55 protein-coding genes (2 of these 55 cut by a window edge) are annotated in these 56,074 nt (G+C 63.4%); 30 read left to right on the forward strand and 25 right to left on the reverse strand.

Annotated elements, in window-relative coordinates:
* Positions 1-563 carry the 3' portion of a LysR family transcriptional regulator gene (locus tag ABNP31_RS22855; RefSeq protein WP_085663602.1) on the forward strand. Its footprint begins 307 nt before the window's first position, so the window shows 563 of its 870 coding nt (coding positions 308-870); its start codon lies off the left edge, out of view; it ends in the stop codon at positions 561-563.
* Between the two features lie 7 nt (positions 564-570).
* Here the strand turns inward: ABNP31_RS22855 and ABNP31_RS22860 are convergent, their stop codons facing one another.
* The 4 genes from ABNP31_RS22860 to ABNP31_RS22875 all read right to left on the reverse strand — a co-directional run bounded on the left by ABNP31_RS22860 (position 571) and on the right by ABNP31_RS22875 (position 6,099).
* Complete coding sequence (locus ABNP31_RS22860; RefSeq protein ID WP_085663601.1) at positions 571-1,614, reverse strand: PDDEXK nuclease domain-containing protein; 1,044 nt, start codon at positions 1,612-1,614, stop codon at positions 571-573.
* A gap of 144 nt (positions 1,615-1,758) precedes the next feature.
* The gene (gene gabP, locus ABNP31_RS22865; RefSeq protein ID WP_075046444.1) at positions 1,759-3,150 is read right to left on the reverse strand and encodes a GABA permease; all 1,392 of its coding nucleotides are present in this window, start codon (positions 3,148-3,150) and stop codon (positions 1,759-1,761) included.
* A 488-nt stretch (positions 3,151-3,638) separates the two neighbouring features.
* A complete protein-coding gene (locus ABNP31_RS22870) occupies positions 3,639-4,982 on the reverse strand; it encodes an MFS transporter (protein ID WP_085663599.1) in 1,344 nt (447 codons plus the stop codon).
* Positions 4,983-5,157: 175 nt separating this feature from the next.
* Positions 5,158-6,099 carry a 2-hydroxyacid dehydrogenase gene (locus ABNP31_RS22875; protein WP_238066955.1) on the reverse strand — a complete coding sequence of 314 codons (942 nt, stop codon included), beginning with the start codon at positions 6,097-6,099 and terminating at the stop codon, positions 5,158-5,160.
* Positions 6,100-6,198: 99 nt separating this feature from the next.
* On the opposite strand from ABNP31_RS22875, the gene ABNP31_RS22880 reads away from it, so the two are divergent.
* Positions 6,199-7,086 carry a LysR substrate-binding domain-containing protein gene (locus ABNP31_RS22880; protein WP_238066956.1) on the forward strand — a complete coding sequence of 296 codons (888 nt, stop codon included), beginning with the start codon at positions 6,199-6,201 and terminating at the stop codon, positions 7,084-7,086.
* Positions 7,087-7,195: 109 nt separating this feature from the next.
* Here ABNP31_RS22880 and gudD read toward each other — a convergent pair whose 3' ends face one another.
* Entirely contained in the window at positions 7,196-8,542 is a 1,347-nt protein-coding gene (gudD, locus tag ABNP31_RS22885; RefSeq protein WP_238066957.1) for a glucarate dehydratase, read from the reverse strand.
* Positions 8,543-8,561: 19 nt separating this feature from the next.
* The gene (locus ABNP31_RS22890; RefSeq protein WP_025340729.1) at positions 8,562-9,914 is read right to left on the reverse strand and encodes an MFS transporter; all 1,353 of its coding nucleotides are present in this window, start codon (positions 9,912-9,914) and stop codon (positions 8,562-8,564) included.
* A gap of 261 nt (positions 9,915-10,175) precedes the next feature.
* Here ABNP31_RS22890 and ABNP31_RS22895 point away from each other — a divergent pair, with 261 nt between their 5' ends.
* Entirely contained in the window at positions 10,176-10,883 is a 708-nt protein-coding gene (locus tag ABNP31_RS22895; RefSeq protein WP_085663595.1) for a FadR/GntR family transcriptional regulator, read from the forward strand.
* A 147-nt stretch (positions 10,884-11,030) separates the two neighbouring features.
* On the opposite strand, the gene ABNP31_RS22900 is transcribed toward ABNP31_RS22895, so the two are convergent.
* The 4 genes from ABNP31_RS22900 to ABNP31_RS22915 form a co-directional block, all read right to left on the reverse strand.
* Complete coding sequence (locus ABNP31_RS22900) at positions 11,031-12,041, reverse strand: zinc-dependent alcohol dehydrogenase family protein (protein ID WP_350012791.1); 1,011 nt, start codon at positions 12,039-12,041, stop codon at positions 11,031-11,033.
* A gap of 164 nt (positions 12,042-12,205) precedes the next feature.
* A complete protein-coding gene (locus ABNP31_RS22905; protein WP_025340732.1) occupies positions 12,206-12,796 on the reverse strand; it encodes an HAD family hydrolase in 591 nt (196 codons plus the stop codon).
* Entirely contained in the window at positions 12,793-13,662 is an 870-nt protein-coding gene (tesB, locus tag ABNP31_RS22910; RefSeq protein ID WP_350012792.1) for an acyl-CoA thioesterase II, read from the reverse strand. The genes ABNP31_RS22905 and tesB overlap by 4 nt, the downstream gene beginning before the upstream one ends.
* A gap of 96 nt (positions 13,663-13,758) precedes the next feature.
* A complete protein-coding gene (locus ABNP31_RS22915) occupies positions 13,759-14,328 on the reverse strand; it encodes a GNAT family N-acetyltransferase (protein WP_085617949.1) in 570 nt (189 codons plus the stop codon).
* Positions 14,329-14,507: 179 nt separating this feature from the next.
* On the opposite strand from ABNP31_RS22915, the gene ABNP31_RS22920 reads away from it, so the two are divergent.
* The 3 genes from ABNP31_RS22920 (at position 14,508) to ABNP31_RS22930 (ending at position 17,739) form a co-directional block, all read left to right on the forward strand.
* Positions 14,508-15,194: a histidine phosphatase family protein gene (locus ABNP31_RS22920; protein WP_350012793.1), complete on the forward strand. Its 687-nt coding sequence runs from the start codon at positions 14,508-14,510 to the stop codon at positions 15,192-15,194.
* A 240-nt stretch (positions 15,195-15,434) separates the two neighbouring features.
* Positions 15,435-16,349, forward strand: a complete 915-nt coding sequence (locus ABNP31_RS22925; protein ID WP_015271914.1) for a histone deacetylase family protein — start codon at positions 15,435-15,437, stop codon at positions 16,347-16,349.
* Positions 16,350-16,497: 148 nt separating this feature from the next.
* On the forward strand, positions 16,498-17,739 hold the full coding sequence (locus tag ABNP31_RS22930) for a TIGR03862 family flavoprotein (protein WP_238066960.1): 1,242 nt from the start codon (positions 16,498-16,500) through the stop codon (positions 17,737-17,739).
* Positions 17,740-17,855: 116 nt separating this feature from the next.
* Here ABNP31_RS22930 and ABNP31_RS22935 read toward each other — a convergent pair whose 3' ends face one another.
* Together ABNP31_RS22935 and yedA are read right to left on the reverse strand one after the other, a co-directional pair.
* Positions 17,856-19,187, reverse strand: coding sequence for a DEAD/DEAH box helicase (locus tag ABNP31_RS22935; protein WP_013974320.1), 1,332 nt, complete (start codon positions 19,185-19,187; stop codon positions 17,856-17,858).
* Between the two features lie 55 nt (positions 19,188-19,242).
* A complete protein-coding gene (gene yedA / locus ABNP31_RS22940) occupies positions 19,243-20,163 on the reverse strand; it encodes a drug/metabolite exporter YedA (protein ID WP_350012794.1) in 921 nt (306 codons plus the stop codon).
* A gap of 154 nt (positions 20,164-20,317) precedes the next feature.
* On the opposite strand from yedA, the gene ABNP31_RS22945 reads away from it, so the two are divergent.
* A complete protein-coding gene (locus tag ABNP31_RS22945) occupies positions 20,318-20,767 on the forward strand; it encodes an Lrp/AsnC family transcriptional regulator (RefSeq protein WP_015271918.1) in 450 nt (149 codons plus the stop codon).
* On the opposite strand, the gene ABNP31_RS22950 is transcribed toward ABNP31_RS22945, so the two are convergent.
* Complete coding sequence (locus ABNP31_RS22950) at positions 20,764-21,369, reverse strand: 3'-5' exonuclease (RefSeq protein ID WP_350012795.1); 606 nt, start codon at positions 21,367-21,369, stop codon at positions 20,764-20,766. The genes ABNP31_RS22945 and ABNP31_RS22950 overlap by 4 nt on opposite strands.
* A 9-nt stretch (positions 21,370-21,378) precedes the next feature.
* Positions 21,379-21,858 (reverse strand): NYN domain-containing protein, encoded by a 480-nt coding sequence (locus tag ABNP31_RS22955; protein ID WP_085663590.1) that lies wholly within the window; start codon positions 21,856-21,858, stop codon positions 21,379-21,381.
* A 364-nt stretch (positions 21,859-22,222) separates the two neighbouring features.
* Between ABNP31_RS22955 and ABNP31_RS22960 the strand changes: the two genes are divergently transcribed.
* Entirely contained in the window at positions 22,223-22,753 is a 531-nt protein-coding gene (locus ABNP31_RS22960) for a hypothetical protein (protein WP_085663589.1), read from the forward strand.
* Between the two features lie 107 nt (positions 22,754-22,860).
* Here the strand turns inward: ABNP31_RS22960 and ABNP31_RS22965 are convergent, their stop codons facing one another.
* Positions 22,861-23,616 carry a DUF2076 domain-containing protein gene (locus ABNP31_RS22965; protein ID WP_085663588.1) on the reverse strand — a complete coding sequence of 252 codons (756 nt, stop codon included), beginning with the start codon at positions 23,614-23,616 and terminating at the stop codon, positions 22,861-22,863.
* A gap of 166 nt (positions 23,617-23,782) precedes the next feature.
* Here ABNP31_RS22965 and ABNP31_RS22970 point away from each other — a divergent pair, with 166 nt between their 5' ends.
* Complete coding sequence (locus tag ABNP31_RS22970) at positions 23,783-24,439, forward strand: YciC family protein (RefSeq protein ID WP_238066962.1); 657 nt, start codon at positions 23,783-23,785, stop codon at positions 24,437-24,439.
* 86 nt (positions 24,440-24,525) lie between these two features.
* A complete protein-coding gene (locus ABNP31_RS22975) occupies positions 24,526-25,020 on the forward strand; it encodes a hypothetical protein (RefSeq protein ID WP_238066963.1) in 495 nt (164 codons plus the stop codon).
* A 148-nt stretch (positions 25,021-25,168) separates the two neighbouring features.
* Here ABNP31_RS22975 and hrpB read toward each other — a convergent pair whose 3' ends face one another.
* Positions 25,169-27,697, reverse strand: coding sequence for an ATP-dependent helicase HrpB (gene hrpB, locus ABNP31_RS22980; RefSeq protein ID WP_350012796.1), 2,529 nt, complete (start codon positions 27,695-27,697; stop codon positions 25,169-25,171).
* Between the two features lie 116 nt (positions 27,698-27,813).
* On the opposite strand from hrpB, the gene ABNP31_RS22985 reads away from it, so the two are divergent.
* Both ABNP31_RS22985 and ABNP31_RS22990 read left to right on the forward strand, forming a co-directional pair.
* Positions 27,814-28,233, forward strand: a complete 420-nt coding sequence (locus tag ABNP31_RS22985) for a hypothetical protein (protein WP_013974328.1) — start codon at positions 27,814-27,816, stop codon at positions 28,231-28,233.
* Between the two features lie 22 nt (positions 28,234-28,255).
* On the forward strand, positions 28,256-29,128 hold the full coding sequence (locus tag ABNP31_RS22990; protein ID WP_085663585.1) for a cation diffusion facilitator family transporter: 873 nt from the start codon (positions 28,256-28,258) through the stop codon (positions 29,126-29,128).
* A gap of 124 nt (positions 29,129-29,252) precedes the next feature.
* On the opposite strand, the gene ABNP31_RS22995 is transcribed toward ABNP31_RS22990, so the two are convergent.
* A complete protein-coding gene (locus tag ABNP31_RS22995; protein WP_085663584.1) occupies positions 29,253-30,038 on the reverse strand; it encodes a DUF6515 family protein in 786 nt (261 codons plus the stop codon).
* A 395-nt stretch (positions 30,039-30,433) separates the two neighbouring features.
* Here ABNP31_RS22995 and ABNP31_RS23000 point away from each other — a divergent pair, with 395 nt between their 5' ends.
* The gene (locus ABNP31_RS23000) at positions 30,434-30,910 is read left to right on the forward strand and encodes an Lrp/AsnC family transcriptional regulator (protein WP_003249795.1); all 477 of its coding nucleotides are present in this window, start codon (positions 30,434-30,436) and stop codon (positions 30,908-30,910) included.
* 54 nt (positions 30,911-30,964) lie between these two features.
* A complete protein-coding gene (locus tag ABNP31_RS23005) occupies positions 30,965-31,168 on the forward strand; it encodes a DUF2788 domain-containing protein (protein WP_013974331.1) in 204 nt (67 codons plus the stop codon).
* A 112-nt stretch (positions 31,169-31,280) separates the two neighbouring features.
* Here ABNP31_RS23005 and ABNP31_RS23010 read toward each other — a convergent pair whose 3' ends face one another.
* From ABNP31_RS23010 to ABNP31_RS23020, 3 genes are all read right to left on the reverse strand, one after another.
* The gene (locus tag ABNP31_RS23010; protein ID WP_350012797.1) at positions 31,281-31,913 is read right to left on the reverse strand and encodes a pseudouridine synthase; all 633 of its coding nucleotides are present in this window, start codon (positions 31,911-31,913) and stop codon (positions 31,281-31,283) included.
* A 6-nt stretch (positions 31,914-31,919) separates the two neighbouring features.
* Positions 31,920-33,383, reverse strand: a complete 1,464-nt coding sequence (amn, locus tag ABNP31_RS23015) for an AMP nucleosidase (protein WP_025340748.1) — start codon at positions 33,381-33,383, stop codon at positions 31,920-31,922.
* A gap of 215 nt (positions 33,384-33,598) precedes the next feature.
* On the reverse strand, positions 33,599-35,251 hold the full coding sequence (locus ABNP31_RS23020) for an acyl-CoA dehydrogenase family protein (RefSeq protein WP_350012798.1): 1,653 nt from the start codon (positions 35,249-35,251) through the stop codon (positions 33,599-33,601).
* A 390-nt stretch (positions 35,252-35,641) separates the two neighbouring features.
* Between ABNP31_RS23020 and ABNP31_RS23025 the strand changes: the two genes are divergently transcribed.
* The 3 genes from ABNP31_RS23025 to ABNP31_RS23035 all read left to right on the forward strand — a co-directional run bounded on the left by ABNP31_RS23025 (position 35,642) and on the right by ABNP31_RS23035 (position 38,058).
* On the forward strand, positions 35,642-37,048 hold the full coding sequence (locus ABNP31_RS23025) for a PAAR domain-containing protein (RefSeq protein WP_350012799.1): 1,407 nt from the start codon (positions 35,642-35,644) through the stop codon (positions 37,046-37,048).
* On the forward strand, positions 37,041-37,418 hold the full coding sequence (locus ABNP31_RS23030; protein WP_350012800.1) for a hypothetical protein: 378 nt from the start codon (positions 37,041-37,043) through the stop codon (positions 37,416-37,418). Before ABNP31_RS23025 ends, ABNP31_RS23030 begins: the two co-directional genes overlap by 8 nt.
* 433 nt (positions 37,419-37,851) lie before the next feature.
* Positions 37,852-38,058: a hypothetical protein gene (locus tag ABNP31_RS23035; protein WP_350012801.1), complete on the forward strand. Its 207-nt coding sequence runs from the start codon at positions 37,852-37,854 to the stop codon at positions 38,056-38,058.
* A 112-nt stretch (positions 38,059-38,170) separates the two neighbouring features.
* Here the strand turns inward: ABNP31_RS23035 and ABNP31_RS23040 are convergent, their stop codons facing one another.
* Both ABNP31_RS23040 and ABNP31_RS23045 read right to left on the reverse strand, forming a co-directional pair.
* A complete protein-coding gene (locus ABNP31_RS23040; RefSeq protein ID WP_003257593.1) occupies positions 38,171-38,431 on the reverse strand; it encodes a DUF3077 domain-containing protein in 261 nt (86 codons plus the stop codon).
* 459 nt (positions 38,432-38,890) lie between these two features.
* Positions 38,891-40,879, reverse strand: coding sequence for a sensor histidine kinase (locus ABNP31_RS23045; RefSeq protein WP_350012802.1), 1,989 nt, complete (start codon positions 40,877-40,879; stop codon positions 38,891-38,893).
* 265 nt (positions 40,880-41,144) lie between these two features.
* On the opposite strand from ABNP31_RS23045, the gene ABNP31_RS23050 reads away from it, so the two are divergent.
* The 4 genes from ABNP31_RS23050 to ABNP31_RS23065 all read left to right on the forward strand — a co-directional run bounded on the left by ABNP31_RS23050 (position 41,145) and on the right by ABNP31_RS23065 (position 44,681).
* Positions 41,145-41,942, forward strand: coding sequence for a hydroxymethylpyrimidine/phosphomethylpyrimidine kinase (locus ABNP31_RS23050; RefSeq protein WP_061550648.1), 798 nt, complete (start codon positions 41,145-41,147; stop codon positions 41,940-41,942).
* A gap of 13 nt (positions 41,943-41,955) precedes the next feature.
* A complete protein-coding gene (gene thiE, locus ABNP31_RS23055) occupies positions 41,956-42,579 on the forward strand; it encodes a thiamine phosphate synthase (protein ID WP_003257589.1) in 624 nt (207 codons plus the stop codon).
* Positions 42,580-42,594: 15 nt separating this feature from the next.
* On the forward strand, positions 42,595-43,878 hold the full coding sequence (hemL, locus tag ABNP31_RS23060; protein ID WP_013974339.1) for a glutamate-1-semialdehyde 2,1-aminomutase: 1,284 nt from the start codon (positions 42,595-42,597) through the stop codon (positions 43,876-43,878).
* Between the two features lie 257 nt (positions 43,879-44,135).
* Positions 44,136-44,681: a tetratricopeptide repeat protein gene (locus tag ABNP31_RS23065; protein ID WP_350012803.1), complete on the forward strand. Its 546-nt coding sequence runs from the start codon at positions 44,136-44,138 to the stop codon at positions 44,679-44,681.
* 3 nt (positions 44,682-44,684) lie between these two features.
* On the opposite strand, the gene ABNP31_RS23070 is transcribed toward ABNP31_RS23065, so the two are convergent.
* Complete coding sequence (locus ABNP31_RS23070) at positions 44,685-45,011, reverse strand: DUF1820 family protein (protein ID WP_013974341.1); 327 nt, start codon at positions 45,009-45,011, stop codon at positions 44,685-44,687.
* Between the two features lie 250 nt (positions 45,012-45,261).
* Between ABNP31_RS23070 and ABNP31_RS23075 the strand changes: the two genes are divergently transcribed.
* Genes ABNP31_RS23075 through lnt form a run of 4 tightly spaced genes read left to right on the forward strand, consistent with a single transcriptional unit; the run spans position 45,262 to position 49,117 of the window.
* Positions 45,262-46,260: a PhoH family protein gene (locus tag ABNP31_RS23075; RefSeq protein ID WP_013974342.1), complete on the forward strand. Its 999-nt coding sequence runs from the start codon at positions 45,262-45,264 to the stop codon at positions 46,258-46,260.
* Positions 46,253-46,726, forward strand: coding sequence for an rRNA maturation RNase YbeY (gene ybeY / locus ABNP31_RS23080; protein ID WP_085663580.1), 474 nt, complete (start codon positions 46,253-46,255; stop codon positions 46,724-46,726). The genes ABNP31_RS23075 and ybeY overlap by 8 nt, the downstream gene beginning before the upstream one ends.
* A gap of 25 nt (positions 46,727-46,751) precedes the next feature.
* Complete coding sequence (locus ABNP31_RS23085) at positions 46,752-47,591, forward strand: HlyC/CorC family transporter (RefSeq protein WP_003257584.1); 840 nt, start codon at positions 46,752-46,754, stop codon at positions 47,589-47,591.
* Between the two features lie 8 nt (positions 47,592-47,599).
* Complete coding sequence (gene lnt, locus ABNP31_RS23090; protein WP_013974344.1) at positions 47,600-49,117, forward strand: apolipoprotein N-acyltransferase; 1,518 nt, start codon at positions 47,600-47,602, stop codon at positions 49,115-49,117.
* Between the two features lie 111 nt (positions 49,118-49,228).
* On the opposite strand, the gene ABNP31_RS23095 is transcribed toward lnt, so the two are convergent.
* Together ABNP31_RS23095 and ABNP31_RS23100 are read right to left on the reverse strand one after the other, a co-directional pair.
* A complete protein-coding gene (locus tag ABNP31_RS23095; RefSeq protein WP_085617989.1) occupies positions 49,229-49,990 on the reverse strand; it encodes a YdcF family protein in 762 nt (253 codons plus the stop codon).
* A gap of 136 nt (positions 49,991-50,126) precedes the next feature.
* Entirely contained in the window at positions 50,127-50,441 is a 315-nt protein-coding gene (locus ABNP31_RS23100; RefSeq protein ID WP_003257582.1) for a hypothetical protein, read from the reverse strand.
* Between the two features lie 227 nt (positions 50,442-50,668).
* On the opposite strand from ABNP31_RS23100, the gene leuS reads away from it, so the two are divergent.
* The 5 genes from leuS to ABNP31_RS23125 all read left to right on the forward strand — a co-directional run.
* A complete protein-coding gene (leuS, locus tag ABNP31_RS23105) occupies positions 50,669-53,275 on the forward strand; it encodes a leucine--tRNA ligase (protein ID WP_238066967.1) in 2,607 nt (868 codons plus the stop codon).
* A gap of 60 nt (positions 53,276-53,335) precedes the next feature.
* Positions 53,336-53,941 (forward strand): LPS assembly lipoprotein LptE, encoded by a 606-nt coding sequence (lptE, locus tag ABNP31_RS23110; protein ID WP_015271935.1) that lies wholly within the window; start codon positions 53,336-53,338, stop codon positions 53,939-53,941.
* Between the two features lie 39 nt (positions 53,942-53,980).
* Positions 53,981-55,018, forward strand: coding sequence for a DNA polymerase III subunit delta (holA, locus tag ABNP31_RS23115; protein ID WP_085663576.1), 1,038 nt, complete (start codon positions 53,981-53,983; stop codon positions 55,016-55,018).
* Between the two features lie 201 nt (positions 55,019-55,219).
* Positions 55,220-55,384, forward strand: coding sequence for an alternative ribosome rescue factor ArfA (gene arfA / locus ABNP31_RS23120; RefSeq protein WP_003257578.1), 165 nt, complete (start codon positions 55,220-55,222; stop codon positions 55,382-55,384).
* A gap of 60 nt (positions 55,385-55,444) precedes the next feature.
* On the forward strand, positions 55,445-56,074 hold the beginning of the coding sequence (locus ABNP31_RS23125; RefSeq protein ID WP_350012804.1) for a lytic murein transglycosylase. It continues 687 nt past the right edge of the window; the window shows 630 of its 1,317 coding nt (coding positions 1-630); the start codon lies at positions 55,445-55,447; its stop codon lies beyond the right edge, outside the window.

The following is a 56,074-nucleotide window of genomic DNA, read 5'->3' on the forward strand; positions in this document are numbered from 1 at the left end:
ACTCGGGCATGCTCCAGCAGCAAGTCAGCCGCTACAGCGAATCCTGCCCCGGCGTGCGCCTGAACATTCGCGAACTGCCCATGGCCGAACTGCCCGGCATGGTCCGCGACGGCCTGCTCGACCTTGCCTATGTGCGCTCACCGATGGAGCTGCCCGAGGAGCTTGAAGCCATCGCCTTGCACCAGGAAGGTTTCGTCCTCGCCCTGCCCGCCAGCTCACGGATAAATGAAGTGCCGCAGATCCCGGCCTCGCGCCTGGCCAATGAAACCTTCATCCTGCCCGAACAGATCTCCGGCACGCTGGAAGTGGCCGCACAAGGTGGTTTCGTCCCGAGGCTCGGCCCCCAGCCGGGCAGCCTGGTGGCGGTGATCACCCTGGTGTCACTCGGCCAAGGCATCGCAGTGGTGCCAGAGTCGGTGGTGCAACGCATCAGCCTGCCGCAGGTGAACTACCGGCGTATTGTCGACTGCCAGGCCAGCTCGTGGCTTAGCCTGATCCACCGGCGCTTCGAGAAAGCGCCGGCAGTGATGCGTTATATGGAAAGCGTGAAGTGCGGCATTTGATGGGTGCTCAAGCGCCCTGTTCCTCAGAAGCGCCCAAGGCATAGAACTCATGCAGCTTGGCTTGCAGCAGTGCCTTGTCCGGCAAGCGCGTTTGATACTCCGCTATCAGCGCTGGAGACAAACTGCGATTAAGTGCGTACTCGACCACCTCGTCGTCCCTGCTGGCGCATAGCAACACGCCGATGGCAGGGTTTTCATGAGGCTTACGCTCATTGCGATCCAGCGCCTCCAGATAAAAATCGAGCTTGCCCAGGTACTCGGGCTCGAAGCGACCAACCTTCAGTTCGATCGCTACCAGGCAGTTGAGGCCACGGTGAAAGAACAGCAAGTCCAGTGCGAAATCCCGGCCGCCAACCTGAAGCGGATATTGAGAGCCGACGAAGCAGAAATCCCGGCCCAGTTCGCTCAGGAACTGTTTGAGCCGCTCCATCAGTGCGCAATGCAGGTCAGCTTCAGCATGGTCCCCAGGCAGGCCAAGGAACTCGACCATGTAGGCATCTCGGAAAACATCCATGGCCGCCGGATAATTCTGCCTCAGCGCCGCTGAAACTTTTGCCGGGCTAGCGATGCTGCGTTCATACAATGCGGCTTTCAGTTGACGCTCGAGCTCACGCCTTGACCAACGCTCCTGAACAGCCATGCGCACATAAAACGCGCGCTCATCGCGCTGCTTGCACTGTCCCAGAATGATGAGGTTGTGGCTCCAAGACAATTGTCGCACCAGTGGTGCGACTTTCTCATCACCTCGATATGAATCGTAGAACTGACGCATCCGGAACAAATTCGCACGAGTGAACCCGCGCAATCCAGGCTGCGTTCGAGCAAGATGCACAGCCAGCTGACTGACCACCGAATCACCCCACTCCGCCTGCTCCAGTTTGCGACTGATGTAGGCACCAACCTGCCAGTACAACTCGATCAGTTGAGTATTGACCGCCTGCACCACCCGCTGCCTGGCGCCTTGAATCAACGCCAGCACTTCCTCAAAACGGTCATCCTTTACCAAAGGAAGGGCCGGCGGCGCTTGTAGGTCTTGTTGTTCTGCGCTCATGCATCGACTCCCTTTATGAATTCGAAAGGGAGTCTACGCCCGGGGAGTCGCCGTTCGACCGTCAACGACACCGAACAAGTGTTTCAAAAAAACAAAGGGCACCCATCCACTGGTGCCCTTTGCCCTACCGCCAGGTGAACTCAATCACCCCATCGAACGCACCCCCACAGGTTGCGCATTGCCCCGCGTGGTCACGATCCCCAGGAAGGAAATCACGATCGCCAGGCCCAATGTCGAGCTCACTTCCGCCCGGTGTTCAGGCGTGAACATCATGACCGCCAGTGCCCCGCCAATGAACAGGATCACCGCCCAGGTCAGGTACGGGAACAGCCACATGCGGAACTTCAGCTCGGTGTTTTCCCGCTCCAGGCGGCGGCGCATGCGCAGCTGCGAAATGGCGATGACCATGTACACCAGCAAGGCAATGGCGCCGGAGCTGGCCAGCAGGAACTCGAACACGCCCTTCGGCGCGAAGTAGTTGAGGATGGCAATGGCCGCGCCGATCAGCGTGCTGCCGAATACCGCAGCGCGTGGCACACCGACCTTGGAGGTCTTGTTGAGCATGGCCGGGGCGTCACCGCGCTTGGCCAGCGAGTACATCATCCGCGAGGCAATGTAGATCGAAGAGTTCATGCAGCTGGTCACTGCCACCAGCACCACCAGGTCGACCATGAAGGCCGCGTTGGGGATGTTCATGATCTCCAGCGCACGCTGGTAGGAACCCACCACCGCCAGCTGCGGGTCGTTCCACGGCACCACCGAAATGATCACGAAGATCGACAGAATGTAGAAGGTGCTGATGCGCCAGATCACCGAGCGAGTGGCCTTGGCGATGTTGCGCGACGGGTCGCTCGATTCGGACGCGGCGATGGTCACCGCTTCGGTGCCGATGAAGCTGAACATCACGGTGATGAACGCACCCACCACGGCCGACCAGCCCTTCGGCGCGAAGCCGCCGTGCTCGGCCATCAAGCCGCTCAGGCCGCTGACCTCGCGGTTGGGCAGCCAGCCCATCAGTGCGGCGAAACCCAGGCCGATGAAACCGAGAATGGCCGTGACCTTGAGAATGGCGAACCAGAACTCGAACTCACCGTACTTGGCCACGCTGAACAGGTTGGTACCAGCCAGCAGCAGCACCGAAGCCAGGGCGAATATCCAGCTGTCCACCTGCGGGAACCAGGCGTTCAGCACATGCCCGGCGGCCAGTGCTTCGATCGGGATTACCAGTACCCAGAACCACCAGTACAGCCAGCCGATGGTGTAGCCGGCCCAGCGGCCGATGGCCTGCTCGGCGTAGGTGGAAAACGATCCGGTGTCCGGGTGTGCCACGGCCATTTCGCCGAGCATGCGCATGACCAGTACCACCAGGGTCCCGGCCACGAAATAGGAAATTATGGTAGCTGGCCCGGCTGCCGCGATGGCGTGGCCAGAGCCGACGAAAAGTCCGGCGCCGATGATGCCGGCGATGGACAGCATCGTTACATGACGTGGCTTGAAACCTTGTGCAAGGTTGCCATCAGATCCCACGGTGTTCATTGATGTTGTTCTCTTTTTGCTGACACAAGGATGGACGGGCAGGTGTAGGCGAAAATATCTCCTTTGAAATCAATAAGTCGACACGTTACTCGCGCTCTGTTGTTGATATTTGGCACGCGTCACAGAGCAACGTGTCAGTGCAGGTCGGGCTTCATTTAAGCCCCGCAGGGCTGTGGGAAATTACACGAGAACGCCCCGGAACTGTTCGATCACGACAGGGCATTTCCATGAACGCCAGATGTCGCGAATGGCATGCCCGATCGCGTCACCAGGCCGTCTGGAGCTTTTGTTTTTCATTTGGGTGTGTTTGTGGCTGTACTGGCCCTTTCGCGGGCTCGCCCGCTCCCGCAGATACTTCACGCCCCTCAAACCTGTGGTGTACCTGCGGGAGCGGGCAAGCCCGCGAAAGGGCCGGTGCAGGCATCACCACTTTCTGCCAGCCACAAAAAAGCCCCGGTCTCCCGGGGCCTCTGTTGCCAGGCGTCTGCCTACGCCTGCCCGGTACGCTCGAAGCGTCGGGCCAGCAACAGGTAAGCGAGGATCCCCAGCACGCCATGGGCGGCCACGAACCAGAGTGCGTTGTGGAACGAGCCGGTGCTGGCCACCACATAACCGATCACCAACGGGGTGACGATACCGGCAATGTTGCCGATGCCGTTGAACACGCCACCGCACAGGCCAACCATCTTCTTCGGCGCCACATCCGACAACACCGCCCAGCCCACCGCCGCCAGGCCCTTGCCGAAGAAGGCCAGGGTCATCAGGGCGATCACCGCGGCATTGCCGTCCACATAGTTGGCCAGCACCAGGCTGGTGGACAGCCCCATGCCGATGATGAACGGGGTCTTGCGCGCCCTGGACGGGTGCACGCCACGACGGATCAGCCAGTCGGACACGAAGCCACCGAGAATGCCACCGGTAAAACCGCAAATTGCCGGCAACGCGGCCACCCAGCCGGCCTCCATGATGGTCATGCCACGGCCCTTGATCAGGTAGATCGGGAACCAGGTGATGAAGAAGTAGGTGAGCGCGGTGATGCAGTACTGGCCCAGGTACACCGCCCACAGGTTACGGCTGGTGAACAGTTGCGCAAGCTCGGCCCGGGTCGGTTTGCTCTTGGCGGTCTTGCGTTCCTTTTCCAGGTCGACCAGGGCGCCGCCTTCACGCATGTAGTCCAGCTCTTCGGGGCTCAGCCCTGGCGCACTGTGCGGCTCGTGGTACAAGCGGAACCACACCACGCTCAGCACCAGCCCCAGCACGCCCATCCAGATGAACACCTGTTCCCAGCTCAGCGCATGGGTCATCCACGCCATCAACGGTGCGAACACCACCACGGCCATGTACTGCGCCGAGTTGAACAGTGCCGAGGCGGTGCCGCGCTCGCGGGTGGGGAACCAGCAACTGACGATGCGCGAGTTGGCCGGGAAGGCCGGCGACTCCACCAGGCCCAGCATGAACCGCATGGAAAACAGCGCCACGGCGGCGGACACACCAGCCAGGCCCATCCAGCCCACGGTCCCTTGCAGCAGGGTGAACAGCGACCAGAGGATCAGGCTGATGCCGTAGACCCGGCGGGCGCCGAAGCGGTCGAGCAACCAGCCGCCAGGCACCTGGCCCAGGGCGTAGGCCCAGGCGAAAGCAGAGAAGATCATCCCCAGCATGACCGGGTCCAGGCCGAGGTCCTTGAGCACCTCGGTGCCGGTAATCGACAGGGTGGCGCGGTCGGCGTAGTTGATGACGGTGATGACGAAGATCAGTGCCAGGACCAGGAAGCGATGGCGACCGATCCCGGCCACGGCCTGCGGTGCGGCGACGGCGGATTTGCTGTTCATGTGGACCCTCTTGCTTCTCGGTGGAAGCGATTGTTCTTGTGCGGAGAAGGTGTGGCCCTTGGGGCCTTGTGTTGCCTGTGCCGGCCTCTTCGCGGCTAAAGCCGCTCCCACAGGGTCAGTGCAGTGTTCAAGGCATGCGCTGTCCCTGTGGGAGCCGGCTTGCCGGCGATGGGGCCTACGCGCAATTCGGGGGAACCTCGCCACGGAAGCAAGCAGCGAGATTCGATAAAACCATCTGCCCCATTTCCAGCCGGGTTTGCAGCGTGGCGCTGCCTCGATGCGGCTGCAGAACGACCTGATTCAGGTCACGCAGCGCCGGCGGCACATGCGGCTCATCGACGAACACATCCAGCCCGGCACCGGCAATGCGCTGCTCACGCAACGCCTCGACCAGCGCGTCCTCATCCACCAACTTGCCGCGCGCCACATTGACCAGGTACCCCTCCGGCCCCAGTGCATCGAGCACCTCGGCCGTCACCAGCACCTGGCCGCCATCGGCGGCAGCTGCAACCACCAGCACATCCACCGAGCGCGCCAGCTCGACCAGGTCGGCCTCATAGCGGTAGCCGGTTTCTGGTTGCTCGCGCCGCCCGTTGTAGGCAATGCGCATGTCGAATGCAGCGGCACGCCGAGCGATAGCCTTGCCCACCTCGCCAAGCCCGACGATGCCCAGTTCGATACTGCTGACCTTGCGCGCCAATGGCAGGTCGACCTTGCCCCACAAGCCATCACGCACCAGCCGCTCACCCTCGCCCAGGCGGCGCAAGGTGCCAATGATCAAGCCCATGGCCAGGTCGGCCACATCGGCAGTGAGCACGCCCGGCGTAGTGGTGACATGGATGCCGCGGCTGGCCGCATGGCGCAGGTCCACAGCATCGGTGCCGATGCCGCTGATGGCGATGATCTCCAACGCGGGCAGTTGCTCCATCAGCTCATTGGACAGGCCCTTGGCACCGCCTGTAACCACACCACGAATGCGCGGGCCGGCTTCGTCGAGCAACTGTTGCGGGTTGGAATGCTGATACAGGCGATGTACCCGATAGGCGCTGACCAGCCGGGCATCGATGGCCTCTGGTACTGGCTGGGTCAACAGCACTTCGATGGGGTTTTCGTTCATGGTGGGCATCCGGCAGTTCGAAGACATGACTCGATGCTAGGCCGGCATTTGATACAGGTCTAATATAGATGCTGGATCGAATAATTCAGGAATTGAATCATGGAGCTGCATCAGCTGCGCTGCTTCGTGGCCGTGGCCGAAGAGCTGCATTTCGGCCGCGCCGCCACCCGCCTGCACATGACCCAGCCGCCCTTGAGCCGGCAGATCCAGTTGCTGGAACATGCCCTCGGCGTGTTGCTGCTCGAGCGTAACAACCGCCAGGCGCGGCTGACCCTGGCGGGCCAGAGCTTTCTCGAAGACGCCCGTCGCATCCTGCAGATCGCCGAATCGGCCAGCCAGTCGGCGCGACGCATCGCTCATGGCGAAGCGGGCCGGTTGACCCTGGGTTTCACCGCAGTGGGTGCCTACAGCATGATCCCGCGCTTGCTGGTGCATGCCGGGCAGACGCTGCCGGACATCGAACTGGTGCTCAGCGAACGCGTCTCCAGCACCCAGGTGCATGACCTGGAGGCAGGGCTGATCGATGTTGGCCTGGTGCGCCAGGTATTGCCCAGCGCGCGAGTGGAGTACCTGCCGATCCACCGCGAACCCTTCATCGCCGCCCTGCCCGCCGGGCATGCGCTGGTGGCACGTGAGCGGCTCAGGCCGAGCGATTTCGATGAACAACCATTCGTGATGTACAGCGCCAACGAAGGGCGCTACTTCCATGACCGCATCGCCAACCTGTTTGCCCGGCATGGGGTGCAGCCGCGGTACCTGCACCAACTGGGGCAGACTCACTCGATACTGGGGCTGGTCAATGTGGGGCTGGGCTGCGCGGTGGTGCCGGCCTCGGCGCAGGCATTGCGCCTGGAGCAGGTGGTGTTCAGGCCATTGGTGGGGATGGAGCAACAGGCGGAGATTTTCCTGGCGTTCTGCCGGGATAACCCCAACCCGGTGCTGGGGGCATTCGTGGCGATGGCGCGGGCCTTCTTCGAGCAGGGTTAACCTGTTCCGGCCCTTTCGCGGGTAAACCCGCTCCCACTGGGTTTGCATAAACCTTGAGCGATATGCAGTACCTGTGGGAGCGGGTTCACCCGCGAAGAGGCCAGCAGCCTCAACGCACCAGGCAAGGCCGCTTGTTATCGAAGCTCCACCCCGGAATCAGGAACTGCATTGCCACGCTGTCATCCCGCGCGCCCAACTCCATGTTGCGGTAGCACTCATGCGCCTTGGCCAACTGGTCTTCATCCAGCTCCACCCCAAGCCCCGGCCGCGCCGGCACGTGCACATGCCCGTCGACGATGCGCAGTGGTTCGCGGGTCAGGCGCTGGCCGTCCTGCCAGATCCAGTGGGTGTCGATCGCAGTGATTTCACCCGGCGCCGCTGCCGCCACCTGGGTGAACATTGCCAGCGAGATATCGAAGTGGTTGTTGGAATGCGAACCCCAGGTCAGCCCCCAGTCGTTGCACATCTGCGCCACCCGTACCGAACCCTGCAAGGTCCAGAAGTGCGGGTCGGCCAGCGGAATGTCCACCGACTGCAACTGGATCGCATGGCCCATCTGCCGCCAGTCGGTAGCGATCATGTTGGTGGCGGTGGGCAGGCCGGTAGCGCGGCGGAACTCGGCCATCACCTCACGGCCCGAGTAGCCGTTCTCGGCACCGCACGGGTCTTCGGCGTAGGCCAGCACATCGTGCTTGTCGCGGCACAGGGCAATGGCCTCCTTCAATGACCAGGCACCATTCGGGTCGAGGGTGATGCGGGCTTCGGGGAACCGCTCGGCCAGCGCCGTTACCGCTTCCATCTCCTCCTCGCCGCGCAACACCCCGCCCTTGAGCTTGAAGTCGCTGAAGCCATAGCGCGCCTTGGCGGCCTCGGCCAGGCGCACCACCGCGTCCGGGGTCAGGGCCTTTTCGTGGCGCAGGCGGAACCAGTCGTCCTCGGCATCGGCTTCGTTGCGGTAGGCCAGGTCGGTTTGCTGGCGGTCGCCGATGTAGAACAGGTAACCGAGCATCTTCACCGCCTCGCGCTGCTGCCCCTCGCCCAGCAGTGCCGCCATCGGCACGTTCAGGTGCTGGCCGAGCAGGTCGAGCAGCGCCGACTCGATGGCCGTCACCGCATGCACGGTGATGCGCAGGTCGAAGGTCTGCAGGCCGCGACCAGCCGAGTCACGGTTGGCGAAGGTCTGGCGCATGGCATTGAGCACGCGCTGGTAATGGCCGATCGGCTGGCCGACCACCAGGCTGCGGGCGTCCTCCAGTGTCTGGCGGATCTTCTCGCCGCCCGGCACCTCGCCCAACCCGGTATTGCCGGCGCTGTCACGCAGCACCACCACGTTGCGGGTGAAGAACGGGCCATGGGCACCACTGAGGTTGAGCAGCATGCTGTCGTGCCCGGCGACGGGAATCACGCGCAGATCAGTGACCACGGGGGTGCTGGTGTGAAGGGTCTGCATGTTCATGGTTGTTGTCTCGCAGTCATCAATGGCTCTGACCCAGGGCCGAAGGGGCCTTGAGGTCATCGGAAGGGACGCCCTTTGGGCGAGTGCGTACGAAGAAGATGGCAATGGCCGCCAGCACCGAGGTCACCGCCAGGCCGTACAGGCCGCCCTGGATCGAACCGGTCTGCTGCTCCAGCAGGCCGAAGGTGGTGGGGGCGACGAAGCCGCCGAGGTTGCCGACCGAGTTGATCAAGGCGATCACCGCAGCGGCGATGCGGGCATCCAGGTAGCCCTGCGGGATCGGCCAGAACAGTGACGACGCCGACTTGAAACCGATGGCCGCGAAGCACACCGCGACAAAGGCGAACACCGGCCCACCCGTGGTGGACATGAACATGCCGATGGCAGCGATCACCAGCGCACCTGCGACCCACGCCTGCTGGAACTTCCAGCGCGCCGAGCCGGCGGCGAAGGCATACATGGCCAGGATCGAGATCAGCCACGGGATCGAGTTGAAGAAGCCGACCTGCAGGTCGCTGAGGTCACCCATGCGCTTGATGATGCTCGGCAGCCAGAAGGTGGCGGCGTAGATGGTCAGCTGGATACAGAAGTAGATCAGGCAGAACAGCAGGATCTGGCGGTCCTTGAGCAGGCTCCAGGCCGATGGCCTGACCGCGCCGACCGCTTCGCGCTCAAGCTGCTCGCGATCGATGGCGCCCACCAGTGCTTCCTGCTCGGCCTGGCTCAGCCACTTGGCGTCCTGCGGCCTGGAGTCGAGCCAGAAGAACACGAAGAAGCACAGCGTCACCGAGGCCATGCCTTCGATGAACAGCATCCACTGCCAGCCATGCATGCCCAGGCCCTGAATCTGCATCAGCGCGCCGGCCAGCGGCCCGGAAATCAGCGACGCCAATGCCGAGCCGCTGAGGAAGATGGCAATCGCCTTGCCACGCTCGGCGGCCGGTAACCAGCGGGTGAAGTAGTAGATCACCCCGGGGAAGAAGCCCGCTTCGGCAACGCCCAGCAGAAAGCGCAGCACGTAGAACTGGGTTTCGTTCTGCACGAAGGCCATGGCCGTGGCCACCAGCCCCCAGGTGAACATGATGCGGGTCAGCCACAGCCGTGCGCCGACTTTCTGCAGCAGCATGTTCGAGGGCACTTCGAACAACGCGTAGCCAATGAAGAACAGGCCGGCGCCAAAGCCATAGGCCGCGGCGCTGATGCCCAGGTCGCTTTCCAGATGGGGGCGGACGAAGCCGATGTTGACGCGGTCCAGGTAGTTGACGATGAACATGATGACGAACAGCGGCAGGACGTGGCGCTTGACCTTGGCCACGGCGCTGGCCAGGGCGTCGCCTTCATTCCGGGCAGACGGAGCGAGGGTATCGTTCACTTGCGGATCTCCCACTAATTGTTTTTGTGCGGGTCGAGGTTGTCTGACATGGCAGTGGGGAGGAGCATATGCGCAGCGCAGTTGTACGACAAGATCAACAACATCGGCAAAATCACAAAATACAAGCTACCGCAAAGCCTATATGCGTCGATCTTGCAAAAACAGACAAACTACTCGCTGGCTTGACCTCAGGAAAAATCGGCAAGAAATATTTTTATCGATTAGCTTGTCGTACAAGTACAACAACAATCGGATCACACCATGGCCACCGAACAAGCCCACAAACGCGGCCACAGCCGTGCCCATGACCTGGTCTCCAGCCTGACCCAACAGATCTTGCTGGGTACCTTCAAGCCAGGCGACAAGTTGCCCTCGGAAAACAGCCTGGTACGCGAGCATGGGGTCAGCCGCACCGTGGTCCGCGAGGCCCTGTCGAAATTGCAGGCTTCGGGGCTGGTGGAGCCACGCCACGGTATCGGTACGTTCGTGATGGAGCGCCAGGCCCAGGCCGGCCTGCGCATCGCTGCGGAAAGCGCGGCGAATGTGCGCGACCTGCTGGAGCTGCGCATCGGCCTGGAAGGCCAGGCCGCCGCCCTGGCCGCGCTACGCCGTGACGAGGGGCACCTGAGGCGCATGCGCCAGGCGCTGGATGACTACCAGGACCTGGCCGCCGCCGGCGACAGCTGCATCGAGGCCGACCGGCGCTTTCACCTGTTGATCGCCGAGGCCTCTGGCAACCTGTACTTCACTGAAATGCTGTTGCAGCTGGGCAACGGCCTGATCCCGCGCAACCGCATGGCCCTGGCCGAACGCAGCGGGGCGAAGCTGGCGCGGCAGGCGTACCTGGCCAACCTCGAGCATGAGGCGATCCTCAATGCCATCCGCCGGCAGGACCCGGACGCGGCGCGGGCAGCGGTGTGCCTGCACCTGTCCAATAGCCGCGACCGACTACTGCCCGAACAGGTCTGACACGATCCCCTGTAGGAGCGGCCTTGTGTCGCGAAGGGCTGCACAGCAGCCCCTCGATTTCAGCTACAGAATTGCAGGCCGGGGGCCGCTTTGCGGCCCTTTCGCGACACAAGGCCGCTCCTACAAAGAGAACCGCATCAGGCCCTGTTACCAGGTCAGGCAGATCTTGCCGAAATGCCGATTGCTCTCCTGATAACGGAACGCCTCGACGATCTGTTCCAGCTCGAAATGCTTGTCCACCACCGGCCGCAGGCCGTTGGCATCGATCGCCCGCACCATCGCCTGCTGCTGGGCGCGGCTGCCCACCAGCACGCCTTGCAGGCGAATCTGCCGCACCAGCGCCTGCACCAGCGGCAATTGCCCGGCCACGCCGGTGAGGATGCCGATCAACGACACATGCCCACCAATGCGCGCGGCAATCATCGATTGCTCCAGCGTCGCCGGGCCACCCACTTCGATCACATGGTCGACACCGCGGTTGCCGGTCAGCTCGCGCACTTTCTCACCCCACGCCGAGGTGCTCTTGTAGTTGATCAGATGGTCGGCACCCAGGGCTTTCAGGCGCTCCAGCTTGGCGTCGCTGGACGAGGTGGCGATCACCGTTGCGCCGGCCAGCTTGGCAAACTGCAGGGCGAAGATCGACACACCGCCGGTGCCCTGCACCAGCACCGTATCGCCGGGCTTGAGGTGGTCGTCGCTCATCAATGCACGCCAGGCCGTGAGACCGGCCGTGGTCAGCGTGGCAGCTTCTGCATGGCTGAAGCCCTTGGGCGCCAGGGTGAAGGCGGTGGCGCGAGCGGTGACCTGTTCACGGGCGTAACCATCGATACCGTCGCCGGGCACCCTGGCGAAGCCTTCCACATTGGCCTGGCCGTCGAGCCAGTCGGGGAAGAAGGTACTGACCACATTGTCGCCGACCTGGAACTCGGTGACGCCGCTACCCACCGCGACCACTTCGCCAGCGCCATCGGCCATGGGGATGCGCCGCTCGCTCGGGCCCCACATGCCGCTGACAACGGCGAAATCGTGGTAGTTGAGAGAGCTGGCGTGCAGGCGCACGGTGATTTCGCCGGCCTGGGGTGCGAGAGCCTCGCTGGTACCGACCTCGACCTTGTCGTAGCCGCCGCCGGGTTTTACGTAGATGGCCTTGCTAGTCATGGATAGGTCTCCGTTCAGGGAATAGATTGGGGTTCAGCATAGACAGGTCCGGCCTCTTCGCGGGTGAACCCGCTCCCACAGGTTGAGTGCTGGACTTGAGCTCGGCGCGGTCCCTGTGGGAGCGGGTTTACCCGCGAAGAGGCCCGCACAGGCGACACAAAAACTCAGCCCAACATCACCTTCAATGCCCGGCAATCGGCCGCATGCCAATCCACAAGCTCCGGCCACGGATTGTCCGGCAGGTTCACCAGCACCGTGCGCGCCCCTGCGGCCCGCCCACAGTCCAGGTCAAACCGGTAATCCCCCACCATCACCAGCTCACCCGGTGCCACACCCCAGGCATTGGCAATCTTCAGCAGCCCATCCGGGCTTGGCTTGGGCGCTGCTTCGTCACGCCCCAGAATGTGCTCCACCGGGAAGCAGTCCGCCAGGCCGATGGCCTCCAGCGTCACATGCGCCAACTCGCGGGCATTGCGGGTCAGAATGCCCAGCCGGCAACCACGCTGGGCCAGTTCGCGCACCAGTTCCACCGCCCCGGTGGCCGCCGTGGAGGCAATCGCCAGGTCACGCTCGTGCTCCAGCAGCCAGGCATGCTTGGCCGCCGCCTCGTCCGCCGGCAAGGCTGCCAGGTGAGTGAGGATGTCGTGCTCGGCCGGGATATCCAGCGCCACGCGGATGGCGGCAAAATCGTGCACGGCCACGGTCAGGGTGCCGTCCATGTCGAACACCCAGTTGCGCACCTCGCCCAGGCTCATGCCCAGTCCTTGCGATGGCGAATCAGGCCTTCCTGGCACGACGACGCCACCAGTTGCCCGGCCTGGTTGAAGATGCTGCCGCGGCAGAAGCCACGGGCATTGCCCGCCCAAGGGCTGTCGGTGGCGTACAGCAGCCACTCGTCGGCACGCAGGTTGCCATGGAACCACAGCGAATGGTCGAGGCTGGCGATCTGCATGTCACGCTGCCACACCGATTTGCCATGGGGCAGCAACGCAGTGGTCAGCAGGCCGAAGTCCGAGGCGTAGGCCAGCATGTATTTGTGCAGGGCGGGGACATCGGGCAGGTTGCCATCGGCGCGGAACCAGGCGTACTTCACCGGGTCGCCAGGCTGGGGGTTGAACGGGTCGCGCTCGGTGACCGGGCGGATCTCGATCGGCTTGGCGCACAGCACCTTGTCGCGAATGCGTTCGGGCAACTGGTCGGCCATGGCCCGGGCCAGCTCGACTTCAGTGGGCAGGTTCTCCGGGCCGACCACCTCGGGCATCTGCGCCTGGTGCTCGAAACCTTCCTCGTCGTACTGGAACGAGGCGCTGCAGGTGAAGATCGGCTGGCCCTTCTGAATCGCCGTCACCCGCCGGGTGCTGAAGCTGCCGCCATCGCGCACGCGGTCCACCGAATACACCACCGGCAGGCTGGCATCGCCAGGGCGCAGGAAGTAGCCGTGCAACGAATGCACATGGCGTGCATCCTCGACCGTCTGGCTGGCCGCCGACAACGATTGGCCCAGTACCTGCCCACCGTACAGCTGGCGGAAGCCCAGGTCCTGGCTGCGGCCACGGAACAGGTTCTCCTCGATGGACTCGAGGCTCAACAGGTCGACCAGGTCGTCCAACACATGACTCATCGGGGGTTCTCCTAGCAAGGCAAACAGGTCTCTACAGCACTCTTATGAAGGCAAATGATACAGGGTTTGTCATTCGTGCCGGGCATGGCCATGCATTCAGGCGCGCAGGGTACGCTCCCAGTGTGCGCGGTCGATGCGGTACAGCACATGCGGGCGCAGCGGATGGCCCACGGGCAGACTGGGGTGTTCGAAACTGCCATTCAGGTCCTGCTGCATACCGATGGCCTGCATGACCTTCTGCGAGGGCAGGTTGCTCTCGCTAGTGAACGACACCACCTCCTCCAGGCGCAATTGGGCGAAAGCACAGCGCAGGCAGGTCCACGCCGCCTCGCTGGCGAAACCCAGGCCCCAGTGGCGGCGTGCCAGGCGCCAGCCGATTTCCACCGCCGGCGCAAAATCGGCATCGAAGCCCACGTGCAGCAACCCGGTCATGCCGATGAAGGCACCGCTGTCCTTGCGCTCCAGGGCCCACAGGCCAAAGCCGTATTCATTGAAATGCCCGCGCACGCGGCCGATCAGCGCGGCTGCCTCCACGCGCGTCAGCGGCGCCGGGAAGTAGCGCATCACCTGCGGATCGGCACACAGGGCGGCGAACTCGCGCAGGTCGTCGTCGTGCCATTGGCGCAGCACCAGCCGCGCGCTTTCCAGTTGCAGGATAGGGGTCATCGGGCGTGCTCCGGTTTTACCGTCTTGCAGTTTACAGCGTAGGCGCGGGTGCAGGTTTCACCCAGCCGGCGCAGCCGAATGCAATTTTCACACGCCCTTCACCGCCCCCCGACAGGCCTGTTGGCAGGATGCCAGCCAATACCGCCGCGCCAGCCGCGACCATGCCAACGGAGCAACGCATGCTATCGAGCAACACCCTGGGGCACCCAGCCATCCACGCCCGGCGCAAGCGACGCCTGACCCGCAAAGCCCTCGGTGCCGCCCTTGGCCTGTGCATGGTCGTGGCGGCGTTGAGCACCTGGCTGGCGACGAGGACGCACATCGTGGACCTTGGCAACGAACGACAATTGACTGACAGCGGCCTGCTGCAGGACTGGGCCGACGGTGCGGTGATCGTGATGATCCGCCACGCCGAGCGCTGCGACAGCGCTCCCGGTCCATGCGTGGACGACCCCACCGGCATCACCGTGACCGGCAGCCAGGCTGCCGGACGTGTTGGCCAAGGGCTGCACCAGCTGGGCCTGAACAACGCCGATATGCTCAGCAGCCCGAAACTGCGCACACGGCAAACCGCGCATTTCATCCTTGGCCAGGCGGTGGCCAGTGAGGACTGGCTGGAAAGCTGTGACAGCCAGTTCGCCAGCGAAGCGCTGGCACACAAACGACCGGGGCATAACCTGGTGCTGGTGACCCACAACGGCTGCATCGACCATTTTGCCCGCCAGCAGAAAGTTGCGGGGGGCGAGCGTGAGAGCGGCTATGCCAGTGCGTTGTTCGTTTCGGTGGATGGCAATGGTAAGACGCGCATCCTCGGCCGCCTGAACGAGCCGGACTGGCAACGGGTGCTGGCCAGTACCACGAAATAACGCCCCCTCGCAGCAAACACGCCCTGTAGGAGCGGCCTTGCGTCGCGAAAGGGCTGCGCAGCAGCCCCTGCAATTTGTGCATTTGCGCTGATACCCCGGGGCTGCTGCGCAGCCCTTTCGCGACGCAAGGCCGCTCCTACAAAGGCCGGCGCTGGCCAGGAGATTGATGCCAGGCAGGTTCTCCCACAGCAGTCTCCAGCCATGGCAAGATCAGCACTGGCCCCGATTGCGACCCCACCCATGCCGTTGCCGCTGATCTACCACGAAGACTACAGCCCGGAGTTCCCTGCCGAACACCGCTTCCCCATGGACAAGTTTCGCCTGCTGCACGACCACTTGATCGACAGCGGGCTGACCACCGACCAAGCCCTGCTGCGCCCGGACATCTGCCCCAACGACATCCTCGCCCTGGCCCACGACCGCAGCTACATCGAGCGCTACATGAACGGTGACCTGTCACGCGAGGACCAGCGCCGCCTCGGCCTGCCCTGGAGCGAGGCCCTGGCCCGGCGTACCGTGCGCGCCGTAGGCGGCTCGCTGCTGAGCGCCGAGATGGCGCTGCAGCACGGCATCGCCTGCCACCTTGCCGGCGGCACCCACCACGCCCATTACGACCACCCTGCCGGTTTCTGCATCTTCAACGACCTGGCCGTGATCAGCCGCTACCTGCTGGAGGCTGGCCGGGTACACCGAGTGCTGATCTTCGATTGCGATGTGCATCAGGGTGACGGCACCGCGCGCATCCTGCACGACACACCAGACGCCATCACCGTGTCGCTGCACTGCGAACAGAACTTCCCGGCGCGCAAGGCACAAAGCGATTGGGACATCCCCCTGCCCCGCGGCATGGGCGACATGGCCTACCTGAAGGTGGTGGACGACGCCCTCAACTACCTGCTGCCACTCTATCGACCCGACCTGGTGCTGTACGACGCCGGGGTCGATGTGCACAAAGACGACGCCCTGGGCTATCTGCAACTGACCGATGCAGGCGTTGCCGCCCGTGACGAAGCGGTGCTGCGCCACTGCCTGGGCCGCGACATCCCGGTGGTGGGCGTGATCGGCGGTGGCTACAGCAAGGACCGCGCAGCCCTGGCCAGGCGCCATGGCATCCTTCATCACAGCGCGGCACGCGTCATCGGTTGTTCACAATGACTGTGGAACCGCTTGTGGATAACCTGCGGGAAAGGCGCTGCAGCCCTTTACAGGCAAGGCCTGCAAAGCTCTGATCATTTTTTGAGCAGTGCTTCCACAGGCTACGCTGCGCTAGAATGCGCCTCTTTTCCACAGCCTGCTGCCCACCATGCCTGATCTGAGCCCCGCCTCCCCTCCCCTCGCTGTCGTCATCGGCGGCGGCCCAGCCGGCCTGATGGCCGCCGAAGCACTGGCCCAGGCGGGCCTGGCGGTCGAGGTGTTCGATGCCATGCCTTCGGTGGGCCGCAAGTTCCTGCTGGCGGGGGTCGGTGGCATGAACATCACCCATTCCGAGCCCTACCCGGCGTTCGTCAGCCGGTATGCCGAGCGCCAGGGCGAAATCGCCGCGCTGCTGCACGACTTCGATGCCGACGCCTTGCGCCAGTGGATTCACGGCCTGGGTATCGAAACCTTCGTCGGCACCTCGGGCCGGGTGTTCCCCACCGACATGAAAGCCGCGCCACTGCTGCGCGCCTGGCTCAAGCGCCTGCGCGACAGCGGAGTAGTTATCCACACCCGTCACCGCTGGTTGGGCTGGAATGCCGAAGGTGCATTGCGGATTGCTTATCCACAGGGCGAGCGGGCGGTGAAGGCCGCCGTGGTGGTGCTGGCGCTGGGTGGCGGCAGCTGGGCGCGACTGGGCTCGGACGGTAGCTGGCAGCCGCTGCTGGCCGCACGGGCTGTGGATATCTCACCCTTGCAGCCCAGCAACTGCGGTTTTGAAGTGGCAGGCTGGAGCGCGCTGCTCAAGGACAAGTTCGCCGGTGCGCCGTTGAAGAACATTGCCCTCAGCGTTCCCGGCAGCGCGCCGCGCAAGGGCGAGTTCATCCTCACCGCGCAGGGTGTGGAAGGCAGCCTGGTGTATGCATGGTCAGCGCCGGTGCGCGAGGCCATCAACCGTGAGGGCCACGGGGTGTTGCTGCTCGACCTGTTACCGGACAAGCCTGTGGACAAGATTGCCCAGGCGCTGGCCAAGCCACGGGGTTCGCGCTCGATGGCCAAGCACCTGCACAGCCAGCTGGGTATCGATGGGGTCAAGGCTGCCCTGTTGCGCGAGCTGACCGATCAGGCGACCTTTGCCGCCCCTGATGCCTTGGCGAGGGCGATCAAGGCATTGCCGATCACGCTGGTGCGCACGCGGCCGCTGGATGAGGCGATCAGCAGCGCGGGCGGGGTGCGTTTCGAGGGGCTGGATGAGGGCTTGATGGTCAAGGGCATGCCGGGGGTGTTCTGTGCCGGCGAGATGCTGGACTGGGAGGCGCCGACTGGGGGGTATCTGCTGACAGCGTGCTTTGCCAGCGGCTTGCGCGCCGGGCGGGCGGCGGCGGATTGGCTCAAATCCAAAGGTTGACACTGTCCCCTGTGGGAGCGGGTTTACCCGCGAACACGGGCGAAGCCCGTGCCATGCACCGAGTCGCATTCTTCGCGGGTAAACCCGCTCCCACAGAGACCGCGTACACTTCAAATCTACGGCTTACGCTTGCGCGCCCCACCATTGAAGCTCGGCACCTTGCGCACCGCCTTCACCGCCGGCTCCGCACTGCCTGATTCAGCACTGTCCATCCAACGCCCCAACCCGCGCTTGGCGCTGTTTTCCTTCGGCTTCTTGGGCTTCTTCGGCTTCTTGATCACCTGGCCACTAGCGTCGGTCATCGGCACCCGGTGGTCAGGGATGAAGTCCGGCTCTTCGTGACGCGGCAGGGTCTGCCGGGTCAGCACTTCGATTGCCGCCAGCAGCTGCACTTCATCCGCACACACCAGCGAGATCGCCTCGCCCTTGTTGCCCGCCCGCCCGGTACGCCCGATGCGGTGCACGTAATCCTCGGCAACGATCGGCAGGTCAAGGTTGACCACCAGCGGCAAGTCGTCGATATCCAGGCCGCGGGCCGCCACATCGGTCGCCACCAGCACCTGGATTTCGCGGGCCTTGAAGCTGTCCAGCGCGCGCTGGCGGGTGGCTTGCGGGCGGTCACCGTGGATACCGTCGGCATTCACACCCTCGGCCAGCAAGCGCTCCACCAGTTGATCGACGCCATTGCGGGTCTTGGCGAACACCAGCACCTGCTTCCAGCGCTGCTTGCGCAGCAGGTGGCAGAACAGGTCGACCTTGCGCTTTTTATCCACAGGCACCAGCCACTGCTTGACGCTGGTGGCCGTGGCATTGCGCGGGCTGACTTCGATGCTCAGCGGGTCGTTCAGGGCCAGGCCCGCCAGCATGCGGATCTGGTCGGAGAAAGTGGCGGAGAACAACAACGTCTGGCGCTTGCGTGGCAGCGCGGCGTACACCGACTGCAGCTCTTCGGCAAAGCCCAGGTCGAGCATGCGGTCGGCTTCGTCCAGCACCAGGGTCTGCACCTGGTTGAACTTCACGGCGTTCTGCCGGAACAGGTCGAGCAAGCGCCCCGGGGTGGCCACCAGCAGGTCGACGCCACGGCGCAGGCGCATCATCTGCGGGTTGATGCTGACCCCGCCATACACCGCGTAGGTGCTCAGCGGCAGGTTCTCGGCATACTCGCGCACGTTGTTGTGCACCTGCTCGGCCAGCTCACGGGTGGGTACCAGCACCAGCGCGCGGATCGAGTTGCTGGCCACCTTTTCGCCTTCCAGCGCCAGGCGCTGCAGCACAGGCAGGGCAAAGCCCGCGGTCTTGCCGGTACCGGTCTGGGCCGCGGCCATCAGGTCGCGGCCGGCCAGCACGGCGGGGATGGCCTTGGCCTGCACCGGGGTCGGGGTGGTGTAGTCCAGTTGCTGCAGGGTGCGCAGCAGCGGTTCGATCAGGCCGAGTTTGGCGAAATTCATGGCAATACCGTCAGGGGGTTCAGCGAAGGCGGCAAGTTTACCGCATCACCCCTGCCTACTTGCAGATTTCGCCTTTCAACGGCTGCACCTGCTCAGGTGCCTTGCGCCACTGCGGCAGGCCGATCAGCACCACCGCGCCGATGATCACCGCCATGGCCACACATTCTTCGGCACCGATCTGCTCACCGGCAAAGACGATGCCCAGCAGCACGGCCACCGCCGGGTTGACGTAGGCATAGCTGGTGGCAGCTGCCGGGCGCACGTGCTTGAGCAGGTACATGTAGGCACTGAACGCCAGGATCGAACCGAAGAACACCAGGTAGGCCAGTGCCCCCCAGCCGGCAGCGGTCGGCAGCTGCGTCATGCGCTCGCCAGACAGCGCGCTGCCGAGCAGCAGCACTGCGCCACCAACGAGCATTTCCGCGGCGCTGGCCATGGGCCCCTGGGGCAGCGGCAAGGTCTTGCTCCACACCGAGCCGAACGCCCACGACGCCGCCGCAAAGATGATCAGCGCCGCGCCAATCGGGCTTGCCTGAAGGTTGGAGCCCAGGTTCAGCAGGCCGATACCCACCAACCCGAGGGCGATCCCCGCCCACTCCAGCTTCGAATTGCGGTGCCCGAACAGCAGGCCGAACAGCAACGTGAACAGCGGCACCGTCGCCACCGCCAGCGCAGCGACGCCAGAGGCCACACCGGCATGCTCGGCCACGGTCACGCCACCGTTACCACAGCTGAGCAGCAGGAAACCGATCGCCCCCGCAGCCCGCCACTGCGGCCAGGTCGGTGCCGGCACACCGCGCCAGCGCAAGAAGCCATACAGCAGGCCCCCGGCAATCAGGAAGCGCACCCCGGCCATGAGCATCGGCGGCCAGCTCTCGACGCCTATGCGAATGAACAGGTAGGTGGAGCCCCAGACCAGGTACAAGGCCAGGAATGCACCAATGAGCAACAACGGGAAGCGACGGGAGGCAGGCATGGGAAACACTCGAAATCCGTTTACGGGTGGCTTAGTTTAGAAAGGCCACCGTGTAAACTTAAGTTACAAAACAGCTTTAAATCACCCGAACACTTTGCATTGCATGGTTATTCTGATGCTTTTCAATCGAATCGAAACCAGGCAGGAATAACCTATGGACAAGTACGACCGCATGCTGCTCGCCGCCCTGCTCGACAATGGCCGCGCCACCTTCGCGCAACTGGCGCGCCAGGTGAACCTGTCGGCGCCGGCGGTGGCCGAGCGGGTGGCCAAGCTCGAGGCCAGCGGGGTTATCACCGGCTACCAGGCCAAGGTCGACATGAGCAAGATCGGCCTGCCGATCCAGTGCGTGATCGAACTGCGCCTGGCCAGCCACGGCAACCAGCAGGCCTACGAAGCGTTGACCCAGATCCCCCAGTTGACCGAATGCCACCGGGTAACCGGCGACCCCTGCGTCATCATGCAGGCAGCGGTGGGTTCGATGCCGGAGCTGGAAGAACTGATCAACCGGGTCGCGCAGTTCGGCTTCAGCAAGACCTCGATCATTCTCTCCAGCGCTGTGGAGCGGCGGGTGCCGCTGGCGCAACTGGAGAAGAAGCCCTAACAGAACCTGGCCAGGGTTTCACGAACCTTGGCGGCCGGGGTTTTCTGCAGGCGGCAGAGCAGGTCGTGCGAGAGTTGCTGTACACCATGGCCCTGGCGCAGCACGCCAGCCAGGTGTTGCAGCAGGTTGGCGGCCATTTCGGCATCGGCCATGGCCCGGTGCGCGGTACCGGTATCCGGCAGCCCGGCCCAGCGGGTCAGGGTACCCAGCTTGTGGTTCGGTGCCGCTGGCAGCAGGCGCCGTGACAGAAGCAAGGAGCAGGCGAAGGCCTGGCTGCGGCTACGGCCGATGCGGCCCAGTTCGTAGTCCCAGAACTTCTGGTCGAAAGCGGCATTGTGTGCCAGCAGCGGGGTGCCACCGACGAATTCGGCCACTTCGTTCATCACCTTGTCCACCGGCGGCGCACTGCGCAGCATGGTGTTGGTGATGCCGGTCAGCCCGGCGATGAAGGCCGGCACCGGCACACCCGCGTTCATCAGGCTCTGGTAGCGCTCGACGATGCGCCCGCCCTCCAACATCACCACCGCCACCTCGGTGGCGCGGCAACCGGCACCAGGGCTGATGCCGGTGGTTTCAAAGTCGATGACAGCGATACGTTCCATGCAGGGGCCTCAGTGTTTGAGCAACAGCGCACCCTCGATGGGCACATAACGGGTGGCGGCACGGATCAGCGACAGTGCGGTAAGCCCGGGCACACCATACACCACTGCCTCGGTGCCATGGCGCTGTATCACCCGCTCCAGCAGCAGGTCGAAATCGCCATCGCCGGAGGCCAGTACCACTTGGTCGACGCGGCTGGCGGCGTCGATCACATCCAGGGTAATACCCACATCCCAGTCACCTTTGGCCGAGCCATCGCTGCGCTGGATGAAGGGTTTGAGGCGCACATCGAAACCGAGATTGCGCAGGATCTGCTGGAACTGTTGCTGTTTGCTGTCGCCACGGTCGATGGCATAGGCCACGGCCTCGACGATCTGGCCGTCGCGGCTGACATCGGCCCACAGGGCGGTGTAGTTGAAATGGCAGCCGTGGGCCTGGCGCACGGTGTAGTAGAGGTTCTGCACATCGGCGAACAGCGCGATCTTTTTCACCTTGGAACCCCTTGGTCGGCCTGGAATGCTGGGGGCTGCCTTGCAGCCCTTTCGCGACACAAGGCCGCTCCTACAGGGGGTCGCGTACCCTTGTAGGAGCGGCCTTGCGTTGCGAAAGGGGCGCAAGGCGCCCCCAAAATTGCCAGCAGTATGCCAGACCTGTCAGACGTACGAATCGTCGTCCGAGAAGAACCCGCCATCATCACTGCCATAACCGCTGTCGGCATTCCACGTGGTCGCCTCCCAGCCTTGCTAGCCCATGCAATGCCAATGAACAAGGAAGTACTTCAAGCTTCGGCCCGGTCCCGCGCCTTACTACTGTACCCACGCAGAGGAAGCTCAACTCCCTCATTGGAGAACAGTCATGAGTAACAGCATTACCAACTGGATCGCAGAAGCAAAATCTTTCAAGGCGCACATACATTGTCAGTCGGTCTGGAAATACTGGGACGGCACACAAGACAGGTACAAAGACATAATGACTTTCGACTCACCGGGGATAGATCAACCAGTCCGGCTGAGCGACGCTTCCGGGCTCGGCCAGGAGGAAGGCTGGCTGATCACCGGACGCCAAGCAGCACCCACCACGTTCAACATCGAATACCACTCCGAGACAACGGATCGGATCCATGTCTACATCAACGGCACGGGCACCGACAGCGACAGAAAGGTCGAGATCAGCCGCAACGGCTATCTTGGTTTGTACCGAACCAACTCACCGGTCGACCTGATAAAACTCGAACCGCTGGAATGGGGCCCTGACACACTGCGCTGCCGCCTGCGCGACCATACGGGCCGTACCGTGAAAACGCTGTATCACATGCCTCCGGACAGGAATGTCTATCTGAATACGAACGATGGCGACATTGCGACATTTCTTATCACGCGCCGATAGCTGCCAGGCTGCACCTGCCCCCTGACAGGTTGCCCCTGGAAAACCCGAGGTACACGGCCATGCGTTGTCATGTACCTCTGGGTTTGGCCAGCAGTATGCCAGACCTGTCAGACGTACGAATCGTCGTCCGAGAAGAACCCGCCATCATCGCTGCCATAATCGCTGTCGGCATAACCACCCTGGTCGCTGCCCCAACCACTGTTGTCAGCCACCTGCTGCTGCGCCCCCGAGTCGCTCCAGCCACCGCTGTCGCTGGCCGGCGCCGGCTCCTCCTTGATCACCTCTACCACCTCCTCCGGCTGCGAGTTGTGGTTGAACAGGCTGCTGATGCCCTGCGCCAGCAACACACCACCCGCCACACCGGCTGCAGTCTGCATTGCGCCGCCGAGGAAGCTGCTGGCACCACTGCGTGCCGGTGCAGCGCCAAAGCCAGGCTGCTGCGCTTGTGGCTGGGAAAAGCCCGGCGCCGAGGGCTCACGCCAGCCCCCGCCAGATGCCACGGGGGCTGCAGCGGGACGCTGCGGTTGCACGGCCGGGGCCGCATTGCGCCCAGACGAACCAAAGATGCTGGACAGGAAACCACCACCGCCATTGCTCGGCGCGCTGCCGGCACGGGCGGCCTCGGCCTGGGCATGGGCCTGCTTCAGTTCGGCTTCCAGTTGCTTGTTCTGCTCGTCGAGGCGCTTGATCGCTGCCTCCTGCACCAGGATCGCCTGGGCCATGTAATAAGGCGCCGCCGGCTGCTGACGCACATGTTCCTCGATGCATGCCTGGGCCTGCGCATCACGTGGCTGGCTCGGGTCCTCGGCTTGCTTGAGGCGGCCGAACAGGCCGTCGATCAGGGTTTGTTCTTCAGTATTCATGGGGCGACCTCGTGGGGTAGCGGACAACGGACAGCGTCAAAGATGGGGCGTACAGGCGTGGGATTCAATCACCGGCGACGTGAAACTTTTTTCAGCAAGTGACAGCCCCAGGCCTGCTTTGGGCTAAAGTTATGCCCCTGTTTTTACTGCCATGCGATGTAAACTGATGAATCCGCTGAGCGTCCTGCGCGACTCCCTGTACTTCTTCCGCCGCCACCTGCCGAACATCCTCCAGCTGTGCCTGCCGCTGGTGGTGCTGGAAGCCTTGCTCACCCAACTGCTGTACCGGCAGATGGGCGATCAGGCATCGCCGGCCTACGGCATGCTGGTCAGCCTGCTGTTCTACCCGCTGTACAGCGCCGCGCTGATCCTGTACCTCGACACCCGCAGCAACGGCCAGGAAATCGCCAAGCGCGACCTGTTCGCCCGAGCCCTGCAATTGTGGCCGCAGTTGGCCCTGCTGATCCTGATCAGCTCGCTGCTGATCATGGCCGGCCTGGCGCTGTTCATCTTCCCGGGCGTGTGGATCATGATCAACCTGGTGTTCGCCGAGTACCTGCTGGTGCTGCGCGGCCTGCCGGTGGTGCAGTCGATGCGCGAGAGCGCACGCATGACCACCGGCCACTTCATGCGCATCATGATCTGCGTGCTGGGTGTGCTGGCACCGATCTGGCTGATCGACGGGTTATTGCTGATGGCTTTTCCCGAACCCACAGCGGGTGCCCAACTGGCCATGGACAGCCTGAGCGGCTTCCTGCAGCTGTTCAGTACCGTGGTGCTGTATCGCCTGTTCATGCTGCTGGAAGGTGAAGCCGGGGCTTGAGGCATCTGGGAAAGTCTTCATTCTGCTCGCACGCCCGACGGTGGCATTAGTGTAAGACACCTTCAATGCCATTAGAGGAAAACGTCATGGAGCAAATAATCAGCACTCAATATGCCGAATCGTTTCGAGGCCGGCTTTTAATGTGCGTCGACGGTGGCTATGCCAATACCCGGATTAGTCGTAGTGGCGACAAAACCGATGATAGTTTCTTTGATTTCTCCCCTGGGAATGACTGGTTAATATTGGGCGGACGCACGCTGCCGCCACTGTTGGAGTTCCGTTATATCTCCAAAACCGAAGATCGCCTGCATTATCACATCCACCTTTGGGGACAACCAGACAAGAAGTTGGGTGTCAGCCGCAATGGCTACCTCGGCTTCTACAAGTATGCCGAAGTCACCGATTACTGGATGATCGAGCCACTGCACCTGCTCAATGGATCTCTCATCTGTCATCTGCGAGACCAAAGCGGGCAGAGCGTGGGCGCCATTGACTACAAACGAGACGACTACCGAGAAACGTTAGCCCCGCTGAATGTCAAGAAAGGTCAGATCGTCACCTTCGACCTGACGAAATATTAATTCATAGGGAGCTCGATGAAGCGCACATCTATTGGCGCTTCTTAGCCTTCACAAATTTTCTTTGGCCGAATTACATGATTCATGAGGATAGCCAGATCTCGATCCCTCTGAACAAGGCAACCGATCTGGCTAACGCTCTGCGTCACATTCAGGTGCCACGCGGCTTCGCCCGCGCGGTCGCATCGGCCACCAAAGGGTCATCCGGCCAATAGTGCTTGGGATAACGCCCTTTCAAATCCTTCTTAACCTCGGCATACGTCGTGCGCCAGAAGTTGGCCAGATCCTGGGTCACTTGTACCGGCCGCCGTGCCGGTGACAACAAATGCAACTTCACCTGCTGACGGCCTTGGGCAATACGCGGAGTATCGGCAAGGCCGAAGAGTTCCTGCAGACGCACGGCGAGAATCGGTGGGTTTTCACTGTAGTCCAGGCGAATGTTCGAGCCGGAGGGCACCGCCAGATGCGCCGGTGCCCATTCGTCCAGGCGCTGTGGCAATGGCCAAGGCAGCAGATTGCGCAAGATCGAGGACACATCCAGGGCGGCGAAATGGCTCAGCCGCGAGACCTTGCCCAAGTATGGCTGCAGCCAGTCTTCCAGGGTCGCCAGCAGCGCTTCGTCCCCCAGGTCAGGCCATTCGCTTTGCCCCTCTTTGTCCAGATCAAGCTGACGTAACAGCGCCACCCGTGCTTGCCATTGGCGAAGTTCCGGGGTCCAGGTCAACACGTTCAGGCCCTTGCGCCGCACCAGGCCAAGCAACGCTTTGGCGCGGGCATCGTCATCCAGGTTGGGTAACGGTTCACGCCCCAGCACCAGCTCGCCGACCTTGGTCTGGCGTTCGGCACGCAGCACCTGCTCGCGTTCGTCCCAGTCGAGGATATCGACCCGCTCGACCTGCTCGGCCAGCACGCCCTCGAGCAGCGCCGGATCGAACTCGGCGGCCAGATAGATGCGTTCTTCGCGCTGGCCCTGGCGGCTACCCAGGTCGGCGATCACCAGCCACGGGCACTTCATCAGTGCATCGACTTCGGCAAACAGCGCCGCCCGGCCGTTGGCCAGCCGGTATTCCGCACCGCCCTCGCGGCGCTGCTGGGCGACGCGGTCGGGGTAAGCCAGCGCCAGCAGCGCGCCCAGCCAGCGCGGGTGATCAGGGTCCACAACCGGCGCGCCTGGTTTGCCACGCAGCATGCCACGGTACTGGCGGGCCAATTGGCGCGCACGCTGCACACCACCGTGGCTGCCACGGGCGGTCCTGCTCTCGCCACTGACCAGCGCCAGCCGGCTGTGCAAGTCGGCGCCACCGCCGCGCTGGATATCCCGCTCGCCCAGCAGCGCAGCCACATCACAGGCCATCTGTGCCAGACCCAGGTCCTGGCCGCGCAACAGCAAATGCGCAATACGTGGATGCGCGGGCAGCTCGGCCATGGCCAGGCCGTGTTCGCTGAGGTTGTCACGGCTGCCGGGCTTGAAGGCATTGAGCCGTGCCAGCAGGTCCTGGGCCTGGGCGAAGGCGGCGGTTGGGGGCTGGTCGAGCCAGCGCAACTGCTCGGGCGTCACACCCCAGCGCGCCAGTTGCAGGGCCAGGCCGGCCAGGTCGGCCTGCATGATCTCGGCGCTGCCGTGGGCGGCCAGCTGGTCATGTTGGGCCTCGGACCAAAGTCGATAACATACGCCGGGCTCCAGGCGCCCGGCGCGGCCGGCGCGCTGGGTAGCACTGGCGCGGGAGATGCGCTGGGTGTCCAGGCGGGTCATGCCGCTGCCGGGGTCGAAACGCGGTACCCGGGCCAGGCCTGCGTCGATCACCACGCGCACGCCGTCGATGGTCAGGCTGGTCTCGGCAATGTTGGTGGCCAGCACCACCTTGCGCAGGCCCTTGGGCGCCGGGTCGATGGCCGCACGTTGGGCGTCGAGATCGAGCTCGCCATGCAGCGGGCAGAGCAGGACCTCGGGACGCTCGCCCAACGCTTCCTGCAGGCTCTGGTGAACCCGGCGGATCTCGGCCTGACCCGGCAGGAATACCAGCAAACTGCCGGTCTGGTCAGCCAGTGCCTGCAACACGCTGTCCACTACCCGAGGCTCGATGAACTCACCCGGCTGGAAAGGCCGCCCCCAACGGATGTCGACGGGGTGCATGCGGCCTTCGCTGCTCACCACCGGGGCATCATTCAGCAGCCGCGAAAGGCGCTCGCCCTCCAGGGTCGCGGACATCAGCAAAACCTTCAGCGGCGGATCGTCCCGCAGCAATTCCCGGCCATTCAGGCTCAATGCCAGGGCCAGGTCGGCATCAAGGCTGCGCTCGTGAAATTCGTCGAAGATCACCAGCCCCACACCCTCCAGCGCCGGGTCGGCCTGCAGGCGGCGGGTGAGGATGCCTTCGGTCACTACCTCGATGCGGGTTTTCGGCCCGACCTTGCTGTCCAGGCGGATGCGATAGCCCACGGTCTCGCCGACCTTTTCGCCGAGCTCGCTGGCCAGGCGCTCGGCCGCAGCCCGCGCTGCCAGGCGCCGGGGTTCGAGCATGAGAATGCTCTGCCCAGCCAGCCACGGCTCATTGAGCAGCGCCAGCGGCACGCGGGTGGTCTTGCCGGCGCCAGGTGGCGCCTCGAGCACCGCTTCGTCACGGTTTTCCAGGGCCTGGCGCAGGGCGGGCAAGACAGCATCGATCGGTAATGAAATCATGGTGGTCCTCGAACAGTCCCGCGAGTATAACGGCGAACCCAGCCTGCTCTATCATGGTCTTAGCTTCAGGTGCAGGCGCTTCGCTTGCCCTGCTGGATACCTTTTCGGAGATTTACATGCGCATCCCAACCCGCGTCATCGGTGGCGCCCTCATCGTCACCTTGCTGACCCAACTGACCGCCTGCGGCACCATTCTCTACCCGGAACGGCGCGGCCAGATCGGCGGCAAGATTGACCCTGTGGTTGCCGCAATGGATGCCATCGGCATCCTGTTCTACGTGATCCCGGGGCTGATCGCCTTCGGTATCGACTTCGCCACGGGCGCCATTTATTACTCAGGCGGGCGATCCGCTCAGGTCGACCCGGTCAAACTGCGCGAGGCCGTGAGCCCCGATGGCAAGGTCGACAACCTGAAGTTGCAGGCCATTCTGGAAAGCGAACTGGGCCAGCGCCTGCCGCTGAACGACCCACGGCTGATCCAGCATCGCGGCAGCATCGAACAGTTGGCCAGCCTGGGCCTGGTACCTGCAGCCTGAAGTACAAGGACACTACCCACGGATGATGACCACCCCGGCTGAACACCAGCGCCTGCTACGCCTGGCCACTCGCGCATCGCTGGCGGTGGCCAGCATCCTGGTCCTGAGCAAGGCGTTGGCCTGGTGGCTGAGCGGCTCGGTCAGCCTGCTGGCCGGGCTGACCGACTCGGCACTGGATGCCGTTGCCTCGTTCCTCAACCTGCTCGCCGTGCACTACGCCCTGCGCCCGGCCGACAACGACCACCGTTTCGGCCATGGCAAGGCCGAGGCCCTGGCCGGTATGGCGCAGGCGCTGTTCATCGGGGTCAGTGCGGTGCTGATCGGGGTGCAGGCGGTTGAACGCCTGCACACCCCGCAACCCTTGGGCGATACCGCCGTCGGTATCGGGGTAATGCTGCTGTCGCTGGTGCTGACCCTTGCCCTGCTGGCACTGCAACACAAGGTCATCCGCCTGACCGGCTCCACGGCGGTACGGGCCGACTCCCTGCACTACCGCTCGGACCTGCTGCTCAACGGCAGCATCCTGCTGGCCCTGCTGCTGGCACGCTTTGGCTGGCCGCAGCTGGATGCGCTGTTCGGCCTGGGCATCGCTGTCTATATCCTCTGGAGCGCGCTGCAGATCGCCCGGGAGAGTACGGCCATCCTGATGGACCAGGAACTGCCCGGCGATGTTGGCGAGGACATGGCAGCGCTGGTGCTGGCCATTCCCGGGGTCAAAGGCGTGCACGACCTGCGTACGCGGGTGTCGGGCAACCAGTGGTTCGTGCAGTTGCATCTGGAGATGCCGGGGCAATTGCCGCTAAATGAAGCGCATGCCTTGTGCGTGGAGGCCTCGAGGGTGATCCGCCAGCGTTATCCACAGGCGGATGTGATGGTGCACGCGGATCCGGTGTGAACCTGCAAGGGCCCTATCGCCGGCAAGCCAGCTCCCACAGGCACTACACATGGCTTCAGGCCGGTGCGGTTCCTGTGGGAGCTGGCTTGCCGGCGATAAGGCCGGGACTGGCAGCACATCTGGCTCAGTTGATGCTGTAGCCTCGGCCACTGAAGCACGCGCCCAGCGCCCGCCGGTAGTTGTCCGCCACATTGGCCGGCGGCGCATAAGTCGCTGTCGCCGGGTCGAACCCTGACTGGCTCACCGCCCAGCGGTGGCACTGGTACCGGTCCTGGTCCTGTTGTTCCTGCCCTTGTCCATACATCGGGTAGGCCACCACGTCATACCCACCGCCTACAGGTGCCGGCGCGGCAACCGGCGGGTTGACCACCACGTACTCGCGGCTGTCGGCCAGGTACTGGTAATAGGTATCTGCCACCAGGAAGAACAGCGCCCCGCCCAGCCAGACTTCCCGCGCATAGGGCGGCAGGTAGTCGACCCGCACGCCTTGGGGCGGGGTCACCACGACATAGCGGCCACCATGGGGGCGATACCAGTAACCACCGGAGTAGAAGTAGTCATCGCCACGGTAGGGTACTTTCCAGTAGCGGTCCGGGAAATGATCGATGGTGTGCCCCGGGCGATACTGCGGCCCCGGCCCCCAGCCATTGCCATGACCATCCGGGCGCCCCTGCCAGTCACCGCCAGGCCGTTGCCCCGGGCCACCGGCTTCCCAATGGCGGTTATCGCCATGGCGGCGGGGAATGTCCTGGTAATAGCCCTGGCGTGGCGGCTGGGTCTGCTGCACTTCGTCACGCGAATTGAGCGAGCGGCCCGGCGCCCCCTCGCCCGGCCCTTCGGCCATGGCCCCGAGGCTGATGCTCAACCCCAACACACCAACACCTGCCAACTGCCAGATGCGCGACTTCATGCTGTTCCTCTCGGTAGAAAATACGGCAACCACAGCCAGTCTACCGCGCCTGTCACGCACGCCAATTAAATTTCCGGACATGAAAAAAGGGAGGCCGCTGGGCCTCCCTTCAGGAATTGTCGTCCGTGCTCGGCACTTGTGGCGCCGGCTCACCTCACACCGTCTTCTGGAAGGTGTGTAGCCCGGGGGCCTGCAGATCCTGTTGGATGGCTGGCCGCGACCGCCCGCCTAGGGCGCGTCGCCGTGGACTGATGTCCGGGCAGTGATTCTGTGGATAAAGATACCGGACAGGTTGCGGCAGATGATTGCGAAGATTGCTCGGATAAATAGCACTTGCGCAATTTTTCACCCTGGATTGATAATTCACCGCAATCCGAACAGAAAAGGCATAAACCATGAGCAAACTTGACCGCTACGACCTGAGCATCCTCGCCGAATTGCAGCGCGATGCGCGCATTTCCAACCAGGAACTGGCCGAACGCATCGGCCTGTCGCCTTCGCCATGCTCGCGTCGGGTCAAGCAACTGGAGGACGATGGCTACATCTCGCGCCAGGTGGCCCTGCTCGACCGCAAGAAGCTGGGCCTGAGCCTGACTGCCTACGTGCTGATCGGCATGGACCGCCACACCCCGGAGCGTTTCGAAACCTTCGAGGCGGCCATCCGCAACCTGCCACAGGTGCTTGAATGCAGCCTGGTCACCGGCATGGATGCCGACTACCAGCTGAAGGTGGTGGTGCCCGACATGGACCACTACCAGAAACTGCTGCTAGGCAGCCTGACCCGCATTGAAGGCGTCACCAGCGTGCGTTCGAGCTTCGTGCTGAACCAGGTGCTGGCCAGCACCGAGCTGCCCTTGACCCACCTGCGTTAATTGCCTGCGCCAGCAAGCGTATAATCGGACGCTCAACCCGCCTGGAGAACACCGATGGATCCCGCCGTATTCGAAGAGTGGATGATGATCATCCTGGTCACCGTGTTGATCGGTTTCATGGGTTTCATCGTCTGGGACCTGGCGAAAAAGTCCAAGGCCGGGCGGTTCGGGACGCTGATCCTGTTCTTCGTGCTGGGGCTGGGGGTGTTGGCCTTTATCATCAAGAGCGTGGTGGTGGGGTTTCTCGAAGGGGTGTAGAAAATTCAGGGCCATTCGCGGGCACGCCCGCTCCCACAGGTCTGGCGCTGCACTTGAGGGCTGCACTATACCTGTGGGAGCGGGCGTGCCCGCGAATGGCCCTTGAACTGGACTAAAGCTTGGCGGCCACTTCGCGCCAGCCCCCCTGCTCCAACCCATCCAGCGCCCAGTCGCCAATCCGCACCCGCACCAGGCGCAAGGTCGGCAACCCCACCGCCGCCGTCATCCGCCGCACCTGGCGGTTACGCCCTTCGCGAATCACCAGCTCCAGCCAGCTGGTCGGCACGCTCTTGCGAAAACGCACCGGCGGGTTGCGCGGCCACAGCGCCGGCTCGTCCAGGCGCCGCGCCTCGGCCGGCAAGGTCGGCCCATCGTTCAGTTCCACGCCATCGCGCAAGCGCTGCAACTGCTCCTCGCTCGGCTCCCCCTCCACCTGAACCCAGTAAGTCTTGGCCAGCTTGTGCTTGGGGTCAGCAATGCGCGCCTGCAGGCCGCCATCGTTGGTCAGCAGCAACAGGCCTTCACTGTCGCGGTCCAGCCGCCCGGCCGGGTACACGCCGGGGATGTCGATGTAGTCCTTGAGCGTCGCGCGCCCGTCGCCGTCGCTGAACTGGGTCAGCACGTCGAACGGTTTGTTGAACAGGATCAGGCGCGGCTCGGCCGGTGGCGCCTTGGGCTGGCGACGCGGGCCGGCGGCAGGCCGCGCCTGGGGGCGGCGCGGCTTGGAACGGGGTGGCAGTGACATGGATCCTCAGCGGAACGGCGGCTCATCGAAACTGCGCAGTTTACGCGAGTGCAGCGAGTTGAGCTCGGTGCGCAGCAGGTCGAGGGCGGCAATGCCGATCTTCAGATGCTGGCTGACCGCCCGGTTATAGAAGGCGTTGGCCGAACCCGGCAGCTTGATCTCGCTGTGCAGCGGTTTGTCGGACACACACAGCAAGGTGCCGTACGGCACGCGCAAGCGGTAACCCTGGGCGGCAATGGTACCGCTTTCCATGTCCACTGCCACGGCACGCGACAGGTTGATCAGCGGCCGCTCCTGGGCCCAGCGCAGCTCCCAGTTGCGGTCGTCGTAGGTCAGCACGGTGCCAGTGCGCAGACGCTTCTTCAGCTGTTCGCCACGCTCGCCGGTGACCTGCGCGGCGGCTTCCTGCAAGGCCAGCTGCACTTCGGCCAGGGCCGGAATCGGGATGTTAGGCGGCACCACCCGGTCGAGAATGCCGTCACGGCGCATGTAGGCGTGTGCCAGCACATAGTCGCCGATGGTCTGCGACTGCCGCAGGCCGCCGCAGTGGCCGATCATCAGCCAGCAGTGCGGGCGCAGCACGGCCAGGTGGTCGGTGATGTTCTTGGCATTGGACGGGCCGACGCCGATGTTGACCAGCGTGACGCCGTCGCCATCGGCGGCGATCAGGTGGTACGCCGGCATCTGGTAACGGTGCCAGACCACGCTGGCCACCAGGGCCTGGGTTTCACCGTGGTCCATGCCCTTTTCGATCACCACGTTGCCCGGCAGCACCATGCGCACGAAGCGCGGGTCGTCACGCAACTGGTCGAGGCCGTGGCTGATGAATTGGTCGACATAGCGGTGATAGTTGGTCAGCAGGATCCATGGCTGCACATGGCGCCAGTCGCTGCCGGTGTAGTGCACCAGACGGCGCAGCGAGAAGTCGACCCGCGCGGCATCGAACAGCGCCAGCGGCAGGGTTTCGGCACTGCCCCAGTCATACAGGCCGTCGGCGATGTTGTCGGTGGCAGCCGACAGGTCGGTACTGGGGAACACCCGCGCCAGCTGCGCGGCGGTGATGCCGCTGCCGGCCAGTTCGTCGCCCTGGTCGACCACGTAGGGGTAAGGGATGTTCTGTTCGCTGACGCCGACCTCTACCGTGACGGTGTAGTCGTGCATCAGCGGGCGCAGTTGCTCCAGCAGATAGCCACGGAAAGCAGCCGGCTGGGTAATGGTGACACTGTAGGTACCGGCCACCTGAACCTTGGCGTAAGCCCGCGTGGTGGCAGCGACTTCACCGTGGCTGTAGTAGGTCAGGCGCAGCGCCGGGTAGCGGAACAGGTCGCGCTCTTCGACGCCTGGCTCGGTACGGTCCTTCAGGTAACGCTTGAGGGCCTGGCTAAGGGCCCCGGTGGCCTGGTCATGCAGGGCCGCCAGACGGTCGACGGCCTGTTCGGGGGTATCAACGACTACAAAAGCTTGGCTCACACTGTGCTTCCTGTCTGGACATGCATGTGAACCATCTTGCCTGCCTTCTTGGCTAAATACACCCCCATTGATCGGTGTTAATCAGCAGGCCAGCGCTGGTCCCTGCAGGAGCGGCCTTGTGTCGCGATAGGGCTGCAAAGCAGCCCCGGCAATTTGTGCATCTGCGCTGATCCCCTGGGGCTGCTTCGCAGCCCTATCGCGACACAAGGCCGCTCCTACAGGTCCAGTGCTGGCGTCGCCCTGGCCACCAATGCCTCCACATCCACACCCCGCGGCAACGCCCCATACACGCGCCCGCCCCCCGTCAAGCGGCTGTCGATAAACGCATCACTCACCACCGCATTGCCCGCCTCAAGCAACAGCTTGGCCTGCAGCGCCAGGGCAATATCCTCGGTCAGCTGCCGCGCGCGGTACTGCATGTCGCCAGTGTCGGCAAACGCCCCCTTGAGGTTACCGATGTGCGCCGCCAGGCGCGGGTCCCCGTGCCCATCGCCCAGCTCGGCGAACAGCGCATCGAGCACGCCCGGCTCCTTGGACAAGGCCCGCAGCACGTCCAGGCACTGCACATTGCCCGAGCCTTCCCAGGTAGAGTTCACCGGCGCTTCGCGGTATAGCCGTGGCAGGATGCTGTCTTCCACATAACCCGCCCCGCCCAGGCACTCGGCGGCCTCGTTGATCATCGCCGGCGCGCGCTTGCAGATCCAGTACTTGCCCACCGCCGTGACCAGCCGGGCGAAATGCGCCTGCTGCGGGTCTTCCAGCTGCTCCAGCGCCTGCCCCATGCGCAGGCTCAGGGCCAGCGCGGCCTCGCTTTCCAACGCCAGGTCGGCCAGCACGTTCTGCATCAACGGCTGCTCGCTCAGCAGCCGCCCGCCGACCTTGCGGTGCGCGCAATGGTGGGTCGCCTGGGTCAGCGCCTGGCGCATCAGGGCGCTGGAGCCGACCATGCAGTCGAAGCGGGTCATGGCCACCATTTCGATGATGGTCGGCACGCCCCGCCCTTCTTCCCCGACCATCCAGGCCAGGGCACCGCGGAATTCCACCTCGCTGGAGGCGTTGGAACTGTTGCCCAGCTTGTTCTTCAGGCGCTGGATATAGAACTGGTTGCGGCTGTCATCCGGGCGGTGACGCGGCAGCAGGAAGCAGCTCAGGCCTTTTTCGGTCTGCGCCAAGGTCAGAAAGGCGTCACACATCGGCGCCGAGCAGAACCACTTGTGCCCGACCAGTTCGTAGGCCTGACCCGGGCCAGCGGCGCCGACTGGATAAGCCCGGGTGGTGTTGGCCCGTACATCGGTGCCGCCCTGCTTCTCGGTCATGGCCATGCCCAGGGTTACCCCGGCCTTGTGGCGGTCGCCGACGTTACGCGGGTCGTACTCGCAGGCGAGGATTTTCGGCAGCCAGTATTCGGCCAGTTCGGGTTGCAGCCGCAGCGCTGGCACGGCAGCGAAAGTCATGGTCAGCGGGCAGCCGGTACCGGCCTCGGCCTGGCTGTGCAGGTAGGTCATCGAAGCCCGCGCCACATGGGCGCCTGGGCGGGGTTCGGCCCATGGCAGCGACGGCAGACCGTGCTCGACGGCGGTGCGCATCAGTTCGTGGTAGGCGGGGTGGAACTCGACCAGGTCGATGCGATGGCCGTAGCGGTCGTGGCTGCTGAACTCCGGCTTGTGCGCATTGGCCAGGAAGCCCGCCTGCATCAGCGGGCCGCCGGCCAGGGCACCGTAGGCATCGATCCGCGATTCGGCCCAACCCGCACCGAAACGCCGCGACCATTCCTGTAGCGGCAGGTCGAGGCGGTAAAGGTTGGCACCGTCGAGGGGCGGTGGCTGGTTGGTGACTTCGTGGGTTTCAGCGTACTGGTGCAGGTTCATCGGGGGACTCCTGGATCCGGGTAGGCTTGAGAGACCCAGTGAAGCACTCCCTGTGAGTCAGTCAAAGTGACATTAATGACTAAACATGTGGTGGGGGGCATGTCTTGGGGATGCAGCGGGGCTGAGAGGTGTTCGCCACGACAGTTGCAGCGCCTGGGAGATCGAGCGCCGCGCGGGCGGCGCTCGATCTCCCAAACGCTACACCTGTCACGGCGAGCACCTGCTAGCCCTAACCCGATCCCCGCTTCACTTCCCGGCACTGCCAACAAAAAGCGCTGTAGTCCAAATCCCTATTCACTGTAGGACCCTTCCTAAACCCTCCCCAGCCTGAAAATACCCGCCTACAGGCTGCTAGGTTCCTGGCTTTCACTTTTAAAAAAGAGGCGAGCCATGAGCATGCGCATGAACATCTTCGGCCGAGGCCAGGGCCTGGACGGGGACGAAACCACCACTGGCGCCATCTGCATTGCCGGCCAGGCCAGGGGCCGTGTACACGGTAAAGACTGGCTGCTAAAGGGCGACAAGACCACCCCCTGCCCGCGCTGTGGCCAAGAAGGCACCCTCATCGAAGGCGAGTCCCGCTGGCAGCAGGACGGCATACCTACAGCTTTGGATGGAGCGCTGGTGCAATGCGGGTGCCCATTGGGCAGCAATCGCCTGATTGCGGGAGGGCATTCAGCTCCGGCGCCGCGCAGGGCGCCTGCACCTGAGGCCGTTCATGAGGCACCGCCACAGGTTCAAGCGAGTAATCAGGTAAGAAACAGCTATCAACCTGGGGCATTCCAGCCCTCGACCGCTGCGCAAGGCATGGAACCTGGCTTCTACATCGTTCCGCGTTGCATGACGTACCAGGAAGTCTTGGCAGAGCTCGGCGCGCCGCAGGCCAATTTGCCGAGTTCGATTCTGGAGCGACTGAACCCGACGTATGAACGTGGGTTCAAGGCAGGTGAGATCTTTGTCATCGGCGACGGCTTGCGGCGGCCAGTCTGCACGCGTGAAGAACTGATTGCGATGAGTGCGGCGAAACAGGCGCGGGAAGCGTTGGCAGAACTGACGCCGGAGGAAGCCGAATTCATGACGCGCCATCAGGCCGAGATCGCCGGGTTGCTCAGTGATGTAAGCCTGGCGATGGGGGTGAGTGAGGCGATGGTTGGCAAGTCGCTGGATGAGCTCAGCGACATATTGCGAAAAATTGAAGACCTGCATAAAGATCAATTCATCAAACATGGGCATCTTAGGCACCCTGAGTTTTTTGCGGAGCGTCAGAAACTATTTAAGCAATTAAGTGCAAACCTGAACGCGACCGTTCTGAACAAGCGGCTCAATCTCGGAAATTATGAAAGTTTGCGGCGGGACTTGGGAATCTCATCCAGAAGTTTGGTCCATCACTGGACCAAAGCGGGAGGACCGACACACATCCCTGGTTATTCGACGCACTTGGATAAACTGGCCAAGATGGCCAGATATTTGAAAACCGGAGGGCGTATAGGCGTAACCATTGGCGGCATAGGCTCGGCAATCAAAGTCTCTGAAGTCTGCAAAGAAGGAAACTCCAAAGCCTGCGAAAAAGTCAAAGTTACTGAGGCTAGTAATTTCTCTGGTGGCTTAGCTGGCGGCTGGGCGGCTGGCAAAGTAACAGCCAGAGTCTCTGCGAAGGTTTGCTGGAGATTCGGATCTGGGACTCTCGCATGCGGAATAGTAATCACTGGCGCAGGAGCCTTGGCTGGTAGCGTAGGTGGCATGGAATACGGAGAAAAACTCGGCGAATTAGTCTTCGAGGTCTTTGCAGATGATTGAGCATCTCGACTTAAAACTAAGACTATTCTTGCTAGCAACACCTGCATGCCTAATTTTGATTGGGTTTGCTTCTGATGTTCATATCGCCTGCTCTCGCCAATATAAAGAGATGACATCGGCACTCCAACGGAGTGCGTGCCTTCCATTTGCGACCGGTATGTGGGGGGAGAAAAAGATAGGCTCCAGAGTGCTAGTCATTTCTGTAATCGCTGGTACCATCGGATCACCAGCCGCAAGTATTCGCAGAGGGCTTATGGATGAGCAAGACTACCTACAATTCCCTAAAAAGCTAAAAAGAAAAATACTTATTTCATCATCGTTGAACATCATCGGCATCATCTGGATAGCCATAAACTTCTTCATCGAATAGCCAAACTGAGAGACCACCCCATATGACCTCAGAGCAGAAGCACCACCCCGAATCGCTTACCACCTCGCCCCCTAAAAAAAACACAACTCTATGTCATTTCCATTTCAAAACTCATAATCATGGGCTCCTTATCAATGGGCCTGTACCTTTACTACTGGCACTATCGACACTGGTTACTTATTAGAGGCCAGCATGGCTTCAGACTCATCCCACTGTTCTGTACAATTTTCGGTGCGTTAACAATATACTTCTTGATGAAAAAAATCGTCGCTCGCTGCACTCAAGCGAACCGGCCCGTAGAAGGTAGTGCGCTCGGTGTCACCCTGATGTTTTGCGCCCCATCTTAATGATAGCGGGCTGGGAATTCTATATATCCGAAAAGGTATTCGATAGCCTGCCACTCTCAGTTTTCACCACAATCCCGATTATGCTCATGCTCCTGTACACCACCTTTTTCTCGGTAGCAATGGCGCAGATTCAACAGTCAGTCAATGTTTACGAGGATGATGCGTGTGGGTTTGAAAATTCAAAAATAACTTGGGCAAATGTTCTATGGCTGATTATCTGCTGGATGCCCATTACTGCACTATTGGGATTTTTGTCGGCTTACGCACCATTAGCGCTGCCCAGCCTTGCCTGAGGACTCACCGCGCGAAACCCGCTTCCACAGAGATAGCTTATCTTTCAGTCTATGCACAACTCCTGTGGGAGCGGGTTCACTCGCGAAAGGGCCGGTACAGCCAGTACAAGAATCAGCGCATCAAGCCCAACTCGGCATCATCCAGCAGCGCCTTGGCCATTGCTGCGAAGTAGTGCGAAGCCCACATCATTTGCTGGTCGCCATCCATCAAACCGGTAAGCGACAAGTCCCGCGCATACCCCATCAGCTCCGAGGCCTGCTCACGGGCGCTGCGACAGGGGATGCCCTCCGCAATGCGGAACAGTGGATGGGTTTGGCCTTCGCCTTGGTAGAAGTAGGTAACGCCAGGGGTGGTTTTGGTTTCGTCGTTCATGAGTTCGGCACCATGGAAATATGTGCCACCCGTCCGTTTCCACACATAGGGGTGACAGCTGCACACGGGGTGGAAAACCAGGCATGATGCGAACCCGGTAGGCCCAAAGGCCTCCCGCGTACAGCTGTCGTAACGACACGCACCATAGGTCTTGCCAGGTTTCCACACCCGATCGCTGAACCATCAGCGACTGGAAAAGCCTAGAGCGCGGGATTTGCAGGAACAATCAGACGCGTGTCGACAGAGGTTGTAGGGTATTTCGCAGTTGGCGCAGTTTCCAGTGCCAGTGCGTAGGAAGAGTCTGGAGTTGTTGTAGCCTGTGGGTTTCTTGGGGCCGCTTTGCGGCCCTTCGCGGGCACGCCCGCTCCCACAAGGGGATCGCGCATTTATTTGGGCTGAGCACCAAACCTGTAGGAGCGGGCGTGCCCGCGAAGGGCTGCAAAGCAGCCCCAATAAGACCTACAGCGACCGTCGCGCCTGCAGAACATTCGATGCCATCTGCACCTGCGCAATAGCCATGTTCAAACTCAACTCGAACCGGCTCCCCAACCCCCGCGTCGACTCATGCGACAACCGTGCCCCCAGCAATTCCCCCATCTGCCGGCAGATCGACAAACCAATCCCCAGCCCGCCATAACGCCGGGTCATCGAGCCATCGACCTGGAAGAAGCGCTGGTACAGGGTCGCCTGATCGAGGTCATCGAAGCCGATACCGCTGTCGCTGACCATGAAGGTCAGCGCCAGGTCGTCAGGCCCCACCCGGCGCCCGCGCACCTGGATCATCACCCCGCCCTGGTGGGTAAACTTCAAACCGTTGTCCACCAGGCACCCCAGGCAGCGGGCCAGCTTCTGAGCATCGCCCAGCAACCCGTCCGGCACATCGGCCGGGATGTCCAGGCTCAGGTACAAGCCTTTGCCCAAAGCCTGCCCGGCATAACCGGCACGCACGCCCTGCAGCAGGTCACGCAGGCTGAATGGCGCCGACTGCGCGCGCAGGCGGCCGGCCTGCAGTTCGGACAGGGTAAGAATGGCATCGACCATATCCATCATGCCCTGGGCCGAGCCCACCGCCGTGCGGTGGTACTGGGCCATCTCGGCCTCCATCGGCAGGGTATGCATCAGCTCCAGCGAGCCGATCACACCATTCATCGGCGTGCGCAGCTCATGGGTCACGCTGGCCAGGAACTCATCTTTCAGCCGGTTGCTCCTGGCCAGTTGCAGGTTCAGTTGTTCCAGCGTGCGCCCGGTGTCTCGCAAGGTCTGCGCCTGCTGCTCGCGCAGGCTGTTGATGCGGTCGGCCAGCGCCAGCGACAACAAGGCCACCTCCAGCGCCGACCCCAGCTGGCTGGCATACATGGTGATGAACACGTTCGGCAGGTAGCCCAGCACCATCAGGGTGTTGACCAGGCCACCGAGCAGGAATGCCGTCCAGGCGATGATGAACCAGCGAGCCACGCGCAAGCCACGCCACCAGGCGTACAGCCCGGCAGCGAAGATGCTCACGGTAAACAGCAACGCCAGCACGGTGGCCATGCGCAGGGCGACGCCGTAGGGCATGCTCACCGCCAGCACCATGACCAGCGCGCCACCCAGCATCAGCAGCTGCAGCAGCCGGTCGAAACCACGGCTGATGCTGCCCAGTTGCAGGAAGTGCCGGGCGAACTGGCAGCCGAACAGGCCAGCTGCCCCGATGAACAACGGCGTCGAAGCATTCGCCCACCACGGGCTGTCCGGCCAGAAGTAGGCCACACCGGCGCCATTCACCGACACCTGGTAAAAGCCGAACGAGGCGATATAGAGGATGTAGTAGAGGTAGCTGACGTCGCGCACGCTGAGGTAGATGAACAGGTTGTACACCAGCATCACCAACAGCACGCCGTAGATCATCCCCAGCACATACAGGCGCGTGGGCTGCTCCTCCATGTAGGCCTGGGCGGACCACAGCGCCAGCGGCGCCTGCACCGAACCCTGGCTGTGCAGACGCAGGTAGGCGGTGGTCACCTGGCCAGGCGGCAGCTGCAGTTCGAACAGGTAGTTGTTCTGCAGGATCTGCCGGCTTTGGTAGGGCAAGGCGTCGCCAGTGCGCCGGGCCAGGCGGTAACTGCCACTGCTGTCGGGCAGGTACAGCTCGAGGTGGTCCAGCGGCGGATAGGCCAGTTCCAGTAGCCATTGCCGTGGGGCGGCGCCAGGCGCGGCGACAGGGCGCAGTTCGACCTTGAGCCAGAACACCGAGGTGGAATAACCGGCGTTCAGCACGTCTTCGTGGTGGGGGCGAAAATGCTTGGCGAACCCAGGGGCACTGACCTGGGCGATGCTGGCGCTGCCATCGAGGTCTTCATAAACCTGCATGGCCTTGCCCAGCGGAAGATGCCGCGTAGCGTCGTCGAAATCGACCGCCCCGGCCAGCACGGGCAGCAAGCCCAGAAGCACAATCAGCAAATAGCGCATACAGCCCCAGCATGGCCTGTCCGGTCGAGTCGCGGTTGCCTCCCATCCGTTTGAGACGACACGATCCGGCAGAACCCGTTTGTAGAGTTATCCGAGCACTCTAGCATAGCTTCGCAACCTGGCAATCGACCATATCCAATCACAAAGAAAAGGCTCTAAATCAATGCTTTCAGAAATTAAACCAGCAAAAAACTGACCTTACGATCAACAAAACTCGTTTGTAGGACGATCCGCCCAAACAGGATTGGTGGTAAGCTCGCCGACCATGAATACCTACAGCTCCCGCCCCGTTGTCCTCTGTCTCTCCGGCCACGACCCCAGTGGCGGCGCCGGCCTGCAGGCAGATATCGAAGCCCTGATCGCCCAAGGCTGTCACGCAGCGCCCGCAGTGACCGCCCTGACCGTGCAGGATACCGTCAACGTTTCCGACTTCCGCGTGCTCGACCGCGAGTGGGTGCTGGCCCAGGCCAACGCCGTGCTGGCCGACTCCACGGTGGCCGCCGTCAAGCTCGGCATGCTCGGTTCGATCGAAATGGTCGACACCGTCGCCGAACTGCTGGCCGCCCACCCGCACCTGCCACTGGTCTGCGACCCGGTGCTGCGTGCCGGTGGTGGTGGCCGCCTGGGCAAGGACGAAGTGGGCTACGCCCTGCGCGAACGCCTGCTGCCGCTGGCGACCATCGCCACGCCGAACCTGCCCGAAGCCCGCATCCTTGCCGAATTGCCCGAAGGCACCGCCGACGAGTGTGCCGAGAAACTGTTGCCGTTCTGTAGACACCTGCTGATTACCGGCGGTCACGGCGACGAAGACGAAATTCACAACCGCCTGTACAGCCGCGACGGCCAGCACCACACCTGGACCTGCCAGCGCCTGCCGGGCAGCTACCACGGCTCGGGCTGCACCCTGGCCAGCGCCCTGGCCGGCCGCCTGGCCCTCGGCGAGCAGCTGGAAAGCGCCGTCCGCAGCGCCCTGGACTACACCTGGCGCACCCTGCGTGACGCCGAACAGCTGGGCAAGGGCCAGTTCGTGCCGCGCCGCCTGCCGCTGGATTTCTGCTCCTGACACGAGGCCTCCAATGAAGCTACGCGGTCTGTACGCCATCACCGACAGCCAGCTGCTCGCTGGCCGTTTCCTGTCCCATGTCGAGGCGGCACTGGAAGGCGGCGTATGCCTGCTGCAGTACCGCGACAAAAGTGACGACGCGGCACGCCGCCTGCGCGAAGCTGAAGGGCTGATGCAGCTCTGCGAGCGCTACGGCACTCAGCTGATCATCAACGACGACGCCGAACTGGCCGCGCGCCTGGGCGTCGGCGTGCACCTGGGCCAGACCGACGGCCCGCTGACCCCGGCCCGCGCATTGCTCGGACGCCAGGCAATCATCGGCTCCACCTGCCACGCCAGCCTCGAGCTGGCCGCGCAGGCTGCCAGCGAAGGCGCCAGCTACGTGGCCTTTGGCCGCTTCTTCAATTCTGTCACCAAGCCGGGTGCACCCGCTGCCAACATCGAATTGCTGGAGCAGGCCCGCGCCCAGGTGAAACTGCCGATCGCGGTGATCGGCGGCATTACCCTCGACAACGCCGCCCCGCTGGTCGCCCATGGCGCCGACTTGCTGGCGGTGATCCACGGCCTGTTCGGTGCCGACAGCGCTCAGGAAGTCACCCGCCGCGCCCGCGCCTTCAACGCCTTGTTCGCATCCTGATTCGAGAGAACCCCCATGTCCCGTTCCGAAGCCCTGTTCGCCCAAGCCCAGAAGCACATCCCCGGTGGCGTCAACTCACCGGTCCGCGCTTTCAAGAGCGTTGGCGGCACGCCGCTGTTCTTCAAGCATGCCGAAGGCGCCTACGTCGTTGACGAGGATGACAAGCGCTACGTCGACTACGTCGGCTCCTGGGGCCCGATGATCCTCGGCCACGGCCACCCGGAGGTACTGGACTCGGTACGCAGGCAGCTGGAGCACGGCCTGTCCTATGGCGCCCCGACCGCCATGGAAACCGAGATGGCCGACCTGGTCTGCTCGCTGGTGCCATCCATGGAGATGGTGCGCATGGTCAGCTCGGGCACCGAAGCCACCATGAGCGCCATCCGCCTGGCCCGTGGCTACACCGGCCGTGACGCCATCATCAAGTTCGAAGGCTGCTACCACGGCCACTCCGACAGCCTGCTGGTAAAAGCAGGCTCCGGCCTGCTGACCCAGGGTGTGCCGAGCTCGGCGGGCGTGCCGGCGGACTTCGCCAAACACACTCTGACCCTGCCGTTCAACGACATCGCCGCCGTCGAGAAGACCCTGGCCGAAGTCGGCCAGACCGTAGCCTGCATCATCGTCGAGCCGGTAGCCGGCAACATGAACTGCGTACCGCCGGCGCCAGGCTTCCTCGAAGGCCTGCGCGAGCAGTGCGACAAGCACGGCGTGGTGTTGATCTTCGACGAAGTGATGACCGGTTTCCGCGTTTCGCTCGGCGGCGCCCAGGGCCACTACGGCATCAAGCCGGACCTGTCGACCTTCGGCAAGATCGTCGGCGGCGGCATGCCGGTCGGCTGCTTCGGCGGCAAGCGTGAAATCATGGGCTGCATCGCCCCGCTCGGCCCGGTCTACCAGGCCGGTACCCTGTCGGGTAACCCGCTGGCCATGGCCGCCGGCCTGACCACCCTGAAGCTGATCAGCCGCCCGGGCTTCCACGCCGAGCTGACCGACTACACCAGCCGCATGCTCGACGGCCTGCAACAGCGCGCCGATGCCGCTGGCGTGCCGTTCGTCACCACCCAGGCCGGTGCCATGTTCGGCCTGTACTTCAGCGGCGCCGACGACATCGTCACCTTCGAAGACGTGATGGCCAGCGATGCCGAGCGCTTCAAGCGCTTCTTCCACCTGATGCTCGATGGTGGCGTGTACCTGGCGCCGAGCGCGTTCGAGGCCGGCTTTACCTCCATCGCCCATGGGGACAAGGAGCTGCAGATCACCCTGGATGCGGCTGAAAAGGCTTTTGCAGCCCTGAAGTAATTGTCAGCCTGTCCCGGCCCTTTCGCGGGCACGCCCGCTCCCACAGGTTCTGCACCAACCTTGAAAATGGTGCGATCCCTGTGGGGGCGGGCGTGCCCGCGAAGAGGCCGGGACAGGCAACAAAAGACCCTGCACAATCAGCTGACTTCCCCAACCAAGCAGAAATTCGAGTAAAACTTTGTAAGGTTGGCGCTGCTTATCCCATAATGTGCCACCAGAGACATTGGCCGCAGCTTTGCAGAGGTAAGTCGATCCCCATGAACCGCACCGGCCGCGCCCTGACCCTGGGCTGCCTGTTGCTTCTTCAGCCCCTGCTGGCTCTGGCGGAGGGCGGTAACTCGTTGCTGATTCCGGCGACGGGCCGCTGCACCTTGAATGTCCAGCCTGAAGACCTGGCAAACGCCCTCAAGGCTTGTGAGCAGACGGCAACGGCGGGGGATGCCCTGGCGCAATTCGAACTGGGCGAATACTACTACACGCAAACGCCGAAAAACCTGGGCAAAGCCCTGAACTGGTTCGAAAAGGCCTCGCTGCAAGGCCATGCCGAGGCCCAGTACCGCCTGGGCGCCATGTTCTTCCGTGGCGAAGGGGTCAAGGCCAACAATGTGCAGGCCTACATACTGCTGAAGATGGCCGCGGTCAACGGCGCCGAGGATGCGCTGGACATGGCCGACGAAGTGACCGAGCAAATGCCCCGCGACGAGCTGGAGCATGCCACCCAGGTGCTCGGCCAGATCTTCCGCAAGTACCTGCTGGAACTGCAGAACGCCGAAGGGCGCACGCCGTTCTCGCCACTTCCCTGAGGGTTACTTTTCCGGCATCGGCATGGGGAACGGCATCACGTTGCCGCCGCCCTTGGCTTCACTGATCTTAGCCGTGCCCAGTCGCTCCACCTCGTCGATGCGCACGATCGAGTGCATCGGCACGAAGCTGCGGATCACCCCATCGAACTGGCTCTTGAGCTTCTCCTCGCTCGGGTCCACCACCAGCTGCGAACGCTCGCCGAACACGAACTCCTCGATTTCCAGGAACCCCCACAGGTCGCTCTGGTAGATCTGCTTGGCATACATCTCGAAGACCTGCCCCTGGTTGAGGAAGATCACTTTATAGATGGCAGGTTCGCGTTTGCTCATGTTCGTCGGGATAACACATGCGTAAGAAAAGGCGGGCATCATACCTGTACCGGCCCCTTCGCGGGCAAGCCCGCTCCCACAGGTATTGCGCCCACCTTCGAAGCGGTGCGGTACCTGTGGGAGCGGGCGTGCCCGCGAAGAGGCCGGAACAGGCCATACATACCGTTGAACGTTTCAGTGCTTTCGCCACTGCCATTCAAGGGTTATTCTTGAGTTCACATCCATTGCCGTCGAGCGGCTAAAAACGACCTTGAACGCACCCATACAACCCCATCGCTTCATCCTCGAACCCTTCGAGGCCCACCGTTTCGCCAACTTGTGCGGCCAGTTCGACGAGCACCTGCGCCTGATCGAACAGCGCCTGGCCATCGAGATCCGCAACCGCGGCAATCAGTTCGAACTGATCGGCGAACCCAAGACCACCTCCGCTGCCGAACAACTGCTGCGCCGTCTCTACCGCGAGACAAAGGCCAGCGACCTGTCGCCGGAAACCGTGCATCTGTACCTGCAGGAATCGACCGTCGAGAACATCGACAACCCGGCCGTCAACGAGGTCAGCGTGTCGCTGCGCACGCGAAAGGGCAACATCCGCCCGCGCGGGGTTAACCAGCAACGCTACGTCAAGGAAATCCTGGCCAACGACATCAACTTCGGCATCGGCCCGGCCGGTACCGGCAAGACCTACCTGGCCGTGGCCTGCGCCGTGGACGCGCTGGAACGCGAACAGGTGCGCCGGATCCTGCTGGTGCGACCTGCGGTAGAGGCGGGCGAAAAGCTCGGCTTCCTGCCCGGCGACCTGGCCCAGAAGATCGACCCGTACCTGCGCCCGCTGTACGACGCCCTGTACGAAATGCTCGGCTTCGAACATGTGGCCAAGCTGATCGAGCGCCAGGTGATCGAGATCGCGCCGCTGGCCTACATGCGTGGCCGCACCCTGAACAACAGCTTCATCATCCTCGACGAGAGCCAGAACACCACGCTGGAACAGATGAAGATGTTCCTTACCCGTATCGGCTTTGGCTCCACCGCGGTCATCACCGGTGACATCACCCAGGTTGACCTGCCCCGCGGCACCAAGTCAGGTCTGGCACACGTCATCGAGGTGCTGAAGGACGTTCCGGGTATCAGCTTCACCCACTTCCAACCCAAAGATGTGGTTCGTCACCCACTGGTGCAGCGCATTGTCGAGGCCTACGACCGCTTCGATGCCCGCCAGGCCAAGCCCGAGGCGCCCGGCAAAGATGCTTGAACTCGATATTCAACGGGCCACGGATGCTGCCGCCCCGGATGACAACGCCTTTCGCCGCTGGTGCGAACTGGCCCTGCGCCAGCGCAGCGCCGATTCGGAAATGACCATTCGCCTGGTCGACGAAGCCGAAGGCCGCGAGCTGAACCACACCTACCGGCACAAGGACTACGCGACCAATGTGCTGTCGTTCCCGGCCGACGTCCCCGACGACCTGCTCGATATCCCGTTGCTGGGCGACCTGGTGATCTGCGTGCCAGTGGTCGAGCGCGAAGCCGCCGATCAAGGCAAGTCGCTGGAAGCGCACTGGGCACACCTGGTCATACACGGTTGCCTGCACCTGCTCGGCTACGACCACATCGAGGATGAGGAAGCCGAGGAAATGGAAGGCCTGGAACGGGAATTGCTGGCAGAACTGGGTCATCCCGACCCGTACGCCGACGATGAAACCGACACCATCACACACTGAAACACGAAGGATCACGAGAACCGCCATGAGCGAAGATCGATCGAGCAACGGGCAGAAGTCCTGGCTGGGTAAACTGACCCAGGCTTTTGCCCATGAGCCGAAAAACCGCCAGCAACTCCTTGAACTGCTGCGCGAAGCCCATCAGAACAAACTGCTGGACAGCGAAGCGCTGACCATCGTCGAAGGCGCCATCCAGGTGGCCGACCTGCAGGTTCGCGACATCATGGTGCCGCGTTCGCAGATGATCAGCATCAAGGCCAGCCAGTCGCCCCGCGAGTTCCTGCCGGCGGTGATCGACGCCGCGCACTCGCGCTACCCGGTGATCGGCGAAAGCCACGACGATGTGCTCGGGATCCTGCTCGCCAAGGACCTGCTGCCGCTGATCCTCAAGGAGAATGGCGACAGCTTCAACATCAAGGACCTGCTGCGCCCGGCCACTTTCGTGCCCGAGTCCAAGCGCCTGAACGTGCTGCTGCGCGAGTTCCGCGCCAACCATAACCACATGGCCATCGTCATCGACGAGTACGGCGGCGTGGCCGGCCTGGTCACCATCGAGGACGTGCTGGAGCAGATCGTCGGCGACATCGAGGACGAGCACGACGTCGAGGAAGACAGCTACATCAAACCGCTGCCTAGCGGTGACTTCCTGGTCAAGGCGCTTACCCCGATCGAAAACTTCAACGAGTTCTTCGACAGCGAATTCTCCGATGACGAGTTCGACACTGTCGGCGGCCTGGTAATGAGCGCCTTCGGTCACCTGCCCAAGCGCAACGAGACCACCGAGATCGGCCCTTACAAGTTCCGTATTCTCAATGCCGACAGCCGGCGGATACACTTGCTGCGCCTGACACCGATCACCCGTTAAGGACAAACATGCGTTGGATCACCCGCCCCGGCTGGCCCGGTAACCTGCTGGCCCTGGCGGCCGGTGCCTCCACCCTCCTGGCCCTGGCGCCTTTCGACATCTGGCCCTTGGCCGTATTGTCCATCGCCCTGCTCTACCTCGGCCTGCGCGAGCTCAGCCCGCGCCAGGCCATGTGGCGCGGCTGGTGGTTCGGCTTCGGCCTGTACGGTGCCGGTACCTGGTGGATCTACGTCAGCATGAACACCTACGGCGGCGCCTCGCCGCTGCTGGCGATCCTGCTGCTGCTGGCCTTCTTCGCCGCCCTGGCCTGGTTCTTCGCCCTGCCCACCTGGCTGTGGGCACGCTGGCTGCGCCGCACCGAAGCACCACTGGCCGACGCCTTGTGCTTTGCCGCCCTGTGGCTGCTGCAAGAGGCCTTCCGCGGCTGGTTCCTGACCGGCTTCCCCTGGCTCTACGCCGGCTACAGCCAGCTGGACGGCCCGCTGGCCGGCCTGGCACCGCTGGGTGGCGTGTGGCTGATTTCCTTCGCACTGGCCCTGACCGCTGCCCTGTTGTGCAACGTGCACCGCCTGCGCGCCCGCCCCTCGTTCCTCGCGGTGGGCTGTCTGCTGTTGCTGGCCCCGTGGGTGCTGGGCCTGGCGCTCAAGGGCCATGCCTGGACCAAGCCGGCGGGCGACCCACTGAAAGTGGCGGCCATCCAGGGCAACGTCGAGCAGGACCTGAAATGGGACCCGGCGCACATCGATGCGCAACTGGCGCTGTACCGTGACCTGAGCTTCAGCTCCAGGCCGGTAGACCTGCTGGTGTGGCCGGAAACCGCGGTCCCGGTGCTCAAGGACCAGGCCCAAGGCTATATCGACGTGATGGGCCGGTTTGCCGCCGAGCGGCATTCGGCGCTGATTACCGGCGTGCCGGTGCGTGAAGTGGTGCATCACCAGCGCCGCTACTACAACGGCATCACCGTCACTGGCGAAGGCGATGGCACCTACCTCAAGCAGAAGCTGGTGCCTTTTGGCGAGTATGTGCCGCTGCAGGACATGCTGCGTGGCCTGATCGAGTTCTTCAACCTGCCCATGTCGGACTTCGCCCGCGGGCCGGAAGACCAGCCGCTGCTGCAGGCCAAGGGCTACCAGATTGCGCCGTACATCTGCTACGAAGTGGTCTACCCCGAATTCGCCGCCGGCCTGGCGGCCCGCAGCGACCTGCTGCTGACCATCAGCAACGACACCTGGTTCGGTACCTCGATCGGCCCGTTGCAGCACCTGCAGATGGCACAGATGCGCGCGCTGGAAGCCGGGCGCTGGATGATCCGCGCCACCAACAATGGCGTGACCGCGCTGATCGACCCGTTTGGCCGCATTACCACGCAGGTACCGCAGTTCCAGCAGGCGGTGCTGTATGGCGAGGTGGTGCCGATGCAGAAGCTGACGCCGTACCTGCAATGGCGGTCGTGGCCGCTGGCGATAGTCTGTGCATTGCTGCTGGGTTGGGCGTTGCTGGCTGGGCGAATAGCCAAGACTGTCTGATGATGTCGCCTGTACCGGCCTCTTCGCGGGCACGCCCGCTCCCACAAGGGCTGTGATGAACCTGTGGGAGCGGGCGTGCCCGCGAAGAGGCCGGTGCAGGCAGTACAAGGCTCAGTAGAACAGCCGATACCCCACCAACCCGGCCACTTCATTGAGCAACTGCCCGCTCTGCCACATCGCCCGGCTCTCCGGCAGCAACCCGCCGAACGGCCGCGCATGATCGCGCCCGAGGAACCCGACTGGCGCCGGCACCACCTCGAACCCCGCCTGCTCGAAGCTCCAGCGCGAGCGCTGCATGTGCCAGGCCTGGGTCACCACGACCACCCGGCGAATCCCCAACGGCTGCAGCACCTTGGCCGTCAGCCGGGCATTCTCCCAGGTCGTGCGGCTGCCCTCTTCCCGCCATTTCACCTCGATGCCGAAATCTTCACGCAGGCGATCAGCCATCAACCGCGCCTCGCTCGGCGGCGTGCCATAGTGCAACCCGCCACTGGTCAGCACCGGCAAGCCTGAAGCCTTGGCCAGCCGTGCGGCAAAGCGCATGCGCTCCAGCGCCGTGGCCGTGGGCTGGTCGCTACCACCCCAGGCCGGATCACCTCGCTCACGCCCCGCGCCCAGCACCACGATGGCATCCGCCCGGCTTGCCAGGCCGGCCCAATCGCTTACCGCCAGCGGCGCTTCCGTCTCCAGCGCACGGGCGGTTTCCTGCACCACCAGCGGCAGGCTCATCAGCCACAGGCCACCAAGGCCCACGGCAAAACACAGCGCTGCCAGCCTGGGCCGGCGGCGACGCAGCCACCACGCCACAAGCAGCAGCAGGAACAGGACGCCTGGCGGCATCAGCCATTGTTTGACGAAGAATCGGATCGGCATCGGCCACACCTCCTTGGCAGGCGTGCAGCCTAGAAGGATCGACGCCGGTCAACAAGGGTGCGGCCGGCGCCGATCGTTAGCTGTGCAAATTTTGAAGAACCGGCGCGCGATAGCCTGCGCCTGGCGTCCTGAACGGCTAGCGATGTGGCAGCGTCCTGGATCTCGCCGTGCTGGCGGGGCGTTTCTTGTCCTTGAGCCAGATGATCTTGGCCGATGTCGGCTCCGCTTGTGGGTAACTGCCGACACAGGCATTGTGGCGCTCCGGGAGGGAATCCAGGTAGGCCTTGATCAGTTCGAACTCTGCGTGGCTCAGGCCACGCAACTCCAGCTCGGCTGGCATTTCGTCGCGCAATCGCACCGAGGTCCTGGCCACTTCCAGCGCCAGGCCAAGCCGGTCGATCAGGCGTTCGTATAGCTCCGGTCTGATTGCGGGTAGCTGCGTCTCTCCCATCCGTTCACCTCATTGAAGATAAGAATATCTCCCCCCACACCTGAGCTTAGCGTCGTTGAAAAAAGCAGCCGTGTGCCGCGACCAGCGGGCATTCGCAACGAAGGTTTCCCACGATGCGCGGCGCTGCTGTATGCTACGGCGTTCACTCTAAACGACACCGGAGTGCCGGACGCAGCGAGGTTCCGCTGCCTGGAACAAGGTCTCTTCCCTCTCAGCAAAAAGTAGCCATGCACGAACAATACACGCCCCGTGATATCGAAGCCGCCGCCCAGAAGTTCTGGGACGAGCAACAATCGTTCGCTGTTACCGAACAGCCAGGCAAGGACACCTACTACTGCCTGTCGATGTTCCCGTACCCGAGCGGCAAGCTACACATGGGCCACGTGCGCAACTACACCATCGGTGACGTGATTGCCCGCTACCAGCGCATGCTGGGCAAGAACGTCCTGCAGCCGATGGGCTGGGACGCTTTCGGCATGCCCGCGGAAAACGCGGCGATGAAGAACAACGTCGCCCCGGCCAAGTGGACGTACGAAAACATCGACTACATGAAGACCCAGCTCAAGAGCCTGGGCCTGGCCATCGACTGGGCACGTGAAGTCACCACCTGCAAGCCCGACTACTACCGTTGGGAGCAGTGGCTGTTCACCCGCCTGTTCGAGAAAGGCATCATCTACCGCAAGAACGGTACCGTGAACTGGGACCCGGCGGACCAGACCGTACTGGCCAACGAGCAGGTCATCGACGGCCGTGGCTGGCGTTCGGGCGCGCTGATCGAGAAGCGCGAAATCCCGATGTACTACTTCCGCATCACCGACTATGCAGACGAGCTGCTGGAAAGCCTCGACGAGCTGCCGGGCTGGCCTGAGCAGGTCAAGACCATGCAGCGCAACTGGATCGGCAAGTCGCGCGGCATGGAAGTACAGTTCCCGTTCGACCTGGCCAGCATCGGCCACGAAGGCACCCTCAAGGTCTTCACCACCCGTCCCGACACGCTGATGGGCGCCACCTACGTCGCCGTCGCCGCCGAACACCCGCTGGCCACCCAGGCCGCCCAGGGCAACCCGGCGCTGCAGGCGTTCATCGACGAGTGCAAGAGCGGCAGCGTTGCCGAAGCCGACATGGCCACCCAGGAGAAGAAGGGCATGGCCACTTCCCTGCTGGTCGAGCACCCGCTGACCGGCGAGAAGCTGCCGGTATGGGTCGCCAACTACGTGCTGATGCACTACGGCGATGGCGCCGTCATGGCCGTGCCGGCCCACGATGAGCGCGACTTCGAGTTCGCCCGCAAGTACAACCTGCCGGTCAAGGCCGTGGTGCGCACCAGCGCTGGCGACGAAGTCGGCAACGAGTGGCTGGCCGCCTATGGCGAGCACGGCCAGCTGATCAACTCCGGCGAGTTCGACGGCCTCGACTTCGCCGGTGCCTTCGACGCCATCGAAGCCGCCCTGATCCGCAAGGAGCTGGGCAAATCGCGTACCCAGTTCCGCCTGCGCGACTGGGGTATCAGCCGCCAGCGCTACTGGGGCTGCCCGATCCCGATCATCCACTGCCCGTCCTGCGGCGACGTACCGGTGCCGGAAGACCAGCTGCCGGTCACCCTGCCAGAGAACGTGGTGCCGGACGGTGCCGGTTCGCCGCTGGCGCGCATGCCTGAATTCTACGAGTGCAGCTGCCCGAAATGCGGCACCGCGGCCAAGCGCGAAACCGACACCATGGACACCTTCGTCGAGTCGTCGTGGTACTTCGCCCGCTACGCCTCGCCGAACTACGAAGGTGGCATGGTCGACCCGAAAGCGGCCAACCACTGGCTGCCGGTCGACCAGTACATCGGCGGTATCGAGCACGCCATCCTGCACCTGCTGTACGCGCGCTTCTTCCACAAGCTGATGCGTGACGAAGGCCTGGTGACCTCGAACGAGCCGTTCAAGAACCTGCTGACCCAGGGCATGGTGGTCGCCGAAACCTACTACCGTGTGGCCAGCAACGGCGGCAAGGACTGGTTCAACCCGGCCGATGTCGAAGTCGAGCGCGATGCCAAGGCCAAGATCATTGGCGCCCGCCTGAAGACCGACGGCCTGCCGGTGGAAATCGGTGGCACCGAGAAGATGTCGAAGTCGAAGAACAACGGCGTCGATCCGCAATCGATGATCGACCAGTACGGCGCCGACACCTGCCGCCTGTTCATGATGTTTGCCTCGCCGCCCGACATGAGCCTGGAATGGTCCGACTCCGGCGTCGAAGGCGCCAGCCGCTTCCTGCGCCGCGTCTGGCGCCTGGCCCAGGCCCACGTGGCCCAAGGCCTGCCGGGCAAGCTGGATGTCGCCACCCTGGACGACGCGCAGAAGGTCATCCGCCGCGCCATCCACGCCGCCATCAAGCAGGCCAGCACCGACGTAGGCCAGTTCCACAAGTTCAACACCGCCATCGCCCAGGTGATGACCGTGATGAACGTGCTGGAAAAGGCCCCGCAGGCCACTGAACAGGACCGTGCCCTGCTGCAGGAAGGCCTGGAGGCCGTCACCCTGCTGCTGGCACCGATCACCCCGCACATCTCCCACGAGCTGTGGCAACAGCTGGGCCACCAGCAGGCCGTCATCGACGCCAGCTGGCCAGCCGTCGACGAGGCAGCCCTGGTACAGGACACCGTCACCCTGGTGGTGCAGGTCAACGGCAAGCTGCGTGGCCAGGTCGAAATGCCGGCCGCCGCCAGCCGCGAAGAAATCGAAGCCGCCGCGCGCAGCAACGAGAATGTCCTGCGCTTCATCGATGGCCTGACCATCCGCAAGGTCATCGTGGTACCGGGCAAGCTGGTCAACATCGTCGCCAACTGATGGCAACGCCCGCCCGCAGCCACTGCGGGCGGGCGAACAGGCCCACAAGGGAGCAACAACATGATCAAACGCAATTTGCTGGTAATTGGCCTGGCGGTCATGCTCAGCGCCTGCGGTTTCCAGCTGCGCGGCACCGGCTCCACCGAACTGAGCGTGAAGGAAATGGACGTCAGCGCACGCAACGCCTACGGCCCGACCGTGGTCCAGCTGCGTGAAGTACTGCAGCGTAGCGGTGTCAACGTGCACGCTGGCGCACCGTACCGCCTGGTGCTGACCAACGAGCAGGAGCGCGAGCGCTCGGCGACCTACAACAGCGGCAACCGTACCGCCGAATACGAGCTGACCACCGTGCTGAACTACAGCATCCAGGGCCTGAACAACCTGGAGCTGATGAGCGACAAGGTGGAAGTGCGCAAGATCTACTTGCGTGACGGCTCGAACATCACCGGCTCCGAGCAGGAAGCCAACCGCGCCCGCGAAGAAATGCGTCGCGACCTGGTCAACGCCATGGTCGTTCGTCTGCAAATGCTGACCCCGTCCCAGCTGGACGAGCTGCAGCGTCAAGCCGACGAGCGTGCCAAGGCCGAAGCCGCTGCGCTGGAGGCCGCTCGCCGCCAGCAGGCCGAGACGCCTCAGCAGTCGCCACTGGAAGTACCGGGCAACTAAGCCCGAGCGGGGTGCCTTCGGGTGCCCCGCCTGTTTCCCATGAAGCTCGCCCCCGCCCAACTCAACAAGCACCTGCAAGGCGCCCTGGCACCGGTCTACGTGGTCAGCGGCGACGACCCGCTGCTGTGCCAGGAAGCCGCCGACGCCATCCGCAACGCCGCGCGCCAGCAGGGCTTCGACGAACGCCAGGTATTCAGTGCCGACGCCAATTTCGACTGGGGCACCCTGCTCCAGGCTGGCGCCAGCCTGTCCCTGTTCGCCCAGCGCCGCCTGCTGGAATTGCGCCTGCCCTCGGGCAAGCCCGGTGACAAGGGCGCTGCTGCGCTGATGGAATACTGCGCCAACCCTGCCGAAGACACCCTGCTGCTGGTCAGCCTGCCCAAGCTCGACGGCAGTGCACAGAAGACCAAGTGGGGCAAGGCGCTGATCGAAGGCGCCCACTGCCAGTTCATCCAGATCTGGCCGGTGGATGTGCACCAGCTGCCGCAGTGGATCAACCAGCGCCTGCAGCAGGCCGGCCTGTCGGCACAGCGTGACGCCGTCGACCTGATCGCCGCACGCGTTGAAGGCAACCTGCTGGCTGCAGCGCAGGAAATCGAAAAGCTCAAGCTGCTTGCCGAAGGTAACCAGATCACCGTGGAGACCGTGCAGGCCGCCGTCGCCGACAGCGCCCGCTTCGATGTCTTCGGCCTGGTCGATGCCATTCTCAACGGCGAAGCCGCGCATGCCTTGCGCATGCTCGAAGGCTTGCGCGGTGAAGGCGTTGAGCCACCAGTGATTCTCTGGGCCCTGGCCCGTGAGCTGCGCCAGCTGGCCGGGCTGGCCCAGCAGTTCAGCCAAGGTGTACCGCTGGACAAGGCCTTCAGCCAGGCCCGCCCGCCGATCTGGGACAAACGCCGGCCACTGGTCAGCAAGGCCCTGCAGCGCCTGTCGGCGCAGCGCTGGGCGCAGTTGCTGCAAGATGCCCAGCGTATCGATGCACAGATCAAGGGCCAGGCCGAGGGCTCGCCGTGGACCGGCCTGGCGCGCTTGTCGCTGCTGATGGCCGGCCAGCGCCTGGCACTGCCTCCCGAGTAACTGGGGCCGCTGTGGGAGCGGGCATGCCCGCGAATCAGGCGACACGGTGGATGGCACCGGCTTCGCCGGTGTTCGCGGGCACGCCCGCTCCCACAGGGCTGCAATGCCCCAGCATCTCGACCATAAACACAATCAATTGGCCCCACCCTGCCCCAAGCCCTACAGTGCGCCGCGAAACCCACCCAACCCGGGAACCCCGCCATGAGCAAAAAGCCGAAAAAGCACGGCCCCAACAAGGCCAAGTCGATCATCGCCCAACCGCTGTTCCGCTGCCGCCAGGAACAGCCGAACAAGGGCAAAGGCAGCTACCGCCGCGAAGCCTTCCAATCGAGAGATTGGGAGGCTTCCTACTTTTTGGCTGCATGAAAGCATCGAAAGCGCAGGCATGGTATGGTCATCACCTGACCTGCAATTCTGGATCTGTGAATGCTCCTCAGTCTTCTCCCCCGCTGGAAAACCCGTCAGCTGATCGCGGCCTCCAGTTTCATCCTGCTCGTGGCCTGCGCAGAAAAGCCCACCGCCGCCGATGCCCTGCCGCTGGCCCCCGCCCAGCCCGCCCCGGTGGTGACCCTGCCCGGCACGACGCCCGACGCCAGCACTGAAATCCAGCCTCTGCAAACCTTCGCACAATGGCAAGCAGGCTTTCGCCAGCAAGCCCTGCAAGCCGGCATTTCGCAGGACACCTTCGACCGCGCCTTCCTCGGCGTCACCCCCGACATGGACGTGATCAAGGCCGATCGCAGCCAGCCGGAGTTCACCCGCCCGGTATGGGAATACCTCGAAGGCGCCCTGTCGCCCCTGCGTGTACGCAACGGCAAGAAGCTGCTGGAGCAGAACGCCGAACTGCTGACCCGCATCGAGCAACGCTATGGCGTCGATCGCCAGGTGCTGGTCGCGGTATGGGGCATGGAAAGCAACTTCGGCCAGTTCCAGGGCAACAAGTCGGTGATCCGCTCGCTGGCTACCCTGGCCTATGAGGGCCGCCGCCCGCAGTTCGCCCAGGACCAGCTGATCGCTGCGCTGCAGATCATCCAGCATGGCGATATCCAGCCTGAG

The organism is Pseudomonas asiatica, assembly GCF_040214835.1.
Classification (GTDB): Bacteria; Pseudomonadota; Gammaproteobacteria; order Pseudomonadales; family Pseudomonadaceae; genus Aquipseudomonas; species Aquipseudomonas putida_Z.

Bases quoted from the DNA above. Each gene is read 5' to 3' on its own strand.
- ABNP31_RS22975 (WP_238066963.1), top strand. From the start codon at position 24,526: ATGGAGCAAATAATCAGCACTCAATATGCCGAATCGTTTCGAGGCCGG.
- ABNP31_RS22925 (WP_015271914.1), top strand. From the start codon at position 15,435: ATGCCGTTGCCGCTGATCTACCACGAAGACTACAGCCCGGAGTTCCCT.
- ABNP31_RS22960 (WP_085663589.1), top strand. From the start codon at position 22,223: ATGAGTAACAGCATTACCAACTGGATCGCAGAAGCAAAATCTTTCAAG.
- ABNP31_RS22915 (WP_085617949.1), bottom strand. From the start codon at position 14,328: ATGACCCCTATCCTGCAACTGGAAAGCGCGCGGCTGGTGCTGCGCCAA.
- gudD (WP_238066957.1), bottom strand. From the start codon at position 8,542: ATGAACATGCAGACCCTTCACACCAGCACCCCCGTGGTCACTGATCTG.
- ABNP31_RS22905 (WP_025340732.1), bottom strand. From the start codon at position 12,796: ATGAGCCTGGGCGAGGTGCGCAACTGGGTGTTCGACATGGACGGCACC.
- leuS (WP_238066967.1), top strand. From the start codon at position 50,669: ATGCACGAACAATACACGCCCCGTGATATCGAAGCCGCCGCCCAGAAG.
- ABNP31_RS22930 (WP_238066960.1), top strand. From the start codon at position 16,498: ATGCCTGATCTGAGCCCCGCCTCCCCTCCCCTCGCTGTCGTCATCGGC.
- gabP (WP_075046444.1), bottom strand. From the start codon at position 3,150: ATGAACACCGTGGGATCTGATGGCAACCTTGCACAAGGTTTCAAGCCA.
- ABNP31_RS23010 (WP_350012797.1), bottom strand. From the start codon at position 31,913: ATGTCACTGCCACCCCGTTCCAAGCCGCGCCGCCCCCAGGCGCGGCCT.
- ABNP31_RS22900 (WP_350012791.1), bottom strand. From the start codon at position 12,041: ATGACTAGCAAGGCCATCTACGTAAAACCCGGCGGCGGCTACGACAAG.
- ABNP31_RS22860 (WP_085663601.1), bottom strand. From the start codon at position 1,614: ATGAGCGCAGAACAACAAGACCTACAAGCGCCGCCGGCCCTTCCTTTG.
- ABNP31_RS23000 (WP_003249795.1), top strand. From the start codon at position 30,434: ATGAGCAAACTTGACCGCTACGACCTGAGCATCCTCGCCGAATTGCAG.
- ABNP31_RS23005 (WP_013974331.1), top strand. From the start codon at position 30,965: ATGGATCCCGCCGTATTCGAAGAGTGGATGATGATCATCCTGGTCACC.
- hemL (WP_013974339.1), top strand. From the start codon at position 42,595: ATGTCCCGTTCCGAAGCCCTGTTCGCCCAAGCCCAGAAGCACATCCCC.
- ABNP31_RS23020 (WP_350012798.1), bottom strand. From the start codon at position 35,251: ATGAACCTGCACCAGTACGCTGAAACCCACGAAGTCACCAACCAGCCA.
- ABNP31_RS22995 (WP_085663584.1), bottom strand. From the start codon at position 30,038: ATGAAGTCGCGCATCTGGCAGTTGGCAGGTGTTGGTGTGTTGGGGTTG.
- ABNP31_RS23045 (WP_350012802.1), bottom strand. From the start codon at position 40,879: ATGCGCTATTTGCTGATTGTGCTTCTGGGCTTGCTGCCCGTGCTGGCC.
- hrpB (WP_350012796.1), bottom strand. From the start codon at position 27,697: ATGATTTCATTACCGATCGATGCTGTCTTGCCCGCCCTGCGCCAGGCC.
- ABNP31_RS22970 (WP_238066962.1), top strand. From the start codon at position 23,783: ATGAATCCGCTGAGCGTCCTGCGCGACTCCCTGTACTTCTTCCGCCGC.
- ABNP31_RS22895 (WP_085663595.1), top strand. From the start codon at position 10,176: ATGGCCACCGAACAAGCCCACAAACGCGGCCACAGCCGTGCCCATGAC.
- ABNP31_RS23035 (WP_350012801.1), top strand. From the start codon at position 37,852: ATGCTCCTGTACACCACCTTTTTCTCGGTAGCAATGGCGCAGATTCAA.
- ABNP31_RS23030 (WP_350012800.1), top strand. From the start codon at position 37,041: ATGATTGAGCATCTCGACTTAAAACTAAGACTATTCTTGCTAGCAACA.
- thiE (WP_003257589.1), top strand. From the start codon at position 41,956: ATGAAGCTACGCGGTCTGTACGCCATCACCGACAGCCAGCTGCTCGCT.
- ABNP31_RS22880 (WP_238066956.1), top strand. From the start codon at position 6,199: ATGGAGCTGCATCAGCTGCGCTGCTTCGTGGCCGTGGCCGAAGAGCTG.
- ABNP31_RS23065 (WP_350012803.1), top strand. From the start codon at position 44,136: ATGAACCGCACCGGCCGCGCCCTGACCCTGGGCTGCCTGTTGCTTCTT.
- holA (WP_085663576.1), top strand. From the start codon at position 53,981: ATGAAGCTCGCCCCCGCCCAACTCAACAAGCACCTGCAAGGCGCCCTG.
- ABNP31_RS22990 (WP_085663585.1), top strand. From the start codon at position 28,256: ATGATGACCACCCCGGCTGAACACCAGCGCCTGCTACGCCTGGCCACT.
- lptE (WP_015271935.1), top strand. From the start codon at position 53,336: ATGATCAAACGCAATTTGCTGGTAATTGGCCTGGCGGTCATGCTCAGC.
- ABNP31_RS23040 (WP_003257593.1), bottom strand. From the start codon at position 38,431: ATGAACGACGAAACCAAAACCACCCCTGGCGTTACCTACTTCTACCAA.
- yedA (WP_350012794.1), bottom strand. From the start codon at position 20,163: ATGCCTGCCTCCCGTCGCTTCCCGTTGTTGCTCATTGGTGCATTCCTG.
- ABNP31_RS23085 (WP_003257584.1), top strand. From the start codon at position 46,752: ATGAGCGAAGATCGATCGAGCAACGGGCAGAAGTCCTGGCTGGGTAAA.
- lnt (WP_013974344.1), top strand. From the start codon at position 47,600: ATGCGTTGGATCACCCGCCCCGGCTGGCCCGGTAACCTGCTGGCCCTG.
- ABNP31_RS22985 (WP_013974328.1), top strand. From the start codon at position 27,814: ATGCGCATCCCAACCCGCGTCATCGGTGGCGCCCTCATCGTCACCTTG.
- ABNP31_RS22920 (WP_350012793.1), top strand. From the start codon at position 14,508: ATGCTATCGAGCAACACCCTGGGGCACCCAGCCATCCACGCCCGGCGC.
- ABNP31_RS22935 (WP_013974320.1), bottom strand. From the start codon at position 19,187: ATGAATTTCGCCAAACTCGGCCTGATCGAACCGCTGCTGCGCACCCTG.
- ABNP31_RS23100 (WP_003257582.1), bottom strand. From the start codon at position 50,441: ATGGGAGAGACGCAGCTACCCGCAATCAGACCGGAGCTATACGAACGC.
- tesB (WP_350012792.1), bottom strand. From the start codon at position 13,662: ATGAGTCATGTGTTGGACGACCTGGTCGACCTGTTGAGCCTCGAGTCC.
- ybeY (WP_085663580.1), top strand. From the start codon at position 46,253: ATGCTTGAACTCGATATTCAACGGGCCACGGATGCTGCCGCCCCGGAT.
- arfA (WP_003257578.1), top strand. From the start codon at position 55,220: ATGAGCAAAAAGCCGAAAAAGCACGGCCCCAACAAGGCCAAGTCGATC.
- ABNP31_RS23095 (WP_085617989.1), bottom strand. From the start codon at position 49,990: ATGCCGATCCGATTCTTCGTCAAACAATGGCTGATGCCGCCAGGCGTC.
- ABNP31_RS22965 (WP_085663588.1), bottom strand. From the start codon at position 23,616: ATGAATACTGAAGAACAAACCCTGATCGACGGCCTGTTCGGCCGCCTC.
- ABNP31_RS23025 (WP_350012799.1), top strand. From the start codon at position 35,642: ATGAGCATGCGCATGAACATCTTCGGCCGAGGCCAGGGCCTGGACGGG.
- ABNP31_RS22945 (WP_015271918.1), top strand. From the start codon at position 20,318: ATGGACAAGTACGACCGCATGCTGCTCGCCGCCCTGCTCGACAATGGC.
- ABNP31_RS23050 (WP_061550648.1), top strand. From the start codon at position 41,145: ATGAATACCTACAGCTCCCGCCCCGTTGTCCTCTGTCTCTCCGGCCAC.
- ABNP31_RS22870 (WP_085663599.1), bottom strand. From the start codon at position 4,982: ATGAACAGCAAATCCGCCGTCGCCGCACCGCAGGCCGTGGCCGGGATC.
- ABNP31_RS22950 (WP_350012795.1), bottom strand. From the start codon at position 21,369: ATGGAACGTATCGCTGTCATCGACTTTGAAACCACCGGCATCAGCCCT.
- ABNP31_RS22875 (WP_238066955.1), bottom strand. From the start codon at position 6,099: ATGAACGAAAACCCCATCGAAGTGCTGTTGACCCAGCCAGTACCAGAG.
- ABNP31_RS23070 (WP_013974341.1), bottom strand. From the start codon at position 45,011: ATGAGCAAACGCGAACCTGCCATCTATAAAGTGATCTTCCTCAACCAG.